56 protein-coding genes and 1 other RNA gene are annotated in these 57,671 nt (G+C 33.6%); 32 read left to right on the top strand and 25 right to left on the bottom strand.

All coding sequences use genetic code 11. The features are described 5' to 3' along the window. Positions 1-55: 55 nt before the first annotated feature. Both ACLL8X_RS08295 and ACLL8X_RS08290 read left to right on the top strand, forming a co-directional pair. Positions 56-193 (top strand): hypothetical protein, encoded by a 138-nt coding sequence (locus ACLL8X_RS08295; RefSeq protein ID WP_411990458.1) that lies wholly within the window; start codon positions 56-58, stop codon positions 191-193. A gap of 132 nt (positions 194-325) precedes the next feature. Next, entirely contained in the window at positions 326-1,333 is a 1,008-nt protein-coding gene (locus tag ACLL8X_RS08290) for a DNA adenine methylase (RefSeq protein ID WP_411990457.1), read from the top strand. A gap of 66 nt (positions 1,334-1,399) precedes the next feature. On the opposite strand, the gene rpmA is transcribed toward ACLL8X_RS08290, so the two are convergent. From rpmA to aspA, 9 genes are all read right to left on the bottom strand, one after another. After that, entirely contained in the window at positions 1,400-1,654 is a 255-nt protein-coding gene (gene rpmA, locus ACLL8X_RS08285) for a 50S ribosomal protein L27 (RefSeq protein ID WP_002778821.1), read from the bottom strand. Between the two features lie 10 nt (positions 1,655-1,664). Next, positions 1,665-1,973 (bottom strand): 50S ribosomal protein L21, encoded by a 309-nt coding sequence (gene rplU / locus ACLL8X_RS08280; RefSeq protein ID WP_411990456.1) that lies wholly within the window; start codon positions 1,971-1,973, stop codon positions 1,665-1,667. Positions 1,974-2,127: 154 nt separating this feature from the next. Then, positions 2,128-3,330, bottom strand: a complete 1,203-nt coding sequence (locus ACLL8X_RS08275; RefSeq protein WP_411990455.1) for a CsgG/HfaB family protein — start codon at positions 3,328-3,330, stop codon at positions 2,128-2,130. A gap of 9 nt (positions 3,331-3,339) precedes the next feature. After that, the gene (locus ACLL8X_RS08270; protein WP_411990454.1) at positions 3,340-4,677 is read right to left on the bottom strand and encodes a DUF6844 domain-containing protein; all 1,338 of its coding nucleotides are present in this window, start codon (positions 4,675-4,677) and stop codon (positions 3,340-3,342) included. 78 nt (positions 4,678-4,755) lie between these two features. Continuing rightward, positions 4,756-5,379: a penicillin-binding protein activator LpoB gene (gene lpoB / locus ACLL8X_RS08265; RefSeq protein ID WP_411990453.1), complete on the bottom strand. Its 624-nt coding sequence runs from the start codon at positions 5,377-5,379 to the stop codon at positions 4,756-4,758. 25 nt (positions 5,380-5,404) lie between these two features. Then, the gene (locus ACLL8X_RS08260; RefSeq protein WP_411990452.1) at positions 5,405-5,776 is read right to left on the bottom strand and encodes a YcfL family putative periplasmic lipoprotein; all 372 of its coding nucleotides are present in this window, start codon (positions 5,774-5,776) and stop codon (positions 5,405-5,407) included. 11 nt (positions 5,777-5,787) lie between these two features. After that, the gene (locus ACLL8X_RS08255) at positions 5,788-7,149 is read right to left on the bottom strand and encodes a COG3014 family protein (RefSeq protein WP_411990451.1); all 1,362 of its coding nucleotides are present in this window, start codon (positions 7,147-7,149) and stop codon (positions 5,788-5,790) included. A gap of 108 nt (positions 7,150-7,257) precedes the next feature. Further along, complete coding sequence (locus ACLL8X_RS08250) at positions 7,258-8,592, bottom strand: anaerobic C4-dicarboxylate transporter (protein WP_411990450.1); 1,335 nt, start codon at positions 8,590-8,592, stop codon at positions 7,258-7,260. Between the two features lie 16 nt (positions 8,593-8,608). Beyond that, on the bottom strand, positions 8,609-10,015 hold the full coding sequence (gene aspA, locus ACLL8X_RS08245) for an aspartate ammonia-lyase (RefSeq protein ID WP_411990449.1): 1,407 nt from the start codon (positions 10,013-10,015) through the stop codon (positions 8,609-8,611). A gap of 256 nt (positions 10,016-10,271) precedes the next feature. Here aspA and ung point away from each other — a divergent pair, with 256 nt between their 5' ends. The 4 genes from ung to ACLL8X_RS08225 all read left to right on the top strand — a co-directional run bounded on the left by ung (position 10,272) and on the right by ACLL8X_RS08225 (position 12,492). Next, positions 10,272-10,967, top strand: coding sequence for a uracil-DNA glycosylase (ung, locus tag ACLL8X_RS08240; RefSeq protein WP_411990448.1), 696 nt, complete (start codon positions 10,272-10,274; stop codon positions 10,965-10,967). 117 nt (positions 10,968-11,084) lie between these two features. Then, the gene (locus ACLL8X_RS08235; RefSeq protein ID WP_411990447.1) at positions 11,085-11,321 is read left to right on the top strand and encodes a hypothetical protein; all 237 of its coding nucleotides are present in this window, start codon (positions 11,085-11,087) and stop codon (positions 11,319-11,321) included. An 81-nt stretch (positions 11,322-11,402) separates the two neighbouring features. Beyond that, the gene (locus tag ACLL8X_RS08230; RefSeq protein ID WP_411990461.1) at positions 11,403-11,600 is read left to right on the top strand and encodes a type II toxin-antitoxin system RelE/ParE family toxin; all 198 of its coding nucleotides are present in this window, start codon (positions 11,403-11,405) and stop codon (positions 11,598-11,600) included. A gap of 199 nt (positions 11,601-11,799) precedes the next feature. Next, positions 11,800-12,492, top strand: coding sequence for an aspartate/glutamate racemase family protein (locus tag ACLL8X_RS08225; RefSeq protein ID WP_411990446.1), 693 nt, complete (start codon positions 11,800-11,802; stop codon positions 12,490-12,492). Between the two features lie 159 nt (positions 12,493-12,651). Here the strand turns inward: ACLL8X_RS08225 and cydB are convergent, their stop codons facing one another. The 3 genes from cydB to ACLL8X_RS08210 are packed head-to-tail and all read right to left on the bottom strand — an operon-like array spanning position 12,652 to position 15,571. Next, entirely contained in the window at positions 12,652-13,776 is a 1,125-nt protein-coding gene (cydB, locus tag ACLL8X_RS08220; protein WP_411990445.1) for a cytochrome d ubiquinol oxidase subunit II, read from the bottom strand. Next, positions 13,776-15,338 (bottom strand): cytochrome ubiquinol oxidase subunit I, encoded by a 1,563-nt coding sequence (locus tag ACLL8X_RS08215; protein ID WP_411990444.1) that lies wholly within the window; start codon positions 15,336-15,338, stop codon positions 13,776-13,778. The genes cydB and ACLL8X_RS08215 overlap by 1 nt, the downstream gene beginning before the upstream one ends. After that, the gene (locus ACLL8X_RS08210) at positions 15,335-15,571 is read right to left on the bottom strand and encodes a DUF4492 domain-containing protein (RefSeq protein ID WP_411990443.1); all 237 of its coding nucleotides are present in this window, start codon (positions 15,569-15,571) and stop codon (positions 15,335-15,337) included. Before ACLL8X_RS08210 ends, ACLL8X_RS08215 begins: the two co-directional genes overlap by 4 nt. A gap of 286 nt (positions 15,572-15,857) precedes the next feature. Here ACLL8X_RS08210 and ACLL8X_RS08205 point away from each other — a divergent pair, with 286 nt between their 5' ends. The 7 genes from ACLL8X_RS08205 to ACLL8X_RS08175 all read left to right on the top strand — a co-directional run bounded on the left by ACLL8X_RS08205 (position 15,858) and on the right by ACLL8X_RS08175 (position 22,228). Further along, positions 15,858-17,504, top strand: a complete 1,647-nt coding sequence (locus ACLL8X_RS08205; RefSeq protein ID WP_411990442.1) for a lactate permease LctP family transporter — start codon at positions 15,858-15,860, stop codon at positions 17,502-17,504. Positions 17,505-17,639: 135 nt separating this feature from the next. Continuing rightward, entirely contained in the window at positions 17,640-18,380 is a 741-nt protein-coding gene (locus ACLL8X_RS08200; protein ID WP_411990441.1) for a (Fe-S)-binding protein, read from the top strand. Beyond that, on the top strand, positions 18,377-19,816 hold the full coding sequence (locus tag ACLL8X_RS08195; protein ID WP_411990440.1) for a LutB/LldF family L-lactate oxidation iron-sulfur protein: 1,440 nt from the start codon (positions 18,377-18,379) through the stop codon (positions 19,814-19,816). The genes ACLL8X_RS08200 and ACLL8X_RS08195 overlap by 4 nt, the downstream gene beginning before the upstream one ends. Beyond that, complete coding sequence (locus ACLL8X_RS08190; RefSeq protein WP_411990439.1) at positions 19,809-20,465, top strand: LutC/YkgG family protein; 657 nt, start codon at positions 19,809-19,811, stop codon at positions 20,463-20,465. The genes ACLL8X_RS08195 and ACLL8X_RS08190 overlap by 8 nt, the downstream gene beginning before the upstream one ends. A gap of 262 nt (positions 20,466-20,727) precedes the next feature. Next, positions 20,728-21,375 carry a bacteriohemerythrin gene (locus tag ACLL8X_RS08185; RefSeq protein WP_411990438.1) on the top strand — a complete coding sequence of 216 codons (648 nt, stop codon included), beginning with the start codon at positions 20,728-20,730 and terminating at the stop codon, positions 21,373-21,375. A gap of 2 nt (positions 21,376-21,377) precedes the next feature. Beyond that, positions 21,378-21,986 (top strand): bacteriohemerythrin, encoded by a 609-nt coding sequence (locus ACLL8X_RS08180; RefSeq protein ID WP_411990437.1) that lies wholly within the window; start codon positions 21,378-21,380, stop codon positions 21,984-21,986. 56 nt (positions 21,987-22,042) lie between these two features. Beyond that, the gene (locus ACLL8X_RS08175; protein WP_411990436.1) at positions 22,043-22,228 is read left to right on the top strand and encodes a hypothetical protein; all 186 of its coding nucleotides are present in this window, start codon (positions 22,043-22,045) and stop codon (positions 22,226-22,228) included. Here the strand turns inward: ACLL8X_RS08175 and ACLL8X_RS08170 are convergent. From ACLL8X_RS08170 to mqnF, 3 genes are all read right to left on the bottom strand, one after another. Beyond that, positions 22,225-23,256, bottom strand: coding sequence for a Cj0069 family protein (locus ACLL8X_RS08170; RefSeq protein WP_411990435.1), 1,032 nt, complete (start codon positions 23,254-23,256; stop codon positions 22,225-22,227). The two genes, ACLL8X_RS08175 and ACLL8X_RS08170, sit on opposite strands and share 4 nt — an antisense overlap. A gap of 87 nt (positions 23,257-23,343) precedes the next feature. Further along, positions 23,344-24,240 carry a signal peptide peptidase SppA gene (sppA, locus tag ACLL8X_RS08165; protein ID WP_411990434.1) on the bottom strand — a complete coding sequence of 299 codons (897 nt, stop codon included), beginning with the start codon at positions 24,238-24,240 and terminating at the stop codon, positions 23,344-23,346. After that, positions 24,228-25,457 (bottom strand): aminofutalosine deaminase family hydrolase, encoded by a 1,230-nt coding sequence (gene mqnF / locus ACLL8X_RS08160; RefSeq protein ID WP_411990433.1) that lies wholly within the window; start codon positions 25,455-25,457, stop codon positions 24,228-24,230. The genes sppA and mqnF overlap by 13 nt, the downstream gene beginning before the upstream one ends. Positions 25,458-25,548: 91 nt before the next feature. On the opposite strand from mqnF, the gene aroQ reads away from it, so the two are divergent. From aroQ to mnmA, 11 genes are all read left to right on the top strand, one after another. Continuing rightward, entirely contained in the window at positions 25,549-26,031 is a 483-nt protein-coding gene (aroQ, locus tag ACLL8X_RS08155) for a type II 3-dehydroquinate dehydratase (protein ID WP_411990432.1), read from the top strand. After that, complete coding sequence (gene folK / locus ACLL8X_RS08150; protein WP_411990431.1) at positions 26,031-26,513, top strand: 2-amino-4-hydroxy-6-hydroxymethyldihydropteridine diphosphokinase; 483 nt, start codon at positions 26,031-26,033, stop codon at positions 26,511-26,513. The genes aroQ and folK overlap by 1 nt, the downstream gene beginning before the upstream one ends. Then, entirely contained in the window at positions 26,514-27,923 is a 1,410-nt protein-coding gene (flhF, locus tag ACLL8X_RS08145) for a flagellar biosynthesis GTPase FlhF (RefSeq protein WP_411990430.1), read from the top strand. It abuts the gene before it with no gap. Next, positions 27,916-28,782, top strand: a complete 867-nt coding sequence (gene flhG, locus ACLL8X_RS08140; RefSeq protein WP_411990429.1) for a flagella biosynthesis ATPase FlhG — start codon at positions 27,916-27,918, stop codon at positions 28,780-28,782. Before flhF ends, flhG begins: the two co-directional genes overlap by 8 nt. Before the next feature lie 18 nt (positions 28,783-28,800). Next, positions 28,801-29,157 (top strand): hypothetical protein, encoded by a 357-nt coding sequence (locus tag ACLL8X_RS08135; RefSeq protein ID WP_411990428.1) that lies wholly within the window; start codon positions 28,801-28,803, stop codon positions 29,155-29,157. After that, positions 29,138-29,830 carry an RNA polymerase sigma factor FliA gene (locus tag ACLL8X_RS08130; RefSeq protein WP_411990427.1) on the top strand — a complete coding sequence of 231 codons (693 nt, stop codon included), beginning with the start codon at positions 29,138-29,140 and terminating at the stop codon, positions 29,828-29,830. Before ACLL8X_RS08135 ends, ACLL8X_RS08130 begins: the two co-directional genes overlap by 20 nt. Then, positions 29,830-30,909 carry a flagellar motor switch protein FliM gene (fliM, locus tag ACLL8X_RS08125; protein WP_411990426.1) on the top strand — a complete coding sequence of 360 codons (1,080 nt, stop codon included), beginning with the start codon at positions 29,830-29,832 and terminating at the stop codon, positions 30,907-30,909. Before ACLL8X_RS08130 ends, fliM begins: the two co-directional genes overlap by 1 nt. Continuing rightward, positions 30,906-31,745, top strand: coding sequence for a flagellar motor switch protein FliY (gene fliY / locus ACLL8X_RS08120; RefSeq protein WP_411990425.1), 840 nt, complete (start codon positions 30,906-30,908; stop codon positions 31,743-31,745). The genes fliM and fliY overlap by 4 nt, the downstream gene beginning before the upstream one ends. 21 nt (positions 31,746-31,766) lie before the next feature. Then, positions 31,767-32,726, top strand: a complete 960-nt coding sequence (locus ACLL8X_RS08115) for a Cj0814 family flagellar-dependent secreted protein (RefSeq protein WP_411990424.1) — start codon at positions 31,767-31,769, stop codon at positions 32,724-32,726. Between the two features lie 198 nt (positions 32,727-32,924). Then, positions 32,925-33,530, top strand: coding sequence for an LOG family protein (locus ACLL8X_RS08110; protein ID WP_411990423.1), 606 nt, complete (start codon positions 32,925-32,927; stop codon positions 33,528-33,530). Then, positions 33,530-34,546 (top strand): tRNA 2-thiouridine(34) synthase MnmA, encoded by a 1,017-nt coding sequence (gene mnmA / locus ACLL8X_RS08105; RefSeq protein ID WP_411990422.1) that lies wholly within the window; start codon positions 33,530-33,532, stop codon positions 34,544-34,546. The genes ACLL8X_RS08110 and mnmA overlap by 1 nt, the downstream gene beginning before the upstream one ends. A 106-nt stretch (positions 34,547-34,652) precedes the next feature. Here the strand turns inward: mnmA and ACLL8X_RS08100 are convergent, their stop codons facing one another. Both ACLL8X_RS08100 and ffs read right to left on the bottom strand, forming a co-directional pair. Further along, positions 34,653-36,461, bottom strand: a complete 1,809-nt coding sequence (locus ACLL8X_RS08100; protein ID WP_411990421.1) for a DASS family sodium-coupled anion symporter — start codon at positions 36,459-36,461, stop codon at positions 34,653-34,655. A gap of 186 nt (positions 36,462-36,647) precedes the next feature. Continuing rightward, an RNA gene (gene ffs, locus ACLL8X_RS08095) (signal recognition particle sRNA small type) lies at positions 36,648-36,745 on the bottom strand. A gap of 144 nt (positions 36,746-36,889) precedes the next feature. Between ffs and ACLL8X_RS08090 the strand changes: the two genes are divergently transcribed. From ACLL8X_RS08090 to ACLL8X_RS08075, 4 genes are all read left to right on the top strand, one after another. Next, positions 36,890-37,645, top strand: coding sequence for a bacteriohemerythrin (locus ACLL8X_RS08090; protein WP_411990420.1), 756 nt, complete (start codon positions 36,890-36,892; stop codon positions 37,643-37,645). Beyond that, complete coding sequence (locus ACLL8X_RS08085) at positions 37,611-39,479, top strand: flagellar assembly protein A (RefSeq protein ID WP_411990419.1); 1,869 nt, start codon at positions 37,611-37,613, stop codon at positions 39,477-39,479. Before ACLL8X_RS08090 ends, ACLL8X_RS08085 begins: the two co-directional genes overlap by 35 nt. 273 nt (positions 39,480-39,752) lie before the next feature. Then, positions 39,753-40,460 carry a gluconate 2-dehydrogenase subunit 3 family protein gene (locus tag ACLL8X_RS08080; RefSeq protein ID WP_411990418.1) on the top strand — a complete coding sequence of 236 codons (708 nt, stop codon included), beginning with the start codon at positions 39,753-39,755 and terminating at the stop codon, positions 40,458-40,460. Between the two features lie 16 nt (positions 40,461-40,476). Further along, positions 40,477-42,198 (top strand): GMC family oxidoreductase, encoded by a 1,722-nt coding sequence (locus ACLL8X_RS08075; RefSeq protein ID WP_411990417.1) that lies wholly within the window; start codon positions 40,477-40,479, stop codon positions 42,196-42,198. 49 nt (positions 42,199-42,247) lie between these two features. Here ACLL8X_RS08075 and ACLL8X_RS08070 read toward each other — a convergent pair whose 3' ends face one another. The 4 genes from ACLL8X_RS08070 to ACLL8X_RS08055 are packed head-to-tail and all read right to left on the bottom strand — an operon-like array spanning position 42,248 to position 47,057. Next, positions 42,248-43,885 (bottom strand): flagellar hook-basal body complex protein, encoded by a 1,638-nt coding sequence (locus ACLL8X_RS08070; RefSeq protein WP_411990416.1) that lies wholly within the window; start codon positions 43,883-43,885, stop codon positions 42,248-42,250. 13 nt (positions 43,886-43,898) lie between these two features. Next, a complete protein-coding gene (locus ACLL8X_RS08065) occupies positions 43,899-44,753 on the bottom strand; it encodes a flagellar basal body rod modification protein (protein WP_411990415.1) in 855 nt (284 codons plus the stop codon). Between the two features lie 52 nt (positions 44,754-44,805). After that, positions 44,806-46,704, bottom strand: coding sequence for a flagellar hook-length control protein FliK (locus ACLL8X_RS08060; protein WP_411990414.1), 1,899 nt, complete (start codon positions 46,702-46,704; stop codon positions 44,806-44,808). A 29-nt stretch (positions 46,705-46,733) separates the two neighbouring features. Continuing rightward, positions 46,734-47,057, bottom strand: coding sequence for a hypothetical protein (locus ACLL8X_RS08055; protein ID WP_411990413.1), 324 nt, complete (start codon positions 47,055-47,057; stop codon positions 46,734-46,736). A 131-nt stretch (positions 47,058-47,188) separates the two neighbouring features. On the opposite strand from ACLL8X_RS08055, the gene typA reads away from it, so the two are divergent. From typA to ACLL8X_RS08040, 3 genes are all read left to right on the top strand, one after another. After that, entirely contained in the window at positions 47,189-48,997 is a 1,809-nt protein-coding gene (typA, locus tag ACLL8X_RS08050; protein ID WP_411990412.1) for a translational GTPase TypA, read from the top strand. Beyond that, positions 48,997-49,641, top strand: coding sequence for a poly(A) polymerase (locus ACLL8X_RS08045; protein WP_411990411.1), 645 nt, complete (start codon positions 48,997-48,999; stop codon positions 49,639-49,641). Before typA ends, ACLL8X_RS08045 begins: the two co-directional genes overlap by 1 nt. A 177-nt stretch (positions 49,642-49,818) precedes the next feature. Further along, complete coding sequence (locus ACLL8X_RS08040; RefSeq protein WP_411990410.1) at positions 49,819-50,862, top strand: c-type cytochrome; 1,044 nt, start codon at positions 49,819-49,821, stop codon at positions 50,860-50,862. Between the two features lie 25 nt (positions 50,863-50,887). Here ACLL8X_RS08040 and ACLL8X_RS08035 read toward each other — a convergent pair whose 3' ends face one another. Continuing rightward, the gene (locus ACLL8X_RS08035; protein WP_411990409.1) at positions 50,888-52,258 is read right to left on the bottom strand and encodes a DUF2130 domain-containing protein; all 1,371 of its coding nucleotides are present in this window, start codon (positions 52,256-52,258) and stop codon (positions 50,888-50,890) included. A gap of 103 nt (positions 52,259-52,361) precedes the next feature. Here ACLL8X_RS08035 and ACLL8X_RS08030 point away from each other — a divergent pair, with 103 nt between their 5' ends. Continuing rightward, complete coding sequence (locus tag ACLL8X_RS08030; RefSeq protein WP_411990408.1) at positions 52,362-53,558, top strand: multidrug effflux MFS transporter; 1,197 nt, start codon at positions 52,362-52,364, stop codon at positions 53,556-53,558. Positions 53,559-53,600: 42 nt separating this feature from the next. Here ACLL8X_RS08030 and ACLL8X_RS08025 read toward each other — a convergent pair whose 3' ends face one another. From ACLL8X_RS08025 to ACLL8X_RS08015, 3 genes are all read right to left on the bottom strand, one after another. Beyond that, complete coding sequence (locus tag ACLL8X_RS08025) at positions 53,601-54,413, bottom strand: TylF/MycF/NovP-related O-methyltransferase (protein WP_411990407.1); 813 nt, start codon at positions 54,411-54,413, stop codon at positions 53,601-53,603. Between the two features lie 213 nt (positions 54,414-54,626). Further along, a complete protein-coding gene (locus tag ACLL8X_RS08020; protein ID WP_411990406.1) occupies positions 54,627-57,134 on the bottom strand; it encodes a pentapeptide repeat-containing protein in 2,508 nt (835 codons plus the stop codon). Beyond that, positions 57,134-57,671 (bottom strand): TaqI-like C-terminal specificity domain-containing protein (locus tag ACLL8X_RS08015; protein ID WP_411990405.1); only part of this gene is annotated, 538 nt, incomplete at its 5' end. The genes ACLL8X_RS08015 and ACLL8X_RS08020, both read right to left, overlap by 1 nt.

Raw genomic sequence — 57,671 nt, 5'->3', positions numbered from 1 at the left:
GTTTGAATTTAGGGGGGGGGTATAATGCTTTAAAATTTTAAAGAAAGGAGCGATAATGAGCAAGAAAATAGATTCTAAGGATAATGCTGCAAACATGCAAAATGCCAATAAAGGAACTAAAGGCACAAATAAGCAATACGACCAAAATCAAGGAAATCGTGGCAATCAAATGAATAATAATAAGAAAAAGTAAAAAGCTAATTTCTTAGCTTAAATTTACTACAAAAACCTTCATTCAAAAGAGTTAAAAGCTCTTTTGAATTCCATTTTGCTATACTTTCAAAAATCTTTTATTTATTTTTAACAAACTTTATAAAGAACAATAATGAATTACATAGGCTCTAAGTTTAAACTCAAACATTTTTTACTAGAAAGCATTTCACAGGAGCTAAAGGCTTGGAATGTGGATTTACAAGCTTGTGTTTTTACGGATTTATTTTCAGGCAGTGCTACTGTGGGCAAAATCTTTAAAAATAGGGTCAAAAAAGTCATTTCTAACGATAAGGAATTTTATAGTTTTGTTTTGGCAAAAAATTATATACAAAATTCAAAAGAGCTTAAAAGAGCTGATTTTTTAATACAAATTCTAAACGAAAAAACTCCTCTTAGCAAGGGTAAAATCTATCAACACTATGCCTTAGGAGGTGGGGAGAATAGGCAGTATTTTAGTGATTATAATGCTATGAAAATCGATGGGATAAGAAAGCAAATTTCTTTATGGAAGGATGAAAATTTTATTGATGAAAAGGAATATTTTTTCCTACTCGCTTCTTTGTTAAAAAGTGCCGATAGGGTAGCAAACACGGCTTCTGTTTATGGAGCCTTTTTAAAAAATTTAAAAAAATCCGCCCAAAAAACTTTAGTTCTACGCCCCGCTATTTTCGAGTTTAGTGCGAATGAAAATGAGGTTTATAATGAAGATGCCAATGCCTTAATCAAAAAAATAAAAAGCGATATTTTATATCTTGACCCACCCTATAATTCTAGAGAATATGGGGCGAATTATCATATTTTAAATACTATTGCTTTGTATGATGATTTCATTCCAAGAGGCAAAACGGGGCTAAGAGCTTATGAAAAATCTCCTTGGTGTAAAAAAAGGCTGGTTTATGAGGAATTGAAAAAATTAATTCAAAATGCGAAGGCTAAATTTATATTTTTAAGCTATAACGATGAGGGTTTATTAAGCTTAAATGAGATTAAAGAACTTTTTAGACAATACGGAATATACAAGCTTCAACAAAAAGAACATCAAAGATTTAAAGCCGATTCCAAACGCATTCAAAAACAGCACAAAACCATAGAATATTTGCATATTTTAAAAAAATATTAAAGTCAAAGGGTTTAAACAAGCATTCAATTTTAAAACAAGAAGATTTCTAGGCAAAAAGCCTAGAATTTATGCAGGATATACGGAAACTTTTTTTCTGTCTTTGTCTTTTCTTTCGAATTTCACAAAACCATCAATCAAAGCAAAGATAGTATGGTCCTTGCCTATGCCTACATTGTTACCTGCGTGGGTTGCAGTGCCTCTTTGACGGATGATGATATTGCCTGCTCTAACAAATTCTCCACCGAATTTTTTAACACCTAAACGGCGACCTATGGAGTCGCGATTATTTTGAGTTGAGCCTTGACCTTTCTTGTGTGCCATTCTTTACTCCTTAAGCTTTAATTTCTTTTACCACAACGCGAGTAAATTGTCTTCTAAAGCCTCTTTTAAGCTTAGAATCTTTTCTGCGTCTTTTTTTGTAAATCACAACTTTTTTATCTTTTCCGTGATTAATCACTTCCAAAACAACTTTTGCACCTGCTACGAAAGGCGCACCTACCTTTAATTCTTTATCATTGATAGCAAGAACTTCGCTTACTTCAATGCTTGCTTTGCTCGCAGCTTCAAAATAATCAAGTTTTAGCTCATCGCCAACACTGACTTTATACTGCTTTCCGCTGTGTTTGATAATAGCATACATTGCTTTTCCTTAATATTTTGGTAGAACCATAAAGCACCGCTTTGGGATTTAAAAGCTTTAATGGCTAGAAAAGTTTTGATTATATAGAATTTTTCTTTAATTTTTGATGAATTTAAGAAATAATTTAGAGTTTGAAAAGTCAAACTCTAAAAATTTAAAAGCCAAGATTTACCCCGCCACCCTCTTCGATTTTGTAATTTGCATCGCGTCCTATAGTATAGCCATTTCCACTATTTCCACTACTTAAAGGTCTGCAAATATCGCCGACTTTCATACTTCCTTCTAAAATTTTTGCGTAAGAAAGTTTTGGACTGGTGCGTACCACTTCAACGCTTCCTGTTTTTGTTTCTACTCTGCCCGTATTCTCTTTTGTATAAGCGTCTTTGATAGTTTTTCCAAGCGAAAAACACTCATAAGTATCGCCTCGATTTAAGGTCTGTGAGAATACAACTTCATTATTTTCCACGCTGGCTACTTTTAAAGGATAGATTGCATTTAAAATATCACTGGAAATTCTTCCGGCGATTTGATTTAAAGCTTGTTCATTTGCACTAAGACTTCCGTCTTTAAGATTGATTTTCATCGCAAGGGTATTAGAGAATTTAATTTGTCTTGTGGCAAATAAAAGCACACGATAATCCACAACCACTTCGATTTCTGTCTTTGTTTTGCCCGTAAGATTGCTTGTTTTTTGCTTTCCATCAATGCCTGCAATGGAAAAAAGCAAAATATAATCTGTCCCTAACACATTTTTAAGCTTGTAAATTTCATCCTTAGCCGCGTCACCACTTTTGATTAGAGCTTTTTCCATCTCGTAATAGCCATTAGAATCCCTATCTAGGACATTAAATTTTCTACTTTGAAGTAAATCTGCAATGATTTTTTGTTGCAAAGCGGCACCTATACCCCTTTTTGCAGGGTCTGGCGTAGAGTCAAAAATAGTAATACTTCTTCTACTATCCGCACTTAAACCGGGTGCTTGATATTTTTTGCTTGTTGTGGTTTTAAAGATGGTTACATTAGCTATATATCTACCATTTGCGTCTTGTTCAACGCTATTGATTTCATAAGTATCAGCCCTACCTTTAGTCGCTTTTGAAATTTGCTCACTATAATTATCCTGTATATTCGAACCTGAACCATCAGTAGAAACGCTAGTGTTAGACTTCTTTAAAGAATTGATATTTACCCCACTCATTTTTCCTATAGCTTCGATAATAGCATTATTCACAGCATCTTCTCTAGTCAAACCTGTGCCTTCACCCGTGCTTGATTTAGTCGTAGTTGTAGTTACGACTTTAGCATTAAGGCTTAGGCTTAAAAATAAACCTAAAAAAAGAATTTTTATCCATCGCATTTACTATCCTTAAAAATCATCCATACTATTTACAACATTGGAACTTCTTTGGATATTGGAAGAAGATTTTTTACCCTGATTTGGTGTATTTGCATTTGAATTTAAAGCTTCATTTGTATTTGCTAAATTTACATAAGAATAAAATCTTACAACACCCACATGCTCGATACCATTTTCACTTGTATAACTCCATTTTTTAAGGGTGCGAATGCCACGGATTTTTCCACTTGCACTAGCTTTTACCTTACTATTTACCTTATCGATAATATTTGTGATATTTTGGGTTTGCTCTTGGGTGGAATTATCATTTACATTAACACTTTGCTTAATGATTTCTTCGTAGGTGTCTCCTGTTGTTCTTTCATCTTTTAAGCTTAAATTTGTATTGATAAACTCAATGATTGCAGCATCGGCCATAGCTGCTGCACTTTCTTGCGCTCTATCTTCTAAGATATTTGTTTTTTTAGCATTACTAGCATCAGCCACATAGCCCCAATTTCCATAACTTAAAATCACAGGTGCGCCATTTTCATCATAAACTAAACGAATACCATATTCGTTTAAAAAACCTTTTTTATCTTGTGGCAAGTATCCACTAACCGCCTTGCCCTTGCCTTTAATAGTGCTTTGTCTGGCCAATGCCATATCTCTAGCTAATTGGCGTGTTTTTTTAGAGACAACCGCTATCACTCCTACATCATATTCGCCTCTTCTTTGCGTAACTATGGTTTGAACAGGAATAAGTCCGCTCATAGAACCTACCGCATCTGTCATAGTTTTATTTAGAAATTCTTGTTTTAATAAAGTCTTTTTTCTCTCTTCACTTAAAGAATTTGAATCCACGCCTAAATCTTTTAACGCTTTGTCAAGCTGGGCACCAGCTAATTGCGTAAGTTTGCCTAAAATTTGTTCAAATTTATCTCCTTTTGGAAGTTCTTCAAATTCTTTTGCATTTGTAGAATTATCCGCTTCGTAATTTTGAATTTTGCTTGTAGCTACTCTTCCGAAGGCATCCTTTATAAATTCAGTTTGCAAATTAAGCATTGCTTTTTGATAAGCATTTTGCAAAGCTTGTGCAAATTGTGGGTCGGTGTCATTTACAGCGACGGTGCTTTTTCCTATATAAAAAGTTTTATCTTCCTTAGTCTGTCCGTATTCTATACCAAAATCATTTGCAAATTCATCAAAAAAATCATCTAAGGATTTTGGAGTAATATCCTTAGTGCTTGCATCAGACATTTCGTTTTGAGTATTAATATCTTGTTGTGTAATTTCAACAGGTTGAGAACCTTGAGCATAAAGCAAACTTGCCATAACTAAAGAGCCAATAAATAATAGTTTTTTCATTTTTATCCTTTTGTTAATTCATAAAAAAAGCTCAAGTTAAAAACTTGAGCCAAATCTTATTTAAAAGTTCAATTCTTTTTACCAAGTTACACTTTTGCTTGAGCCTGTTTTATCGATAGTTTGCTCATCTTCCCAATACACAAGACCTGAATTTAAGTCTGTAAGTCTTAATAAAAAGAAGTATTCTACTTGGGTTTTGCCATTGCTAAGTTTAACATTATCTTGTCTGATTTTACCCGCAAGAGAAAAGTCAGGAGATACTAGTGTGCCTTTTTTGGCGATAGTATTTTGATTAAACTCATCATTGTCTCTTAATTCTCTTACATCTTCGCTCATACTATCAAGTGCCCCACCTGCTGCAACGGCTGAAGTAAGCACAAATTTACCTGATTTTCTTAAAGCTGCAGTGATTTTTGCAGTAAGTTTTTCAGTATCAATTCTTTGTGGAGTATCATTTACAACTCTACCAATAGCAATAACTTTTCTTTGGCCCGGTTTAACATTTGCAAAAGCTGGGTCGCTAAGCATACTCGCTATCATAGTTTCAGCAGCACTTTCAAAATCTTGTCTATCAAGACCCAAAGTTAAAGCATCTCCTTTTTTTGTTTGAGTTGCTTTTCCATCTGTGTAAGTAGTTTGCACACAACCACTAAAAAGTAAAGCTCCCGCAAGAGCAACCCCTAAAATTTTTGTTTTTTTCATCGTTTATCCTTTTTGTAAAATAAAATTAATTTTTAGCCTTAAACTCTAATCTAAAATCCTTCGCTCTTACATCGGGTGCAAGCTTACGAAGAACAACTTCTTCTCCTGCTGGAATTCTAAGAGCTTGATAGCCCTCATTTAAAACATCACGAAGCACAAAGCCATCTTTATCCAGCCAATCCACTTTGTAAATCACATCCTTAGCAAAAGTGCTACGCAAAATCATCTCAAATTCTAAATAACCATTGCTATTGACACGCTTTTGAAATTGCTTTACCAAGCTTTTAGGCAAAGTAGGGCTTAAAACCATACCATTAGGGATATTAGAACTAAGCTGATAGGTAGGAGCACAAGATACTAAGAAAATCGCTACACCCATCAAAAGCCATTTTTTCATTTATAAAAACCTTATTTTTGAATCAAATCTACGCTATTAGGCAAGTAAGGCGCAAAAGAACGAACAATCACTAAGGCATTTTTGTTTTTATCCAAAGTATTTTGATAAATTTCTTGACCCTGTGGATTTTTAATGCTTATATTGCCTGAATTTTCCACCATAGCGACAGAAACACTCTTAGGTAAGCCTCTCCACGAACGCACATCGGCTGCATTTGTTGCTGCAGTTGCCACAGAACTTGCTAAAGTTAGCCATCCACCTGTAGAATCATTATTTGCAACGGCTAAATTTAAAGTAGTTTTAGCTATGGTCTGAGCTAAAGCCTTGGTAATCATAGCTGGCATATTGATTTTAAACTCCGTAGCTACAATATCATCTAAATCCACAACTTCGCTCGTGCTTACGCCATTTACATTCAAATTAGCAAAAGAAGCTTCTCTTTTTTTCAAAGTTTGCAAAGCCACGCTAGTGCTAATAATTTTTTTATCCACTATGAAAGGTAAAGTAAGAGTAAAATCATCTTTTACAACCCCCATACCATTTTCATAAACTACAAAAACATATTTTTTATCTTTTTTAAGCACGGCTTTTTTTGCACGCTCGTTAAAAATTTTTGCTTCTTTTTTAATTTCTTGGTTGTTAGGATTAATAATCGCTACCTCTCTAAACAAATCCGCAGCTCTTCTATAATCCCTATCCATAAAGAAAAATACTGATGCTAAATAAGTCGCATAAGGATTTACAAATTTTTTAGTTGTATCGAATTCTTTAAACAAATTATCGTATTGTTGCGAAATTGCTTTTGAATTTTCGTTCATATTTTTATCGTAATTAGGGTCTTTTTTAGCCTTATCTATATCTTCACGATTTTTCTCAATCTCTTTAGCAAAATATTCTTTAGCTTTATCCTGTCTCATTAAAGCACGATTAAATTCCACTCTAGCATCTTCATAATTACCCAAATTCATAAAATTTAGACCCTTATAAACATTAACCATAATCCTCTCATACAAAGAACCTTCATAATCAACTATGGTATCATTGACTAAAGTTGTTGCAGCAAGTTTAGCGCCTTTTTTTGCGACATTTTCTAAATCTACATCGTATTTGTAGGATTCTTCAGCTACATCAAAAAACACATTGCTTCTATTGAAATCTCCACAATTTCTAGCAATCAAACCTGTGTTAATCCCTGTGTAAATCACATCGTCATTTTTTTCGATTTTTTCTAAATTTTGATTAAAAAAATCAGCTCCACAATACTTTTGTGTTAAAGCATTCTCAAAACTTGTATTTGTTTTAGTGGCATTAGAACAAGCACTAAAAAACAAAGCTGTTAAACCAACAAAAGCTAAACTAAGCTTTAGTTTCATCACGACTCCTTAAAATTAAAAATTTAAAAAGCGATATTATAACAAAAAAAAAAAAAATAAATAAAGAAAAAATATTTTTAAAACTCCCCTTAAAAAGAGGAGTTTTATTTAAAGAAATGAAGTTGCCAAAAATCCCAAAGCTACAGCAATAGCGATAGCTAAAACGCCCGGGATAAAAAAGGCGTGGTTAAAAATCAATTTACCTATTCTCGTTGTGCCTGTATCATCCATTTGCACAGCACCTAAAAGAGTAGGATAAGTAGGAAGAACGAAAAGGGCTGAAACCGCTGCAAAACAAGCCACAAGCATATAAGAATCCTGCGGAGCAGCTGCAGTAATACCAAGAGCAGTAACTATAACAGGAGTAATAGCCTTAGCCGTTGCGGCTTGAGAATACAAAAGCATACTGGCAAAGAAGAAGGCAACCGCTAACATTGCTGGAGTTTGCTTAACCCATTCGCCTGCTACTTCCTTAATAGAAGCTTCGTGTCCTGCTACAAAGGTATTACCTAGCCAAGCCACACCAAAAACGCACACACAAGCTGTCATACCGCTTTTAAATACGCTTGTATCTAAAATTTTAGCCGGTTCAACCTTGCAAAATAATACTATCAAAGTTGCAGCAGTAAGCAAGAAACTCATAATCGCTGAATCTCTAGGCATAATCACAGGGTCAATCCACTTGATATTGCTTGAAATGGCTGTTGCATATAAAACCACAGCTAAAACGGTAAGCAAGAAAATCCCCACTGAAAGTTTAGCTCCGGGCTTATCTGTGCCTTTTAAAACTTCACCGGCATCCTTTACAAGTCCGGCTTTAAGTCTTTCTTGATATACAGCGTCCTTGCTTAAATCAAGCGGAGTGATAAGACTAACGATAAAGGCTGTAAGCATACAAGCAACAAAAGTTGTAACTATCCAAATTCCAATCAAAGTAGGATAATTCCAGCCAAAACCTTCTAAAACCCCACTCATATAAACTACAGCTGCACTTACAGGCGAAGCCGTGATACCAATTTGCGAAGAAACAACCATCAAAGATAAAGGCACACTAGGTCTTATATTTTGAGACTTTGCCACATCCACTACCACAGGCATTAAAGAAAAAACCGCATTGCCCGTTCCTGCAAGTATAGTAAGAAGCCATCCACAAGCAGGAGAAAGATAGTTAATAAATCTAGGATGCTTGCGTAAAACCTTTTCAACCACACGCACCATATAATCAAGCCCACCGGCTTGTTGCATAGCAGAAATTGCCGCAATAGCCGCAGCGATGATTAAAATAACATCCCAAGGAATGCTTCCGGGTTTCATACCTAAAACAAGCCCTAGCACAACAACACCAAGTCCCCCAGCATAGCCTATAGCTATACCACCTAAACGAATTCCAATAAAAATCGCCCCAAGAAGGACGATTACTTGTAAGATTATCATTATATCCATAACTCGGTCCTAATTGCTATTTTTTAGCTTCCATATGAGGATTTAACATATTAGCCGGAGTTAAAATTTCATCAATTTGCTCTTTACTCAAAAGCCCTCTTTCTAGTGCAATATCAGCCACTCTTTTACCTGTACTCATCGCTTCTTTGGCTATACTGGCTGAATTTTCATAACCGATATAAGGGTTTAATGCCGTTACAATTCCTACAGAATTATAAACAAAATCAGAACAAATTTTTTCATTAGCCGTAATACCATCGATACATTTATCAGCTAAAGTGTAAATAGCTTTTTCTAACATCACAACAGAATTAAATAAACTATGAGCAATCACAGGTTCAAAAACATTAAGTTGTAGCTGACCTCCTTCGCTTGCAAAGGTTACCGTAACATCGGCTCCAATTACCGCATAACAAACTTGATTCACAACTTCAGGGATAACTGGATTTACTTTGCCCGGCATAATAGAACTTCCCGGCTGCATTTTTGGCAGGTTAATCTCATTAAGACCACATTTTGGACCACTGCTTAAAAGTCTTAAGTCATTACATACCTTAGAAAGTTTAGTCGCAACCCTTTTTAACACCCCTGAAATTTGGACATAAGCACCCGTATCTTGAGTTGCTTCTATCAAATCCTCAGCCACAGTGTATTCAAAGCCTGTTACTTCTCTAATCTTTCTTTCTACAACCTTAGGATAATCAGGATGGGAATTTATCCCTGTTCCAATAGCAGTTCCGCCCAAATTTATCTCTAAAATAAGCTTTCTAGCTTCTAAAACCCTTTGTATATCCTCGCCTATCATCACAGCAAAGGTTTTAAACTCACGTCCTAAAGTCATAGGAACAGCATCTTGAAGCTGGGTTCTACCCATTTTTAACACATCTTTAAATTCTTCAGCCTTTCTTTCATAAGCTTTTTTAAGATGTTCCATAGCCTTTGCCAAATCGCTTAAATAATCGTGCAAAGCAAGATGAAGTGCCGTAGGATAAGCATCGTTAGTGCTTTGACTTAAATTGACATGGTCGTTTGGATGAAGGTATTGATACTCGCCCTTTTTATGACCCATAAGCTCAAGTCCTATATTAGCTATAACCTCATTTGCATTCATATTGGTGCTTGTGCCTGCACCCCCTTGAATCATATCTACGACAAATTGGTCATAGTATCCACCCTCTAAAATTTTATCGCAAGCTTTAATAATCGCATCTTGGATATTTTTATCTAAAAGTCCCAATTCGTGATTTGCCATAGCCGCAGCCTTTTTAACCCTAGCTAAAGCTCTAACAAAGCGAGGAAAATCCTTTAATCTTTCATGAGAAATATCAAAATTTTCGACAGCTCTAAAAGTTTGCACCCCATAATAAACCTCATCAGAGATTTCCAATTCCCCAATAAAATCGTGTTCTTTTCTTGTTCCCATTTTGAACCTTTCATAAGTATTTTAATTTAAACCAAAGCTTATTGATTTAAATCATTAAACAATGATATTACATTTTTAGTTAATAATTGGTTAATAAATAAATTACTTTCAAAATACAATAAATTAAGTATTTTTATATCCTAAGTTATGTCTTTATATTTAATTTTTATTAATATAAAGAATTTTATTTACTTCAAAAAAATAATATATTTTGTAAGCTTTTTTTTGTTAAAATAAAATTTTAATCAGGAATAATATGGAAAAAATTAAAATAAACATAGACAAAATCAAAATCAATGAAGCTTGGAAAGAATTTTTAAAGGATGAATTTTTAAAAGAATATTTTTTAGAGCTTAAAAAGCAATACCTTCACGCACTAAAATGCCAAAAAATCATTTATCCACCTGCGAATTTGACCTTTAATGCCTTTAAGCTCTGTCCCTTAGAAGAGACTAAGGTTATCATTCTAGGGCAAGACCCTTATCATCAACCTTATCAAGCTATGGGGCTTAGTTTTTCAGTGCCTTGTGGAGTAAAAATTCCACCAAGCCTTAATAATATCTACAAAGAATTACACAATGATTTAGGGATAAAACCTTGCAAAAATGGGGATTTAAGCTCTTGGGCTAAACAGGGCGTTTTGCTTTTAAATTCCATACTCAGCGTTGAAGCAAATAAGCCAGCAAGTCATAATAATTGGGGTTGGCAAAAATTTAGCGACTCTGTTATTAGCAAATTAAGCGAAGAAAAATCAGCCCTTGTTTTTATGCTCTGGGGCAATTACGCAAAAAGCAAAGAAGCTTTGATTGATAAGAATAAACATTTAATCTTAAAAGCTGCCCATCCTAGTCCTTTGGCAAGAAGCGGGTTTTTAGGCTGCAAGCATTTCTCTAAGGCTAATGAATTTTTAAAAAATAAGGGTAAAAAAGAAATAAAGTGGAACTTAGACTAAGATAATTTTTATAATAGTCGCTATTCTTGGCATTATTTTTTAAAATAAAGCGATAAATAATATAAATGAATATATTATTTGCAATATTAAAATGATATTAAAGCAAAGGAGTGAAAAATGCTTGATTATTCTAAATATGAAAATGCTAGTGAAAAGCAATTAATCCACGCTCTTTCTTTGGTAGAAAAAGAATTAGATTTTTTAAAAAATAAACTCAATGAAGTTAAAAATAAAGAATATAAAAATAATTTCGATGATGAACCTACCAAAGAAACTATACAAACTTTAAAAAATGCGAAAAGTATAGGTATTTTTGATAACTTTAATGATTTTAAAAAAGCATTAGAAAGTTAAATAATGAGAAAAATCGAACTTTTAACATCTTTTAAAAAAGATTATGAAAAAGTCAAAAAACAACAATGAAATTTAAAAGCTATTGATGAGCTTATACTGAGTTTAGCACAAATGGATATTTTACCAGCAAAGCTAAAAGACCACGCATTAAAAGGCGATTTGAAAAATTTTAGAGAATGCCATATCTTTGGCGATTTAGTTATTATCTACAAAAGAGATAATAAAATATTAAGTCTTTATCGCATAGGTAGGCATCAAGATTTATTTAAAAAATATTAAGCTAAAAAGCAAAATAAAAGCTTCTAAAAATATCAATTTATAAATCCCTTCAAAATTCCCCGTTAAATTTAAAGGCTAAATTTCTTAACTTGCTTATAAGCAAAAGCAGTGCAAAAAAATAAAATGCTAGTTAAATTCAGTTTAAACAATCCCATAATTTGCTATGATTATGCTTTTAAAATCAAAATCAAGGATAAAAATGAAAACCATAGGTATTATAGGTGGCATGAGTTTTGAAAGCACGGCGACTTATTATAAGATTATCAACGAAGAAGTGGCAAAGAAATTAGGCGGTTTAAATAGTGCTAAAATTATCCTTTATAGCTTAAATTTCGAAAAAATTGCTAACCTACAAAAGCAAAATGCTTGGGATGAGGCAGCTAGACTTTTAGGAGCTTGTGCGAAGAGCTTAGAAAATGCGGGGGCGGATTTCATACTCATTGCTACAAATACTATGCATAAAATTTACGAACAAGTTCAAGCCCAAATTCATATCCCCTTACTTCACATCGCCACTAGCACAGCTAAGGCTTTAAAAAAGGAAAATTACGATAAAATCGGTTTGCTAGGCACCAAATACACTATGGCAGAAAATTTTTATAAGGATACATTAAAAACTTATGGCATAGAAGCTTTAACTCCTGATGAAAGTGATATGCAAGAGGTAAGCGATATTATCTTTAGTGAGCTGTGTAAGGGACAAATTAAAACTAAATCAAAAGCTAAATACCTACAAATCATAGAAAAACTTCATGCCAAAGGCGCTAAAGCCATAGTATTAGGCTGCACTGAAATAGGGCTTTTACTCCACTCAAGCGACACGCAAATTCCGCTTTTTGATACAGCTATTATTCACGCACTTGACGCGGTGGAGTTAGCTTTAGAAGTTTAAAGCTCGAAAAGCTCTTTGTAATAAGGCTTAAGGTTTTTATCGCTTTATAATTTACTATCTTTTTCAAGCTGATTGATATTTAGCATAATAAATTTATAGCTTAGATAAATAACCAAGGGCCAAGTAAGTAAAAATAAAGAATGCAACATTTTCTCTCCTTTAATATGCGTGTTCATCATTTGCGATTTCTTCGCGGGTGATTTTCACCCTATCCATAGCTCTCCAAACATAAACAATATAAGCTAAAACAAAAGGCACAAGTAAAGACACATAAGCCATAACGCTAAGGGTATAATAACTCGCACTCGCATTTTTTAAGGTTAAAGAGCTTTGCAAATCACTCAATGAAGGATAAAAAGCACTTTGACCTAAACCAAGACTTGCTAATAAAGCAAAAACAGCCAAAATCGTTCCAAGTCCTAGAGTGAAAATAGCCTTAGAACAGCCCTTTGCGCCTTGGACTATACCCAAAAGCACTAAAATAACGCCTATCACAAACAAAAGGGCGATGAATGGATGGTTTAAAAAATTATACAAATACAAATTCGCACTCATACTAATGAGTGCATTTGCTTCTATCTTAAAACCTTCTTTGAGAAAAATCCAAGCCAAAAATCCTAAGAAAAAAGGTAAAAACAAAAGACTATTTAAACTCAATTTCTTTCTGGCTCTAGCCTTGATATTTTCATCATTGATATTATTCATAAAATACGCCGCACCTAAGAGTCTTGCTAGAAAAACTAGGGCTAAGGCTAGAAGGTAATTAAAAGGATTAAACAAAAGTTCTAAACCATGCAAAGAGCTTTGCCAAGAGACAAAATTATGCTCATTTAAGATAAATTTCGAACCGCTAAAAAAACTGCTTAAGGCTATGCCTATTAAAAATACACCTAAATAGCCATTGATTTTAAGAAAAATTTCATAAGTTTTAGAACCATAGACATTATTTTCTTTTTTGCGGTATTCGTAGCTTACAGCTTGAAGTATAAAACAAAACAAAATACAAAGCCAAGCCCAATAAGCCCCGCCAAAGCTTGTGCTGTAAAAAAGTGGAAAAGCCGCAAAACTTGCCCCACCAAACATTACTAAAGTGGTAAAACCCAGCTCCCATTTACGACCCAAAGAATTAATAAGCATTGTTTTTTCAAGCTCATTTTCACTAAGCTCATCGATTAAAGTTTGTCCGCCTTGCACAAAAAACATAAAGACTAAAAGTCCGCCAAGCAAACTTAAGATAAGCCACCAATAAATTTGCAAAGCCTCAAGCTCTAAACCCAAAAACATTATTTTTCTCCTTTACCCATAAGTGGAGTATGTCCAGCGTGAGCATCAAAGCCTTTTTGAATTTGTGTAAGCATAATCTTAAGCTCCGCAATCAATAAAGCCGTAAAAAGCACCGCAAAAATCCAAAATGAAATTTGAACATTAACCTTTCCTAGCCCAGTTGCAGCGATACTTACAGGCATTAAATCCTGTATAGCCCAAGGCTGCCTACCCGCTTCAGCCACTATCCAACCCGCTTCAGCGGCAATATAACCCAAAGGAATGGATAATAAACACAACCAAAGAACTTTTCTAAATTTCTCAATATCATTTGCCATAGTAAGATAAAGCGTTATAATAAAAAGCACGAAGAAAAAGCTTCCTAGTGCGACCATAATGTGAAAACTATAAAAGGTTAAAGCCACAGGTGGAATGGTATCGCTAGCTTTTTCTAAGTAACCATAACCAAAGTCTTTAAAATTTGCTTCTAAAAGGCTTTTATGCTTGTGCATAGCTTCTGTATTGTTATTTTCTTTAGCGAATTTATAATCTTTTAAAGCTTGTATGGCGATTTTACCCCTATCAATGCGATTTTGCATAGGCTCTATACCTTTACTTTCATTTCCATAAATTAAATCTTCAATGCCCGGAACAAAAGAATTAGGGTCGCGGTTACCCAAAATAGACAAGGCATAAGGTATGGTAATGTCAAATAAAAATACGCTTTCGTTATTGTCTATTGTTTTTTTAGGGTTTAAAATTCCAAAAGGCACAAGCCCAGCACGATGTTCGCCTTGATAGACCCCTTCCATAGCAGCAAGTTTCATAGGCTGGGTTTGGGTTACACGGTAAGCACTCTCATCTCCACTAAAAAATAAAAATATCGAGCAAACCAAGCCAAAGCTAGCACCCACAACTAAGCTTTTTTTCGCTTCTATGATATGACGATGCTTTAACATAAACCACGCTGAAATTCCCATCACAAAAAGAGCTGAAATCACATAACCACTACCTATGGTGTGTAAAAATTTCGAAATAGCTACGGGTGAGAAAGCCACTTCAAAGAAATTTTGCATTTCATTTCTGGCACTATCAGGATTAAAGCTCATTCCCACAGGGTATTGCATCCAGCCATTAGCGACTAAAATCCAAAAAGCAGAGAGATTAGAACCTATGGCAACACACCAAGTAGAGAGCAAGTGAAAGCCTTTGCTGACCTTATCCCAACCAAAAAACATCACCGCAAAGAAAGTAGCTTCTAAAAAAAATGCCATAATGCCCTCAAGTGCTAAAGGAGCGCCGAAAATATCGCCCACAAACCAGCTATAATTTGCCCAATTTGTTCCAAATTCAAATTCCATTATAATGCCCGTAGCTACGCCTATGGCAAAATTTATGGCAAATAAAGAAAGCCAAAATTTTGTGATTTTTTTCCATCTTTCATTTTTAGTTTTGACATAGATTGTCTCCATAATGGCAATGATAAAAGATAAGCCCAAGGTTAAAGGCACAAATAAAAAATGATAAAGAGCCGTTAAAGCAAACTGCGCTCTTGACCAATCAACACTGCTAAGTTCGTTCATTTATTTCCTTCAAGTGTGAGATTTTTAAGCACGAAAGCACTTTTTTCGCTATCGCTTTTAAAAATAGAATTGAAATTCACATCAAAAACAAAAAGCTTTAACACCACAAACATAACAAAAAGCTTGATAAAAATAATTTTCCATAAGGTTTTTCCTAGCGTTAAATTTTTAAAACCCTCTTTGTAAAAATTAAAAATTTTAAAGATACTAAAGCATAAATGCTTAAAATACATAATCCTTCTACCTTTTTAAACTTGGAATTGTTAAAGCATACTGATTTTATGAAAGGCTAAATTATAATGAAAATTCAGTTATTATTTTCTTAAATATTTTTAAAATATTTCATATTGCTAAAATATTTTAAACTATAATAAAACAAATTATATTTTCAAGTCTTAATTGTTACAAAAATACACATTTTTACTTTCAAAATCCCAAATTGCCTTTAGGGTATTGGCTTTTTTATTATTTTTTCTGTTAGAATGAAATCTAATATTCACAAATTAAGGAGAAAGAAAAATGGAACAAACTTGGCAACAGATTTTAGACCCACTAGGTAATATTTGGCTTAGTGCTTTGATGGCATTTTTGCCTATTTTGTGTTTTTTGCTTTGTTTGCTTGTATTTAAGCTCAAGGGTTATCAAGCAGGTTTTATTACTGTGATTTTAGCTAGCATTATAGCCTTAATCACTTACGATATGCCTTTTTCACTTGTAGGGGCTTCTTTCGTGCAAGGCTTTGCAAATGGAATGTGGCCTATAGCTTGGATTATCATAGCGGCGATTTTTCTTTATAAACTTTCGGTTAAATCAGGCTCTTTTGAGATTATCAAAGAAAGCGTTATGTCCATTACGCCAGACCATAGAATTCAAGTGATTTTAATCGGTTTTTGTTTTGGCTCTTTCTTAGAGGGTGCTATTGGTTTTGGAGGACCTGTGGCTATCACAGCGGCTTTGCTTGTGGGACTTGGTTTGAAACCTTTACACGCTGCTGGACTTTGTCTTATTGCTAATACCGCTCCTGTTGCCTTTGGTGCAGTGGGAATTCCTATCATCGCAATGACAAATTTAGTAGGCATCCAGCAATATGAAGTCTCAGCTATGGTTGGGCGTATGCTTGTGCCTTTAAGCCTTAGTGTGCCTTTTTTCTTAATCTTTCTGATGGACGGGGTAAAGGGGCTTAAAGAAACCTTCCCTGCTGTTTTAGTTGCAGCGGTGTCTTTTACAGCCACTCAGTTTTTAAGCTCTAATTATTTGGGTGCGGAACTGCCTGATATTATTTCAGCTGTGGTGTCTTTAGCTGCAACGACTATATTTTTGAAATTTTGGAAGCCTCAAAATATTTTCCGCTTTGATGATGTTAAGGACTTTTCTAACCACACTCAGCTTGAATTTGGCAAGGTGTTTAAGGCTTGGTTGCCTTTTGTCTTGCTTATCATTTGTATCATCATTTGGACTCAGCCTTGGTTTAAAGCCTTTTTTGCAAAGGGGGCGATTTTTGATTATACTCAAGTAACTATGGCTTTTAGCAATATTACAGGAAGCATAATCGATGCTAATGGCAAGGCTGTGGGTCTAAATTTAGGTCTTAGCTTCATAGCCTTACAAGCAGGAACGGCTATTTTACTTGCTGCTATTTTAACCATCATTTTCTTACGCATCAAATCAAGCGTAGCTGAAGAAGCCCTAGGCGATACACTCAAAGAAATGGCTATGCCTTGTATCACCATAGGTCTTGTGGTAGCCTTTGCCTTTATCGCTAAGAACTCAGGCATGAGTGCCACTTTAGGCACAGCCTTTGCTAGCACGGGAGAAGCCTTTGCCTTCTTTAGCCCTATGATAGGCTGGATAGGAGTGTTTTTAACAGGTTCTGATACGAGTTCTAATCTTTTATTTGGCACACTTCAACAAGTTAGTGCGCATTCTTTAGGCATAAAAGAAACCTTATTTTTAGCTGCAAATTCAGTAGGTGGCGTGGTAGGAAAGATGATTTCGCCTCAAAGCATAGCCATAGCTTGTGCTGCGGTGGGCTTAGTAGGACGTGAATCGGAGCTATTTAAATACACCTTCAAATACTCTGTGGGCTTTATCATATTCATTGGAATTTGGACTTGCATTATAGCCTTTTTCTTACAAGGAATCATCCCTGAAGTTGTGTTAAAATAAATTTTGCAAGTTTTAACTTGCAAAATTTAAGCTTTATTTCAACAAATATTCATTTTTTGGATATTTGTTGCTAAATTTACCTTGCTTTTATTGTTACAAGATTAGAATATGTCTTAACTATCCTAAAAAGGAGAAATGATGGAAAAGGTATATTTTTACGCCACGTGCTTAGGAACTGCCGCTATGCAGCAAACTATTTTAAATGCAATTAAACTTTTAAGGCGCGAAGGCATTGAAGTAATTTTTAAAAAAAATCAAACCTGTTGCGCTCAACCTTCTTTTAACTCGGGCTATTTTAATGAAAGCCGCGAAATCGCTCTTTACAATGTAGATTTATTTGATAAAGATTATCCTATTGTTGTGCCGAGTGGTTCTTGTGCGGGAATGATGAGCCACGATTATGTAGAGCTTTTTAAAAATAGCCCTGAATTCTCTAAAGTAAAAGATTTTAGCTCTCGTGTCATAGAACTTTCTCAATATCTCAATGAAGTCTTAAATGTAACTTATGAGGATAAGGGTGAGCCTATCAAAGTAACTTGGCATTCAAATTGCCACGCTTTAAGGGTGCAAAAAAGCATACAAGCGAGTAAAAATCTTATTAAAAAACTAAAAAATGTAGAGCTAGTAGAACTTGAATATGAAGAAGAATGCTGTGGTTTTGGTGGAACTTTTTCGGTTAAAGAGCCTGAAATTTCTAATGCTATGGCAAAAAGCAAAATCAAAGACATACAAAATACAGGGGTAAAATATCTTATCAGTGGCGATGGGGGCTGTCTTTTAAATATAGATGGCACTATGAGAAGAATGGGCTTAGATATCAAAGGTTTGCATTTATATGACTTTTTACTCAAACGCTTAGAAGGAGAAAGACTATGAGTCAAAAAATTCCCCACGAACAAATCGTTAAAATTAAACTAAACGACAAGCAAATGCAAGAAAATTTAATGACCGCTATGCATACCCTGCAAAAAAACAGGCTTAATGTTATCGGTGCCAAATTTAAAGACTGGCAAGGCTTAAGAGCTAAAGCAAAACAAGCTAAAAATAATGCCTTAATGAGCCTAGAAGACAGACTTTTAGAATTTGAAGCTAATGCGAAGAAAAACGGAATGCAAGTGCATTGGGCAAGTAGCGATGAAGATGCTTGTGAAATTGTTTATGAAATTATGCAGGAAAAAAATATCACTAAGCTTTTAAAAGGTAAATCTATGGCAAGCGAAGAAATAGGCTTAAACCATTATCTAGAAAAAAAGGGTTTAAAGGCTGTAGAAACCGATTTAGGCGAACTTATCTTGCAACTTGATGGTGAGACGCCCGTGCATATAGTTGTCCCTGCTATCCATAGAAATCGCCACGAAATAGGCCAAATTTTTAAAGATAAACTAGACGCAAAGCTAGAAAATGATGAGCCTGAAAGCCTAAATGCCATAGCAAGAGAACATTTGAGAAAGGATTTTGAAGGTTTAAAACTTGGACTAAGTGGGGTAAATTTCGCTATGTCAAAAGAAGGAGCCTTTTGGCTTATAGAAAATGAAGGCAATGGCAGAATGTGTACCACCGCACCTGATATTCATATCGCTTTGTGTGGTATAGAAAAGGTTATGGAAAGCTTTGAAGATGCGGCAACTATGGTTTCACTACTCACTCCTTCAGCAACAGGACAATTCATCCCTACTTACAATAATATCATCACAGGTCCTAGAAAAAATGGGGATTTAGATGGACCTAAAGAAGTGCATGTGATTTTATTTGACCACAATCGCTCCAAAATGCTAGCTCACGAAGATTATTACGAAGCTTTGCGTTGTATAAGATGTGGAGCCTGTATGAATTTCTGTCCTGTTTATAATCAAATCGGCGGACACGCTTATCAAACTACTTATCCCGGACCCATTGGAGAAGTTATCAGTCCAAATATTTTTGGCATAGACCACACAGGGGATATTTTGAGTTTTTGTTCGCTTTGCGGACGTTGCTCTGAAGTTTGTCCTGTGCAAATTCCTTTAGCGGATTTGATTCGAAAATTAAGATGCAATAAAATAGGACAAGGAGAAAATCCCCCTGAAGGTGCGAAAAATTTAAGCAAAAATAGCCTTGAAGCCTTTGCGATGAAGGGCTTTAAAAATTTGGCTTTAAATGGCAAAAATTGGCGTTTTGCCCTTTCAAAGGGACATTATTTTAATTGGATGGTACAAAATTTCGCAGGAGTATTGCCTGTGATTAAAAAATGGCACACTTTTAAAGAATTACCTCAAATCAAAATGGATATTTATAAAGAAATCCAAAATTTAGAAGGAGTGGTCTATGAGTAAAATTGATGAAATTTCTAGCAAAAGTAAAGCAAATATTTTAGCTCATCTTAAAAACGCCCGCAAAGAAACGAATTTTACCCGCCTTGATAGCATTGACCCTATAGAACACATCCAAACTGCTGATGATATGTTAAGCGAAATGAAGCAAAAAATGAGCGATAATAAATATATCGTTGAAAATGCGACCAAAGAGACTTTAGAAGAAAAAATCAATGAAATCATCACAAAATATAATTTTAAAAAAATGCTTTATGGGACAAATTTGGATTTAAATTTAGACCAAATCAAGGCAGAAGAAAAAATTTGCTTTGATAAAGAGATAGAAAATTTAAGACACGAGGTCTTTCATAGTGATTTTTCTGTTATTCACGCAAGAGCAGGAATAAGCTCTCACGGCGTAGCTTTAGTGCCTTCTAGCAAGGAACAGCCTAGAATGCTTAGTCTCGCACCTAAGCTTTGCATAGTCTTGCTTAAAAAAGAAAATGTGGTAAAAAGTCTTAGCGAAGCTTTAAATTTGATTAAAAAAGAGAATGAAGTTTTACCGACGAATATTTTATTTATCGCTGGTCCTTCAAGAACTGCAGATATAGAGCTGATAACGGTTTTTGGCGTTCATGGACCACAGCTAGCACATATTATTATTTACTGATTCTAAATTTTTAGAATCAGTAAATTTAGTCTTGCTATACGAAATTTATCTCTCAATCTAAGTTTATTTTACCCTTAAATTTAATTCGTTAAAATTGAACTTAAGATGTGAGTTAATTACGAAAATTAAAATGTAAATTTACTATGATTTAGCACTATTTATATCTTATTTAAAAATATTAAATTTTTATTTTATTTTAAAATTAAAATGTGTAATATATCACTCATAATATGTATAAAACTTTTATTTGAAAGCAAAGATTTTGGATAAATTAATTCCTGTTTGGGATGAAAAATATAGTATCAATGATGAAAAAATAGACGCTCAGCATAAAAAACTTTTTGAACTTGCAGCAAAAATAGAAAATGCGGTTTATAAATTTGTTCAAAGAGATGAACTAAAAGAAATTTTAACAGAACTTTTTAACTATATGAAGGAGCATTTTAGCAACGAAGAAGACTATATGCAAGATATCCATTATCCTTATCTTAACGAACATAAAATTATGCATAAAAATATCATTCACGATATGTCGCATCTCATACAAAATATAAAAACCACCAATGACCTTAAAGAAAAGCTCTACACCATAATGTCAGAATGGCTTTTAGAGCATATCTTGCATCACGATGTAATGATAGGAAATTGGCTTTCGGAACAAATTTTAAACAAACAAGAAGAAGAGCTTGAAAAAATCAACGAAGAAATATCCTATGAAGACATTCCAGCAAACCCTGATATCAAACAAGCTAAACCTAAGGAATATGAATTTATTTATTCTTGTCCTTGCAGAACAAGTCATATACTTTCATACACAGAACATCTTGATATTCTTTGTCATAAAAAACAATTAAGATGTAAAAAATGCCAAAAAAATTTATTTTATGTTAAAAGTGAGCTAAAGGATTAAAAATGTTTCCAAAATGGGATGATAGCTATAGCGTTCATAATGCAAAAATAGACGAACAACACAAAAAACTTTTTGAACTTGCTGGCAAAGTAGAATTTATGTTTGATAAACCCGTTTATAAAGATGATGTAAAAGCTTTGTTGGCTGAATTTTTTAACTATATGAAAGACCATTTTAACGATGAAGAAAAATATATGAAGCTCATAGGATATCCGCAACTAGAAGAGCATAAAAAGATTCACAAAGAAATTATCCAATCCATGATAGACCTTATCAAAAATATCAAATCCACTAATGATTTAAAAGAAAAGCTTTATGTAGTTTCCAAAAAATGGCTTTTAGAACATATACTCTATGAAGATATGAAAGTTGAACAATACAGAAGGTCTTCTTTGGCGTCTGAAGATGATGGAGAAGTAAGCTTTGAAGAAGTTAAAGAAGAAAAAGACGACGAAAACGCAGTGTATCTTTATACTTGTGAATGTGTAGGGCAAATGCACGATGTGCCTTTTGGAATTCATCAAAAAATTCAACTCAAAGGTGTGAAATTTAAGTGCAAAAAATGCAAAGAACCTATACAATTTTATAAAAAATACTCAGAAAATTTTTGATTAACTATTTATGCGTTAAAATAATAAACCAAAGTGAAGTTTGAAAGAATAAAATGTTGGACAAAAAGATAAAGTATTTTATTTTGGATAAATTTGATTATTCTTATCCTATATTAACTAAAGATGTAAAATGTATATCTTGCAATAATCACTTCCCAATCGAATATGCTTCAAACCTAAAAACAATAGAAAAAGAATGTCCATTTTGCAATAATAAAATGGACATCAAGCTTAGAGATTAAGCCTTAGCTTTGCTTACTATATTAATGATATTTAAAGCCACTTCATCAGCAAGCTCTAAGTGAGAAGTAAAGCCCACACAAGAGCAGTTAATCTCGCCTAAAACATATTTATCATTGCCTTTTTCATCAGTATCTAGGATAAAATCAGCCGTCCAAATAAGCGGCAGGTCATAATTGCCTAATTTTTCTCTTACCTTAGGAAGTTCGCCCAAAAACATATCCACCAAATTTTTCCAATCTTCAGGCTTGTCGTAGCGGTATTTTGCCCCGCTAAATAGCGTAGCAGAAAAGGCATCAGCATCTTCAGCTGGTTTTTTATGCACCACATTTACAGGGGTATCATAAAGCATTAAAAGTCTAATTTCGCCTTCTTTAATGCGTGGTAAAAAGGTCATATCCACAAGCATACCATTATCGCCTATGATGTATTGCTCACAAAAATCCATAAATTCCCCAAGCTCTCTATGTTCTACATGATTATCCTTAGCTTCGGTGCATTTGATTTTGGTATTCAAAGGCAAAACATCGCCCTTTACATCGCCTTCTACGCTCACACGCCAAATTCCCTCTCCAGTAGAGCCACGATTTTGTTTTAAAACCCTTTCGCCTTTTGCCAAACTTTTTGGAAAATTTTCTTTAAAAGTTTTAATATCATAGTAGGCATAAGTATCACTTGGAACAAGGTCAGTGCCTGCTAACTTTGTAAGAGCGTCTTTAGCCCCATAACCTATCATCGCATCAGGATGGGGCATACCCACGAGCTTATCCGCACAAAGCTTTCTTAGCATATCAAAATACTCATTTTCTTCTTTAAGATTACCCGGATTAATACGCGAAACATAGCCATCACAATTTTCTTTTACATATTTATAAATTTCATCTTTTTTACCTACTTCAAAAAAAATCACCTCAGCATTCCAGCCCTTAGCTTTTAAAGCATTAACCATAGGCATAGTGTCTTTTCTATACCCATCTTCGCCCTTATCGCTTCCGCCTTTAACTTCAAAAAAAACAATATTTTTTTTCATCACTTACTCCTTGTTTAAGATATAAATAATTATTACATAAAAACATTACAAAAATTAAATAAAAAAATATTTATTTGTCTTAAAGCCCTATTTAGCACTTAAAAAATTCCCATTCGTTTCATAAAAAAACATAAGCAAACTCTTGCTTATAAAACTCATCGTCTGTCCTTCTAAGCGGTTAAGAAATTTATCAATCCTATCTTCTTCCTTCCAAACAGGATTTGAAAGCTTGGCAAGTTTTTCAAGCTCTTTTTTGGCATTTTCATAATTACTAAGCCCATCTATGAGCTTAAGTTCTTTAGCCTTAGCAGCCAAAAATACCCTAGCATTTGCCCATTGGTCTTTTTTCTCAGGGTCCAATGCCCTTTCTTTAGCCACAAAATCCACAAAAAGATTATAGCTTTGGTCGATTAAATCCTGCAAAAAATCCCTTTCTTTTTCGCTCCAAGCCCTTGTAAAAGTTCCCGCACTTTTAAATTCGCCCGCTTGAATGCTTTGCTCTTTAATGCCTAGCTTATCCGCTAATCCACTTAAATCCGCTCCTTGTGCAATTACTCCAATAGAACCTATAAAACTCGCTGGATTGGCTAAAATTTTATCCGCCCCAACTCCAGCTAAATAACTTCCACTTGCCATAGTCCCACCCGCATAGGCTATAACAGGCTTTTGCTCTTTTAAATCTTTAATGGCTAAAGCTAACTCCATACTAGGTGCAAAGGCTCCGCCGGGACTATCGATAAACAAAAGCACTCCTTTGATATTAGCATCATTTTTAGCGTTGATGATTTTTTCAAGCACCGAAGAACTATCAAAAATTTCTCCCCTTAAATCAATGCGTTCTAAATTCGCAAAAGCTGAAGTTGAATTTGAACTTGGTATTAAAATCCACACAATAATGAGCACTAAAACAAAGGTTTTAAAATAAGTATTGATGAATTTTATCCCACTTCCTAGAGCCTTAAAAAATGATTTTAAATTTTGCATTCTTTTCCTTTTATGAATATTGTTTTTACTTCTTTAGCGTTTAAAATAAACTGCAAAGGGGCTTGCTCTTTTTCACACTCGCCCAACTCAAATACACTAAAATCAGCTATTTTGCCTTTCTTTAGTTCTCCTAAATTTAAATCCAAAGCCTTTGCGGGATAAAGCGTTGCCATTTGCAAAAGCTTAGGAGCTAATTTTAACAAATCAAAATCCTTATGTATAAGCAAATTCGCACGCATTTCATCTAGTAAAGATAAAGAGATATTAGAACTTAGCCCATCCGTTCCTAAATGGATATTCAAGCCACTCTTTAAAGCCTTTTTCAAAGCCAAGCTTTTTTGACTTAAAAGGCGATTTGAAAAAGCACAATGCGTTATGGAGTGCAAATTCTTATCAAGCCACTCGTATTCTTTTAAATACACACAATGCGTAAAAAGCGTTCTTAAGCCCTTAAAAAGCTGGATAAAGTCTTTGGGGGTGTAAAGGGGCTTAGGATTTGGCGTAAAAGGACTAAGCCATTTTTTAAATCCACCTTTTGCAAAGCGTAGCCAAGCATTTTCAGCCTTACTTTCTAAAAAATGTGTGCTAAGCAATAAATGGTGTTTTTTGGCTAAATCCCGTGCAAAATGAGCCAATTTAGGATGAGTAGAATAAGGCGAATGAATTGAAATCGCAGGGATAAAAAAATCGTTTTTAATTTTTAAAGAATTTTCAAATCTTTTTAAAAATTCTTGTTTTTTATCTTCGATTTGATTTTCATTTGTGCCTAAAATTTCATTAAAAAATACTATACGCATACCCTTTTGACTTGCCTTAAAACAAGGATTTAAATCGCTTCCAAAACTTGAAATTTCACCTAAGGTTCCTATGCCACTTCTTTGCATTTTTTTAATGCTTTGAAGTATTAATTCTTCTTTAGCCTGAGCGTTTAAGATAGAACGGGTCCTAATAACGCTTCCAAGCCAAGTTAAAAACTCTCCAAAATGTAAGCTTGTAGAATTAGCACTGAATTCTAAATGCGTATGGGTATTGATAAAAGCAGGTAAAATAAGCGAATTTTTAGGCGTTTTTATGAGTTGGGCTTGGGGGTATTTTTTTCTTAATTTTTCAACTTCGCCTAATTCTAAAATCGTATCTTCAAAAACAAAGGCTTGATTTTCTAGTATGGTAAAATCTTCATCGCATAAAAAGAGATATTTCGCACAAATGATAAACACTATTTTCCTTTCAAAAATGCTTATTGTAGCAAAAATTTATTTTTAAAATGTTATAATAAAAGGTTAAAAATAAATTTTTAAGGCTAAATCAATGAAAATAATGATTATCCAAGGTCCAAATGTAAATATGCTAGGTATTAGAGAAGTGGGGATTTACGGAGCGATGAAGATGGAAGAAATTCACGAGCAAATGAAACTTGCCGCATCGCAGAACAATGTAGAGCTTGACTTTTTCCAAAGCAATTTTGAAGGTGAAATTGTAGATAAAATTCAAGAATGCCTTGGAACGGTCGATGGGATTGTTATCAACGCAGCAGGCTATACTCATACTTCAGTGGCTATTCGCGATGCTATTGCAGCAGTGGCTTTGCCTACGATTGAAGTGCATATTAGCAATGTTTATCGCAGAGAAGAATTTCGTCAAAAATCTCTCATAGCTCCTGTATGTTCTGGGAGTATTGTAGGTTTTGGTCCTTTTGGTTATCACTTAGCCTTAATGGGCGTGATTCAAATTTGTGAGCAAATGAAGAATTTGCGTGCAATGCAGCAAACTCAACAAACAAATCAACAATAATGCTAAAAATTCAAGGAGCAAGACGCTTTGAAAAAAGTCGTTTTTTTCCTTTTTTTAGCCAAAAAACAAGTTCTTTTAAATATTTAGCTCTCATAGGTTTAGGAAGCAATATAAAGCCTGAAAAGAAGAGATTTGATGTGCTTTTTCGCACAATGATGGACGATAAAAGATTTAAAATTTTATCCACATCGGCTATGTTAATCAATGAAGCCTTTGGTTTTAAAGAACAAAAAGATTTTACTAATGCTGTTATGCTAATACAAACTAATTTGCATGCAAGAGCGCTTTTGAAAGTTTTGCTTTATTATGAGCTTAAATTTAAACGCAAAAGAACTTTCAAAAACGCTCCTAGAACGCTTGATTTGGACCTTTTGTATTTTTCACAAAAAGTCAAGCGTGATAAGTGGTGTGAGGTGCCTCATAGGGGGGCTGAAGAAAGAGTGAGTGTAATTTTGCCTTTAGGCACGATACAAGGAATATAAATGGGACAACTTATACATACTTTTACCGTTGAAGATACAGACCAAATTATACCTAAGGCAAAAGAAGATTACGGGGATGAAGCCTTAATCATCACACAAAAACAAATTCGTCCAAAAACCCTAACCCACAACGCACTTTATGAAGTTGTCGTAGCCATAGAAGAAAAGGATTATGAAGAGCATTTAAAAAAACAAGGCAAAGCTATGCCTAAAAAAATTCCACCCAAAGCCACTCCTCCTATGGAAGAAAAAATCAAAATGCCCCAAGAAGATGAAGGCGTGGTCTTAGACTTTTCTAATACCCGCTTAAATGCGAATTTAGCTTCCCAAAAAGGCTCTGCAAAAAACAATTACCAAGATTTTCCACAAAAGAAAATCAACCCCCATCAAACTTTTGATGATTTCAAAGAAAAGCTTAGTGAAGTGAGTAATGAAATTTCTAAGGTTACCAATACACCTTTAGAAAATTACACCCCTGCTCCAAGTTATAACAAAAAAATAGAAAATTTTGAAAAGCAAATCAACAAGCTCAATGACAAAATAGACCTTTTAGCCGATATGATGTGGGATGATAAAGCTGAAGCTAGAAAAAATCTTATCATACCCCCTGAATTTGCTAGCATTTATAAACAAGCCAAAGAAAGCGGGATGCTTGAAAATCACCTAGAAGCGATTATGAAAGCAACTATTGAAAATATGCCAGCTACTATGAAAACCAACAAGGACGCCGTGCAAAGATATTTTCACTCACTTTTAAGAAATATCTTGCCTTGTCGCGTTGAAAACGAGCTTAAAAAACAAAAAATTATGATGCTAGTAGGTCCAACAGGAGTAGGAAAAACAACAACCCTAGCCAAATTAGCCTTTCGTTATGCTTACGGCGATAAGCGTTATAAAACGGGTATTATCACCCTAGATACTTACCGCATTGGTGCTGTGGAGCAGCTTTTTCAGTATGCAAAAATGATGAAACTTCCTATCATCGATAGCATAGAACCAAAGGATTTAGATGAAGCGATAAAAAGCTTAAATAATTGCGAAGTGATTTTAGTCGATACCATAGGAAATTCCCAATACGATAAAAATAAACTGGCTAAAACTAAGGAATTTTTAATGCACTCCAATGCAGAAATTGATGTAAATTTGGTTATTTCTGCAAATACCAAACACGAAGATTTAATGGAAATTTATAAAAATTTTTCATTCTTAAATATCGACACTCTCATCATCACTAAATTTGATGAAACTAAAGTTTTTGGAAATATTTTTTCACTCATCTACGAAACAAATATCCCACTAAGCTTTTTTTCCACAGGACAAGAAGTGCCTGATGATTTAGAAGTAGCCAATAGTGATTTTCTAGTTCATTGTATTTTAGAAGGCTTTAACAAAGGAAAAAATAATGAATAACCAAGCAAACAAACTTCACAATCTTATGAGTCAAAACGGAAGCAAAAAATCTCAAAATACCCATTTTATAGCCATCACAAGCGGAAAGGGTGGAGTGGGTAAAAGCACTATTAGTGCGAATTTAGCCAATGTTTTAGCAGGCAATGGCTACAAGGTGGGGCTTTTTGATGCCGATATAGGCTTGGCAAATTTAGATGTGATTTTAAATGTTCGCATACAAAAAAATCTCTTGCATGTTTTGCGTGGGGAATGTTCCTTAGAAGATATTTTAATAGAAGTTAAGCCCAATTTATGGCTTATTCCCGGAGAAAGTGGGGATGAAATTTTAAAATACAACGATAAAAATATTTATGAGAGATTTTTAAATCAAGCAAGTATTTTAGATGAGCTTGACTTTCTTATTATCGATACAGGAGCGGGTATAGGGGGTAATATTTTAAATTTCTTAGAAATGGCTGATGAAGTTGTTGTTGTAACCGTGCCTGACCCTGCAGCGATTACAGACGCCTATGCAACCATAAAAACAAGCTCTAAGACCAAAGAAAATTTACTCATGCTTTTTAATGTTGTAAAAAATGAAAATGAAGCCTTAAAAGTTTTTGAAAATATCAAAAAAGTAGCCGATGCCAATATCAAAAATCCTTTGAATTTAGAATTCTTAGGTCATTTAAGTGCTTCTAAAGATGTAAGTGGCAGTATTAAAAAAAGAACTTTATTTAGCGATGAAAATACAAGCTCAAGCGATGAGCTTAAAGCCCTAGCTTCCAAGCTTTTATATAGGTTGGAACGGAAAGTGCTTGATAATGTTTCAAATCGTAGTTTTTCAAGTTTTTTTAGAAAAATTATTGAAAGATTTTAGCAATAAAGAGAAGAGATTATGAGGCCAGAAAATTATGTAGCATTTTTTACCGTTTGTGGATTTTTTATAGGACTTGCCTTTAGCATTGTAAGCATAGATGAAGCTTTTGATATATTGATTTTTACTTGTTTTATTACCTTTATGTTTTATGTTTTTGTTCATATTGCTATTATGAATTTCATTGATGTAAAGAAAATTAGTGGTAGAATCTTTAACAAACACGATTATGAAAAAACCAGCAATAATATTATCAATGATTTGGTTATTCGTGAAAAGAAAATGGATATAATTTTAGAAAAGCTCAATGAAGAAAGAGAAGAGCTAAAGAAAAACGAATCCAAAGAAAGACGAAGAAATGTTAAAAGAGCCGCCTAAAGCCTACGCACAAATGCTCAAAAAAGAGCAAGATGAACTTGTGCTTTCTTATATGCCAGCCTTGCGAGCTATGGCGTTTAGGTTAAAGGAGCGTTTGCCCCCTAGTATTGATGTGAATGATTTAATCAGCGTGGGTATTGAAGAAATGATTAAGCTTTCACGCCGTTATGATAAGGAGCTAAATGATAGCTTTTGGGGTTTTGCTAGAAAAAGAGTTAATGGCTCAATGCTTGATTATTTAAGAAGCTTAGATGTGATGAGCCGTAACAATCGCAAAATCATTAAAGATATTGATGCGATTATGGATGAGTATTTTTTAGAACACGAAGAAGAGCCTGATGATGAATATTTAGCAAAAAAATTAGACTTAGATATAGAAAAAATCAAAGAAGTAAGAACAGCCCACGCCATTACCTACACCCTACCTATTGATGAGCAATTAGAGCTTTATAGCGAAGATAATACCCTAGAAAAAATTGAAAAAGAAGAGCTTTTAGAAAAAATCCACGAAGTATTAGATGAGCTGAAAGAACGCGACCAACTCATCGTTCAGCTTTATTATTATGAAGAATTAAGCTTGAAAGAAATCAGCGAAATTTTAGAAATCAGCGAAAGCAGAATTTCTCAAATTCACAAAAAACTTCTTAAAAAACTTAGAGAAAGGCTAGTGTAATGGCAGAGATACTTTCCCAAGAAGAAATTGATGCTCTACTTGAAGTTGTCGATGATAATACCGACACGCCCTTAGCCTCAAATGCAAAAGACGAAAAAGATGAAAGAAATATAGTCGTTTATGATTTTAAGCGTCCAAATAGGGTCTCAAAAGAACAGCTTCGCACCATTAAGGGCATACACGATAAATTAGCCAGAAACTTAGCTTCTCAAATTTCTTCTATGATGAGAAGTATAGTTGAAACCAAGCTGCATTCAGTTGATCAAATGACTTATGGGGAATTTTTAATGTCTTTACCCAGTCCAACAAGCTTCAATGTCTTTTCTATCAAGCCCTTAGATGGAAACTGCGTTTTAGAGATTAATCCAAGTATAGCCTTTCCTATGATAGATAGGCTTTTAGGGGGGCAAGGCGATAGCTATGAGGCTAGTAGAGAGCTTACGGACATTGAGCTTAATTTGCTTGATAGCATTTTGCGTATCATTATGCAAAGGCTTAAAGAAAGCTGGGCAACTGTAACTGAAATTTATCCTAGCATTGAAGCTAAAGAATCAAGTCCCAATGTCGTGCAAATCGTATCACAAAATGAAATCGTCATTATGGTGGTGATGGAAATCATCATAGGAAATTCAAGCGGTATGGTTAATATCTGCTATCCTGTGGTGCATTTAGAAAGTATATTAAGCCGTTTGGCAAACCGCGATATAATGATGGGCGAGACCTCAGCTAAAAAATCGCGTAATAAAGAGCTTAAAACCCTAATCGGTCGTGCTGAAGTGGTTTATGAAGCGATTTTAGGTAAAACCTTAATCAATGTTCATGAATTTTTAGAGCTTAAACAAGGCGATATTTTACGCCTTGATAGGGAAGCCGATGATAAAGCCATAGTGAGCATAGATAAAAAAGATGTTTTCTTAGCACAAATTGGCTTACATCGCTTTAGAAAATCTATTAAAATTTTAGAACTCATACGCACAGATAAAGATGAGATTAAAGAAATCTTAGAAAAATACGAAGAAGAACGAAAAGCCAAAGCTAGTGTTTATGATGAGCCTGAAGAGGAGGATGATGAAATATGATGAATGATTTTTTAAAAATGTTTGTAAATGAATGCGTTAGCACCATAGAGGGTTTAACGGGCAAGAGTGCTGAATTTAGCGAATATAAAGAATTTGATGTGGGTGCCAGTGATACCCTAAAAGCACCCTTAGTCTATGCTGTTTTCAATATAGCAAGCGGGGGAAAGATGGGAATTTTAGCTGGTGCTGTTTTGATGAGTGCTATTGGCGAATGGATGATGGGCGAAGAAGAGCTTAGCAAAAACGACACCCTAAATGAAGATGAAATGGACGCTGCTAAAGAAGCGATTCAAAATATCATTTCAGCATTTTCTACAACTTTAGGCGCTCAAAAAGATATTCCAAAAATGGAATTTAGTATAGAAACTTGTGAATTTGTGCCTGAAAGTGTTGATTTTAAAGATTTTAAAAAATTATTTTTATATGATGTAAAAATAGCTGATTTAGAAGAGCAAGTTTCTTTAGCTATGGACCAAACACTCTATAATATCTTAAGCGGCAAAATTAGTGAAGCAGGCGATACTAGTGCTTCTAGCCAAAATGCCGAAGAAAAAGCAATAATGCTTAGTGAAGAGCTTAAAAATATAGGTCTTATTATGGATGTGCGTTTGCCCGTGCGTGTGCGTATAGGCAATAAAAAAATGCTTTTAAAAGATGTTTTAACTATGGATATAGGCTCAGTTGTGGAGCTAAATCAACTCGCAAATGACCCCTTAGAAATTCTCATAGGCGATAAGAGAATAGCTTATGGAGAAGTGGTTATCGTAGATGGTAACTTTGGGGTGCAAATCACAGAAATCGGCTCTAAAAAAGAAAGATTGGAGCAATTAAGATAAAAGCCCTATCAAGGAGAAAGTATGTTAAATATTAATTTAGCTTCTGCTAATTCTTTTGCAAATTTTAATGTGAATATCAAAAATAATTTTTTAAATTCAAATACTTCAAATAACAAGGCTCAAAATTTACAAGATACGAAGGAAAATTCCAAAACAAATGATAAAATCTTAGGCTACTCAGTAGATAAAGATGGCTATTTCACAAGTGATTTTAATGAGGCGGCTGGGATACCAAAGGATTATAAAATCCACTCAAGCACTATGGAAAGTTTAGTAAGAGTATCGACAAATGAAAAAGACCCCTTTAGAGCCTTTAAAAGCATAGATATAGCCAAGACTGCGGGAAATGCTTATAAAATTTTAAGTCAAGTTGTGGGCGAAGATGTGCTAAATTCTAAGGATAGCTTTAGCTTAGAAGAGTTAGCCAACTTCCCACAAGGCTATGAATTCAATCGCCAAAGTATGCAAGTAACAAAAATTTATAATTCCAAGAAAGACTATTTAGAAGGTGAATTGAGTTTTGATTATAAAAACACAACGGATGCAATAATAGACAAATTGTTTTTCAATACTAGCAATATTTTTAATAATAACAATGGTGGCAAAGAAAATGCTTATTCGAGCGTATTTTTTGACACCACTCCAAGCAAATACACAAACAAAGACGGCACGATTAGCAAAGGTGGACTCTTAGTAGCCATCATAAATGAAAATATCTATACTAGAGAGGGCGAAGCTACTATAATGGGTAAGAGTGAAGGCTTTGATAAGACTATGGATGCCAAAGAAGTAGCAAAAGCGTGGCATGATGCGAATTTTAATCTAAAACTTGATAAAAATACTATTGTTGAAGGTGCGGGCATTGTTAATGTAAATGATGAAAATATAGAATTCACACCTTTAATCGAGCTAATGAGAAAAAATCAAAAAGAATTAATAGAATATTTAAACAAGAGAAAAAAAGTTGATATTATCGTATAGCAAAGAGAATTCATATAAGGGTTTAAACAGGGCTAAAGCAAATTTATCCATCATCACAAGATTTGACCTTCCGTCATTGCAAGTAAAACGAAGTAAGCTATACTAAAAATATAAAGCTGTGAAATTTGAATTTTTAATACAAAGCTTATTATGAATTTTTGGTTAGAATAGCTTGTTTAAAAATTTTTAAGGCAAAAGATGAAAACAAAAATAAGCAAAGATTTGGAAAAATTTGCTAATATACCCAATTTTAAAAATCCCGTAACCTTCTTTGGTTCAGCAAGACTCAAAGAAGATAGTTTTTATTATCAACAAGCTAAAATTTTGGCACAAAAATGCGTTCAAAATGGCTTTTGTGTGGTAAGCGGTGGGGGTGGTGGCATTATGCGTGCAGCCAATGAAGGTGCTTTTTCACAAAAAAATGATACAAATTTAATGAGTTCTGTGGGTTTAAATATCTTCTTACCCTTTGAACAAAAACTCAATGATTTTGTGGAATACAGCATTACTTTTGAGAGCTTAGCCATTCGCAAAATGGCTCTTATTGAAAAGAGTCTTGCTTTTGTGATTTTCCCAGGCGGCTTTGGAACACTAGATGAGTTGTGTGAAATTCTCACGCTTAAGCAACTTGAATTTAAAAAAGGCGTTCCTATTATTTTGTTTGGGAGTGAATTTTGGCGAGGCTTTGATGAGTTCGTTAGAAATTCTCTGCTTAAACTTGAAGTTATTTCCAAAGGCGATGAGTTAAAGTATGAAATCACTGACGACTTGGATTTTATAGTCAATACTTTAAAGGAAATTTAATGAAAATTCTAGTCGCTATGAGTGGCGGTGTCGATAGCACGGTTACCGCTTACAAACTTAAAAACGCAGGACACGAAGTTATAGGTTGCTATATGAAACTGCACGGCAAAGCTAATTATCACGAAGAAAATATCAAAAAAGTAGAAAAGGTAGCGAATTTTTTACAAATTCCTTATCATATTTTAGACTTGCAAGAAGATTTTAAAAATAGGGTCTATATGCCCTTTGTGGATACTTATAAAGAGGGCAAAACGCCTAATCCTTGTGCTTTATGTAACCGCTTTATCAAACTTGGAAAACTTTTAGAATTTGCAAAAAGCTTAGGTTGTGAAAAACTTGCTACGGGGCATTATGCAAGGCTTGAGGAGGGTTGTATCAAAACAGCTTTTGATGAGAGCAAAGACCAAAGCTATTTTCTAGCCAGTGCCGAAAAAGAAGCTCTAAAATATCTCATCTTCCCGCTTGGCGAGATGAAAAAAGAAGCCGTAAAAGCCTTTGCTTCTACTATCGAGCCTTTAAAAACCTTTGCCACCCAAAAAGAAAGTGCTGAAATTTGCTTTGTTGAGGATACTTATGTGCAAGTTTTAGAGCAGTTTATGGATACAAAAATTCCGGGCGAAGTGCTAAATAGTAGTGGAAAAGTCGTGGGCAAACACGAAGGCTATATGCACTATACCATAGGCAAAAGACGGGGGTTTGAAGTAAGGGGCGCTCATGAACCTCATTTTGTTTTAAAAATCGATGCTAAACAAAATCAAATTGTAGTTGGCACTAAAGAAGAGTTAAAAACTAGCGAATTTAAGCTAAATAATATCAATCTTTTCATCGATGCCAAAGAGCTTGATTGCGAAGTGAAAATCCGCTACCGCTCCAAATCCACACCTTGCAAGGTAGAAATCTATGAGAATAATAGTGCAAAAATCAAGCTAAAAGACCCTGTTTATGGACTTGCTAGCGGACAAATGGCAGTATTTTACGATAAGGATAAGGTCATAGCCAGTGGCTTTATAGAGTGATAAATCAAATTCTATCACTCTATAAAGAATTATATATGTTGCTTAAACTTTGCTTTGAAAAATTGCAAGTTTTACTTCATCGCTACCGCACTTCATCAAACCCTACTCAATAAAATCCTAGAATTTTCCACCAAATAAGTCCTACGGCTATCATCACTCCTATATCCACAATAGAAATGATAAACCCTACACTCCACCATTTTTTAAGGCTCACATAACCCGTGCCAAAAATAACCGGGGCCGTTCCTGTTGCATAATGCGTCAAAGCCATCATCACATTACCCGATGCTATCATAATCAAAGCATAAAGAAGCGGTGGAGCACCCAAAGCCAATCCTGCACTATAAAACACAAAAAACATAGCTGAGATATGAGCTGTAGTGGATGCGAAAAAATAATGCGTATATAAAAAAGCAAGACTTAAAAATATCATAATAGAAATTTCTCCAAGTCCCATAGCAGAAGCAAATCCACCCAAAGCTTCAGCTAAAAACTGAGTAACACCGAGCTTTCCAAGCAAAGTCGCCATCATAACAAGAGCAGAAAACCATACTAAGGTATTCCAAGCGGCCTTTTCCGCTAAAACTTCCCCGAAAGTTAAAACACCGCTGATTAACACCAAAGACAGCCCAAGCAAAGCCACACTAGTCGCATCAAGAGAAATTCCAAAAAATAAGCCCAACGCCCCTGCCCATAAAAGCAAAAGTAAAACAAAAACGCCAAGCATAATCTTTTCATTATTTTTCATTTTTCCCAATTCTTTTAATTTATCTTTAGCAAAGCTTGAAGCATTAGGAGTAGATTTAATCTCTGGTGGAGAAAGAAAATAAAGCACCAAAGGCATCAAAAGCATAGCAGCAATGCCGGGCAAAAACATACCCAAAGCCCATTGCCCCCAAGTTAAATGCACCTCTAAATTTGTAGCTTGTGCTATAAGGTCAACCACTAAAGGATTTGGAGCAGTAGCTGTGATGAACATAGCCGATGAGATGGGATTGGCTTGATAATTAACCAAAGAAAGATAAGTGCCTATTTTATTTTGTGTTCCATCTTCAGGAGTGGATTTAAAACTCCTTGCAATCGCTTGAACTATGGGATTTATGATAGCTCCTGCTCTTGCGGTATTTGAAGGAGTAACAGGAGCTAAAATAGTTTCACAAAATGCGATAGAATAAGCAATCCCCAAAGTTTTTTTACCAAAAATACTGATAAAATAATAAGCCAAACGCTCCCCAAGTCCTGTTTTAATCACTCCGCGTGCTACGATAATGGAAATAACTATAAGCCAAATCAAAGAATTAGAAAAACCACTTAAAGCGTCTTTTATGCCTGTTTTGGACTTTAAATTGGATATGGCAGTATTTACTTTTTCATCTATGCTTTTTTGAGATAAAAATTCAAGTGCTAAGGTATTTAAAGCTGAAATTTTAGCCCCATCAACGACTTGTTGTGTGGAAATTTTTGAAGTAGCTTTGGTGTAAAGTTTGCTTAAATTTTCAAGCTGATAATTTACATCTGTGCCTGATTTTAGAATTTCATCGACTTTTGCCTTTAAATTTTTGTTTAAATTTGCATTGATTAAAGCTTGTAAAGTAGCAGTTTCGACCGCTTTATCCATTGCGGTTTTATAAACACTGGAATTATCTTTTAAAACAATTCCTTCAAGGGTTTTTATGTGCGTAGCACGCACGGAACTTTGCGTCGTTGTAATCCCACTAAGAGCCACTATGGCAACGGCTATCATACAAACGGCACCCAAAGGCATTACCTGCAAAATCACCGCCATAATTACAGCGATAAAAAGTCCTAAAAAATGCCAAGAATTATCTTCCAAACCCGTAGGCGTAGGTATAATCCAAAATACAGCTGCAATCAAAACACACAGCACTAACAAAGGAATTTTCTTTTTATCCATTGCTTATCCTTTAATTTACTAAAATTATTTTTAATACTTAAATTCTAATTAAGTAAATATTTAATAAATCTTAAAATTATAATTTTTAAAGTAATTTTTAATTTATTGTTTCAAATTTACATAATTTTTAGTCTTTAAAAACAAGGTTTGGAAAAATTAAAAACAGAGAAAACAAGTGAGAAAAACCCTTTCCCAGATGACTGCGGCACACGCTAAATTTAAGTGCTCTGCTGTGTTCCCACCCTGAAGCGATGTTTAAAAATAACATTGCACAGGTCTAAGAAAAGGCTTGGTATTATAGCATATTACACTTAAAAAGTCTTAAATTATAAAAAATAATACAAAAAGGACGATATGGGTAAAATCTTATGTTTTTTGTATGTAAAATATGATATATTAAGATAAATTTAAAGATAAAGGAGGAAGCTATGGAGATTAAATGGAGTAGAGATTTTAGCATTAAAAACATACAATTAGACAAGCAACACGAGCTTATTTTTGAAATTACCAATCTCGCCAATGACCTAGCATTAAAAGTCCAAGAAGATAATACACAATATAAAGATGATTTAAAACAAATTCTTACCAAATTGTTTCATTACATCAAAATTCATTTCAAAGATGAAGAAAAATTTATGGAAAGCATTAATTTTCCGTTATTGGAAGAGCATAAAAAATCCCATAAAATTCTAATAGATAAAACCAAAGAGCTTTTAGAGCATTCAAATGACATTACAAAAATGTCTAAGGAACTCTCTGTGCTAACCAAAGACTGGATTTTAGATCATTTTGCTAATGAGGATTTGTGGATAGACAACTTTAAAAATAAAGCCTTACATCTTCAAGAAATTCACTATACCCTAGAGCAATATATAAAATTAAAATCCATCAAGCAGGATTTAAGCACAGAAAAAACTTACGATTATATTTGTAATTGCTCTTTGTATATTCACGCTGTCCCACAGACCCTGCATCAAGAACTTGCTAGCAAAGAAAATGCTTTAAAATGTGAAAAATGCGGCCAAATTTTAACCCATTTGGATAATTTTGATTTAAATCAAAATTTTGAAAAATTAAAGGGTATTTTTGAAGACACACTACAAAATCATCAATTCGCAACTCAAAAAAATACTATGGGGGGGGGGATAGATGAATTTTCAAGTAAAAACCTTAGAAACCCTTGACCCTTTCGAAAGCTTAAAATACGAACAAGCAAGCACTGAGCAAACCCTTGATTTTAGAATCATAGATTTTAAACTTCTATGCTCAAGTTATAGACCGATGAAAACAAAAACCTATGAGAGAAAAGATTTTGACCTATTTTATGCAGATGATTTTTTTGTAAAAAGTTATGACACTCTGATGCAAAAATTTATCATAGAGCTTTATCCAAAAACACAAAAAGACACTTTTACAATTAAGCTCAAATCTAACCCTAGCTTCACTTATTTAAGGGCTTGTGTTAGTTTTATGGAAAATTTTAAATACTATCCTAATTTGAAATTTGATATTTTGCAAAGTGTCTATAAAACGATGGTTAGGCAAAAATTTCTAATTTTAAGGCTTGATAAAGACTTATTTGAAAAAGTAGATACTTTAATCCTATCCATACAAAACAATCCAGCCATCAAGGAATTAGAATTTGACATCGCCAAAGGGGTAGATAAAATCGAACATCAAAGTGATGAAGTGATTTATCACAGAAATACTAATGAAGGGTGTTTTGATGAAAATGCTAGTTATGACGAAGGAAGTTATTGTAAGCCTGTGGAAAAAAATGAACTTCTTTTTGAATATATTTATAGAATTCTCGGAAGAGAAGGACGCAACCTAAGAGGAGAAATACTGCCTTTAAAGCCCATAGAATTCCTTGATAATCCTTTTGTTATCACAGATGAAAGCATTTATATGGAAGAATTAGAAGATAGGATTAAGTATTTTAGTGCAAATTATGGCTTTTTAAACAAAAACCACATAGGATACAGCGTTACAAATACCTTAAAAGTGCCACAAGTAGGGTTAAAAACAACAGGTTCTATTAAAACAAATGCGGATGAGAATATAGTATTAGAAATCACAAATTTTGACACAAATGATGATGCTATTAAATCGGGCATAGTCAATATACAAGCTTCAAATATAAGAGTCAATGGCAGTGTTGGAGCTACAAAACTTTATGGAAAAAATATCAGCATTAAAGGCTTAACCCACGCAAAAAGTGAAATTTTTGCCCAAGATGTCTTTATCGCAACACATAAAGGAACTTTACAAGCTAATAATGTATATGTGAAAAATTTAGAAAATGGGACTATTGTGGCTAAAAATGTTTTTGTTGAAAATTGTATGGCAGCAAAAATAGAAGCCGAAAACATTTATATTTGCAATCTACTAGCGGACAACACCCTATATCCTAAGAAAAATCTAGTCATAGCAAATAATTTAAAATTTAAAAACAATATTCATATTTCGCCCCTATCCTTTATGGAAAATAACACCGACAAAGAATATGAAAATATGAAAAATTTAAGCCTTAAAATCAAAAACAAGCTAAATGAAACCATAAGCAAAATGCAAAATCACTACGATTATCTCATCAAAAATCAAATCAAAATCATTCAACTACAAAAAAACCAAAATCCTAGCCTTATAGAAAAGAAATTTTTAAATCTCTATGAGGATATTATAGAAAAATACAACCAACTGAGTATTTTATATAAAAAACTGGTAAAGCTTAATTATCAAGTGGATATGAAGCTTAATTTTTTAGATGAAATGGTTTATAAGGTAAAAATATACATAAAAGCCGAAAATATCGGCGATGATAATTTTGTAAAATTCTATCCAAAAATAGATTCCAAACTTGAATTAAAACACAATATCAGCTTAAAAGATTATGAAAAAGTTTTATATCTTGAAAAAGGACAGCAGACGAATTATATCAGTTCAAATGATTATGATGAAAATGAAGTCTTAGAAATCGAAACTCTTTTTGAAGAATTAAAAAAAGAAAATTCTTAAAAATTATCTTATAAACCCTAATCACTAGGGTTTATAAGCCTTAGCTTAAAAAATTACCTTGTTTCTTGGCAGGAATTTTTCTAGTTTAAAAATTTGTTTAATTTATATTTTTTTTAAAGCTAGTTTAAAAAATATAATTAAAATATTATTTTAACTATGGAAAACAGCTTGTGCGATTATATATTAAAATCAAAAAAAATTAAAAAATTTAAGATATTTTTAATCCTAAAAGATATAAATTTTTTGTGCTAATTTCTAACAAAAGGATAAACTATGGATAAAAAACAAAGTCGTAGAAATTTTTTAAAAGCTTCTTCTTTGTTTGCTTTAGTGGGTGCTAGTGTGCCAAGTGCTGTTTTCGCACATACTCACACAACTAATACTCCACAAAATTATAGAGCAAGAATATTTTTCAACAATTCCGCTCAGCTTGACATACTTAGCGAAGCGGCTGAGAGAATTTTCCCAGAAGATGATTTAGGTCCGGGTGCTAAAAAATTAGGCGTGGGCTTTTTTATCGATAATGAACTAGCGGGAAATTATGGTAACGGGGCGAAGGATTATCGTTTTGGACCCTTTATAGCAGGCAAGAAAAATCAGGGTTATCAATATCCTTTAACCCGAGCAGAGCTTTTTAAAATGGGAATCAATGCCCTAGAAGAAGAGGCAAAACTTCGCTACAAAAAAGGCTTTTTGGAATTAAACAATAAACAAAAAGATGAAATTTTAAAAGCCTTTGAAGCAGACAAAACCAAAGTTAGCTTTGGCGATAAAGTCAAGGCAAGTGATTTTTTCGCTGAGCTTAGAAGTATGACCTTAGCGGGTGTGTATGCAGACCCAATTTATGGGGGCAATGCCAATATGCAAGCGTGGAAAATGAAAAACTTCCCGGGCGCTCAAATGTCTTACTCGGCTCAAGTTTTAAATGGAGATAAATTTGAAGTGATTGAGCCTATCTCTTTGGCTGAAATGTCGCATTAAAATTTAAGGAAATAAAATGGCAAAAATACTTAAAAAGACAGATGTTGTAGTTATAGGTTTAGGCTGGAGTTCTTCTATCGTTGCTAACGAATGTGCTAAGGCTGGGCTTAAAGTCATAGCCCTTGAAAGAGGCACACATCAAGATACTTCTGATTTTTTAGGCGCTCACGATGAGTATAAGTATGTTAATAATTTTGCTTTAAAACAAGACTTAAGTAAAGAAAGCGTTACTTTTAGGAATTCAAGCAAAGAAATGGCTTTACCTATGAGAAAAAATTACGCCTTTGATGTGGGTAATAATGTAGGCGGGGCTGGCGTGCATTGGAATGGTATGAGCTATCGTTTTTTACCTTATGATTTTGAAATCAAAAGCCAAACCGAAGAAAAATATGGCAAAAACAAAGTTTCCAAAGAATACACTATTCAAGATTGGGGTGTAAGTTATGATGAAATGGAAAGCTACTATGACAAAGCTGAAAAAATGATGGGAATTTCAGGCGAGGATAAAAGTCCTTTTTCGGGCAAAAGAAGCAATCCTTTCCCAAACCCACCTTTAGAAAAGACAACAATGTTGGAAAAATTTGGCACAGCAGCAAGCAAACTTGGCTATCATCCTTGTATGGTTCCAGCGGCCAACTCATCACAACCTTACACCAATAATGACGGGCAAAGCTTAGGGGCTTGTCAATATTGTGCCTTTTGTGAGCATTTTGGCTGTGAGTATGCCGCTAAGGCTTCTCCTATCGTTACAACTATACCTTCAGCTTTAGCGACTAAGAATTTAGAGATTAAAACCCACGCTAATGTGCTTGAAATTTTACACAAAGATGGCAAGGCAACGGGAGTGCGTTTTATCAATACTCTTACCTTAGAAGAATTTATCCAACCCGCAGAAGTAGTTATGCTAGGCTCTTATGTCTTTAACAACGCTAAGCTTTTGATGGTCTCAAACATAGGTCAAATGTATGATGAGAAAACAGGCAAGGGAACCTTAGGTAAAAATTATTCTTTTCAAATTTGCCCTAGCGTCAATGGTTTTTTTGATGAGCCTTTTAATTCCTACCTTGGAGCAGGTGCGCTTTGTAACTGGATAGACGATTTTAATGGGGATAATTTTGACCATTCTAAGCTTGATTTTATCCACGGCGCTAGTTTTAGACTTTCTCAAAATGGAGCCAGACCTATAGCTTCTAACCCTGTGCGTCCGGGAACTCCTAGCTGGGGAGCTGAATTTAAAAAGCAAAGTATTTATAATTACACTCGCTTTACCTACATAGGTGCTCAAGGTGCCTCGCTGCCTCATATTAGCAATTATCTATCCCTAGACCCAACCTATAAAGATGCCTATGGTTTGCCGCTTTTACGCATTACTTATAATTACACTAAACAGGATAAAAATCTTTATAATTTTATGCTACCAAAACTAAAGGGCATTATGGAAACTATGGGAGCTAGAGAAGTTTATACTTCGCCAAAGCTTACTGATTATGGCTTATTGAGTAATGGCTGGTATGGTTCAACTCACGTTGCAGGTGGAACTATAATGGGGGCGCAAAAAGAAACCAGCGTGGTTAATCCTTATTTGCAACACTGGGATGTGGATAATCTTTTTGTTGTAGGAGCTAGCAACTTCCCACACAATGGAGGTTATAATCCTACCCTAACCCTAAACGCTCTAGCTTATAGGGCTAGCGAAGGTATCATCAAATATCTTAAAACAGGCAAAAGCTTAGTGTAAATTCTAAAATTTTTAGCCCATACTTTAATCGTATGGGTTTAAGAAAGAATTATTTTTTCATATTGATGGCTTTTTGTATCATTTGGTCACTTGTGGTAATACTTTTTGAACTTGCATCAAATGCCTTTTGACTCACGATAAGATTAGAAAGTTCCACACCCAAATCCACATTAGATTGCTCTAAAAAGCCCCCTTTAAATTTAGCTGTATTGACTATTTTTCCATCTTTCATTATAAAACTCGCATCACCACTATTTGCAGTTGCTGCATAAATATTATCGCCCATAGCAGCTAGTCCTTGCTCATTGATAAAATTATAAAGAGCAAGTTTTCCAACCATAGCATTTTTACCATTGCTAAATTGTGCAACTACACTACCATCATCGGTAATTTGATACTGCTTAAAAAAGCCTTCAGCAACTCCATCTTGCTGAGTGATGATATTTTTTTCCTTTGAGCTTTGGATATAAATTCCACTATAACCTGAGCCGGGCTTACTCGCATCATAAGGTGTTCCTAAGTCTATATTTATAGTGCCTCCATTAGGATTAGCTATGCTAGTGATATTATTTTGAAGCAAGGCCCCATTTTTGTTAAAAAGCATTCCGCCTTCAGTTGCTTCGCCGACAGCTTCGCCACTAGCATTATAAATTTGTGCTAGGACTTTGTATTCGATGTTTTCTCCTTCTTGAGGCAAAACTCTTTCTAAAGTAAGTCTTAAAGTGCTTTTGCTTCCATCAGCATTATAAATAGGCGATTCTAATATATCTTTATTTGCCTTTTGTTGTTCGGTTGAAATTTGGGCCGTGTCAAGCTTAATAGTATTTTCATCTAGACCCTTTAAATCAAGCTCATTACTTTTGAAATTCAAATTCGCATCTAAAGTCGCTTCGAAACTCACCTTAACCCCATTAGCATCGGTAAAATTTAAAAGCACCCTGTCATTTTCTTTAGCACTAAAGACATCTTCTTTACTCACACTTCCACTGACTATATACTTACCATCGGCTGTTTTTTCAAGTTTGAATTGAGTAGGGTCTAACTCTACCTTTACCACTTCGGTGCTGGTATTGGTATTTAAATTCCCGCTCCACTTGACATTTTGAGTGGTTTGTGGAGCCAAATACATATTAACAGGCACTTGAAGGGCACCTTGTGAGCCAGTAGTTCCTAGTGTAAAAGCATTGTTTGAATTCACAGTAAAGCCACTATTTACAGGTGTTCCCGTATTAAGATAATCCCCCATTAATCCCGCAACCCTATCGCTATAAGTTACTCCACTAAAAGCAGGATTCATAGTCCCTAAAACGAAATTTCCATACGAATCCACCAAATACCCATTCGCATCCCTTCTAAAAGAGCCATTTCGGGTATAGTAAGCATTCCCATCAGCACCCAAAACTCCAAAAAAGCCTTTTCCCTGTAAAGCTACATCAAATTCCCCATCAGTCGATACAGGAGAACCTTGAGAAAACACCACTTGAGAAGAAGCTGTTCCACCGCCATATCCGCCTTGAGCAGGGTTAGTTGATTGTGAAGTGATAGTGCTATAAAAAATATCCTTAAATTGTGAATCAGAATACTTAAAGCCCGTGGTATTGACATTAGAGATATTATTTGCACTAACATCAATACCAAAGCTATTATTTTTTACTCCTGAAATTCCATTATAAAATGCGTTCATCATAGCTTAAACCTTTTCAACTCACTTTTTCTTCCGGCTTTTCTTCAGGTTTTTGCTCAGGCTTCTCTTCTGGCTTATCTGTATCCGTATCGTTATCTCCAGAGCTTAATTTATAATCTGTTATCTCTTTTATCTCACTAAAAGGCACTTCTTGACCAGCCATCTTAGCATGAGCAACACCATTTTTAAAAATCACGCCTTCAATAGGATAGGTTCCATAACTTGCGGTAATTTTCTCTCCGGCTTTGTTATTATAAACCATTTTAACCGAGTATTCACCGTCCCCTGCATAAACACCGTCATTATTTCTACCCGGCCACTCCATAGTAAAAAGCCCTTTAGAAACAGACTTGGCATCACTTTTTTCACTGAAAACAAGCTTATTGTTTTTATCATAAACTTCCAAAGTAACGCCCTTATCATCACTATCTTCTGGCAAATACATCTTAAGTGCTATGACCTCATTAGCACCTGTGAGTTTTACCGTGTTAGTTTGAACCGTTGCCATTTTTCCAATGGCTCCTATGGCTGAAGTGCTCATACTAGTCGTAAAGGAACTGGTAAGCTGCTGCATAGTCTCAACCATTTTTTGCATAGTAGTATTGGTATTTTGCTGCATTTCAAGAGCGCTAAGCTGTGAAGTTTGGGTCAGCATTTTATCACTATCCATAGGGTCAGTTGGGTCTTGGTGTTGAAGCTCTATTAAAAGAAGTTTTAAAAAGGCATCCTTATCCAAAGTTGCATTAGGATTACTCACAACGCCTGAATTATTCGTGCTTGATGTATTCGTAGTCGCATTCGTGTTTGAATTCGTCCCGGAATTCGTCCCAGTTGTAGGCTGGGTCATATTCCAATCTGAAGTGCTTATCATTTTTACTCCTTTTATCTTTTTTTCTATTAACTAAAGCAATATCTGTTCCAACTTAAAAATACTTCGCTAAAACAAGCTCTAGATTGATTTTTTCACCTTCATTTTTACCCTCTAAAGCATCCTTAAAACCATATCCACTACGATTTTTTCCCTGATTTTGATTTTGCTCTTTTTTGCCTTGGTCGCTAAAATTCATTTCAAGCCCTGTAAAACCCATATTTACAAGGGAATTTTTAAACTCAGCCTGATGTTGGATAAATAAATTCATCGCATTGGTATTGGAGTTAAAATTGATATGAAGATTGCTCCCCCTTTGCACCAAAGTTACCTCAACTTCTCCTAGATTGTTGGGATTTAGCGTTATGCTAAGCTTGGTAATAGGAGCCTTATACTGCTCCATAGCTTCTTTTAAATCCGCAGAAAAATGCTGCAAGGTTTCCTTTGGAGTAATGTTTTTGGCATTATTTTGCGTGATTTTATTCAAATCTTTCACCAAAGAATTTAAATCTTCCGTGCTTTTATCCGCCCCAGTGCTTTGTTCGTGAGTTTTTTGGCTTTGTTCTTGGGAAGTGAAATTTTCTTTATTGCTTCCTAGATTATTTTGAAGATGAGATGAATTTTCCTTAGCCTGTAAAAACTGAGTTTTGCTTAAATTTTCAGAGCTTAATTTTTGCTCAAAGAAATTTTGTTTTGTATCTTTGTTTTCTTTGACACTCGCCTTAGTCTCTTTGTTTGGGACAAAATCTTTTTGGCTTAAATTTGAACTTAAATTTTGAGTATCTTTAAGCACTTCTTTGCTGGAATTCTTATTTTCTTCTTTTATATTTTTTTGATTTAAATTGCTTGTATCTTGGTTTTTCTCTAATTCTTTGATAACTTCTTTGTTTTCCTTAAGCAAAGCCTTAGTATGGCTTTCTTTACTCTCTTTTGGCTCCGTATTTTTTAAAGGCTCGGCATTTTTTATTAAATCATTTTTTAGCTCGTCTTTTTTCAAAGCTAGTTCATTTTTCGTATCTTTTATATTGTCTTTGTTTTGACTATCTTGGTGTTTTTTATCTTTTGTGTTTAACTCATTTTCACTCAATTGCTTACTAAGCTCATCATTTTTAACATTTTTTAAAGTGCTTTTTATTTCCGCAAACTCTTCTTCTGCCTTTGTCTTATCCTTTTCATATTTTTCACTCTTGCTTGCTTTCTTATTTTCTTTAGTCAAAAGTATAGAGTCTAAATTTTTTAAAGTTTGAGAAAGCAAAGAGCTGCTATCTTTGGAATTTTGAGCGCTAGGCGTGTTTGTAGAGTGGCTTTGTAAATTGTGATTTAGAGTGGCTTCTTTGGTAATTTTGGCGATTTTATTATTGATGATTTCTTTAAAAACATTATCCACAGCCCCTTTGAAAAAATCCGCCTTAGCTAAATTTGGAAAAGTTGCCTTAAGTTCAAGCAAACGATCGACTTTGATATTTTTTACATTCAAACCCAAATCCTTAGCGATATTTAAAAGCTCACTAAGATTGGAAGCACCCTTTAAAGCACTGAAATTCGCTTCTGTTTTCACAAGCTGTGAAAGTTGCGTAGAAAGATTGGCAAGTTTAATATCCGCTGTATCTGTTTTTAACTTATCAAGCAAGGAAAGAATTTGCATAAAAGAAGCCGATTCAAAAATACTTATCTTATCGCTTTCATCAAAAGAGCCTTTTTGAAGTCTATTCACCGTCTCATTTACCACTTCTTTTTGGCTGATTTTCATGTGCTCTGGCAAAAATTCATTCGTCTCATCAATGGAATTTAGCAAAGAATTTAAAAAACTCTCCGTATCATCTTGAGTTGAATTTTTACTATCGCTACTTTCGTGTTCTTTGTTTTTACTTGTTTTACTCAAAGAACTACTAGTAGTAGAAGTTTTACTCGGCGTAAGATTTAAAACATCATTTTGCGGAGCTAAATTTGACATCGCTTTTCCTTCAAAAAATTTTCAAAAAATTATTGTAAAAATGACCCTACCATCACATTAGGAAATTTTTCTTTTAAATAAGAATTTTCATACACTTTAATCATCTTGCCTTCATTTAAAAAGCTTAAGATATTTAAAAGTTCTTCTAAATTTTGTGCCTTTAGAATTTTTTCTAAATTTTCTTCCTTTTCTAAAAGCTCTGTAAGCTCGCCTGAAATTCTTACCATTTTTTCATCTTTACCTGACTTAAAAGTCTCTAAAAGTTCCAAAACTTGAAGTAAAATTTCATTTTTTCTTTCAACTAAATCGCTTTTAAATTCTACAAAAATCTCTTCATTCAATGGTTTTGACATTTTAACTTCCTTTTTAAAATTTTAATTTCACAAGATTTAAAGCAACAAGTGTTCCAAGTTTTGCTACTTTGTATTTTAAGCTAAATTTTTATATAATCTGTGCTTTTAAAAATTTAGCTTTGGAGAAGAATTTGGAAAACATTAGAAATATTGCAGTTATAGCCCATGTCGACCACGGCAAAACCACTATGGTAGATGAATTATTAAAACAATCAGGCACTTTTAACGAAAGAGAACAAATCGTTGAGCGCGTTATGGATAGCAATGATATAGAAAAAGAACGCGGTATTACCATACTTTCAAAAAATACAGCCATCAATTATAAAGGAACTAAAATCAATATCATCGATACTCCGGGGCACGCTGATTTTGGTGGCGAAGTGGAAAGGGTTTTAAAGATGATTGATGGGGTTTTACTCCTAGTTGATGCCCAAGAAGGCGTTATGCCTCAAACCAAATTTGTGGTAAAAAAGGCTCTATCTTTAGGGCTTAAACCCATAGTTGTGATTAATAAAATCGATAAACCCGCAGCCGACCCTGAAAGGGTGATTAATGAAATTTTTGACCTTTTTGTCGCTCTTGATGCTAATGATGAACAACTTGACTTTGCTATCGTTTATGCTGCTGCAAAAAACGGCTATGCCAAACTAGAATTAGATGATGAGAGTGATAATATGGAACCCCTTTTTAAAACCATACTCGAACGCGTCCCTGCTCCAAGTGGCACAAATAGCAATCCTTTGCAACTTCAAGTTTTCACTTTAGGGTATGATAATTTCGTAGGCAAAATAGGAATCGCTAGAATTTTCAATGGGATTGTAAAGAAAAATCAAAGCGTTATGCTAGCAAAGGCTGATGGCACCAAAGTAAATGGTAGAATTTCAAAACTCATTGGCTTTATGGGCTTAGAAAAAATGGATATTGAAGAAGCTGCAAGTGGAGATATTGTAGCTATTGCTGGTTTTGAAGCCTTAGATGTGGGCGATAGTGTTGTGGATCCAAATAATCCTATGCCACTAGACCCTTTACACATTGAAGAGCCGACTTTGAGTATAGTTTTTTCAGTCAATGATGGTCCTTTAGCAGGAACAGAAGGAAAGCATGTAACTTCAAATAAAATTGCCGAACGCTTAGAAGCTGAGATGAAAACCAATATAGCTATGAAATACGAAAGCACGGGAGAAGGTAAATTTAAAGTAAGCGGTAGGGGTGAGCTTCAAATCACCATTTTAGCTGAAAATATGCGTAGAGAAGGCTTTGAGTTTTGTATGGGAAGACCTGAAGTGATTGTAAAAGTCGAAGATGGGGTAAAAACAGAACCCTTTGAACACTTAGTTATCGATGTGCCTGAAGAATTTAGCGGCGCGGTAATAGAAAAGCTTGGTAAAAGAAAGGCTGAAATGAAAACTATGGCACCCACAGGCGATGGACAAACAAGACTTGAGTTTGAAATTCCAGCAAGGGGGCTTATAGGCTTTAGAAGTCAGTTTTTAACCGATACTAAGGGCGAAGGCGTGATGAATCATAGCTTTTTAGAATTCCGTCCCTTTAGCGGTGCGGTAGAAAAGCGTAATAATGGAGCCTTAATCTCTATGGAAAATGGCGTGGCTTTGGGGTATTCTTTGTTTAACCTTCAAGAGCGTGGTGTGCTATTTATAGAGCCTCAAACGAAGGTTTATACAGGAATGATTATAGGCGAACACTCAAGACCCAATGACTTAGATGTCAATCCTATCAAGGGCAAAAATCTAACCAATGTAAGAGCAAGTGGAAGCGATGATGCTATCAAGCTCGTCCCACCTAGAAAACTAAGCCTTGAAAGAGCCTTAGAATGGATAGAAGAAGATGAACTTGTAGAAGTTACACCTATAAATGTGCGTGTTCGCAAACGCTATCTTGACCCAACCCAAAGAAAAAGAATGGAAAAAGCAAAATCTTAATGGATTTAAAAAGCTTAGAAAATAGCAGACTTTATATACTCAAACGCTTAAGAATTTTAAAATTCTTAAGCCTTATCGAAGCCCTACTTGTAGGCTTTTTAGCCTTTGTTTTTATAAAAGATGCTCTAATAGCTGTGATTTTAGCGGTTTTTGTGGGCGTTTTTTTCTTTCGTTTTACCGCTAAAAAACTTAAACTTGCCAAAAAAGAATTAGAATTTCAGGCTTTAAGCTTGTTTTTACGCCGTTTTGGAGCGAAATTTAAAGCACAGGGTTTAAGCCAAAAGGATTTTGAAAAGCTAGGGCTAAGTGAAAATTTAAAAGAATTTAAAAGTCAAAACTGCTTTGAATTTAAGGAATTTAAAATTTATGATACCCAGTTTTTAGACACCAACAAACGCTTTTTTTGTGGAATTTTGCTTGAAATTTTAAGAGCAAACAAAAATCCTAGCTTTGATGATGAAGAGCCAATTTACACTAAGCTTAGAGATAAAAATTTCACTTTAAATCATATCTTTTCTAAGAAAAATCATTATCTTATCGCTACTTTAAGCAATCCTTTTTTTATCGATTTTAAAAAAGATTTAGAAAGTAATTTTAAAATTTTAGAAGAAAATTTAACTTCCATAAAAAATAAATTTTTATAAAAATTAACATAAAGTTAATATTGTAAAATTCTTTTAAATATTTCTTATATAATTTAAAAATATATTACTTTTCGTAACATTTTTTTATTTTATTTTATGCAAATCATTCTTATTAAGCTTAATATTTAAGCTAAAATACATTAAAATCAATACCGAAACTAAAAAGGAGAAAAAACTATGAAAAAACATATTTTATTGCTTAGTCTTTGTCTTAGTTTAAGTCTTAGTGCTAAAAGCGTGAGTGATTACAAAGTCGGAGAAGAATTAAGCGACAAGGAAGGTGTGGAGTATTTTAAAGAGCTTTCCAAAAGACCCGTGCAAGAATGGCCTAATAAAGATTTAAGCATAGCTGATGTTCCAAAAGGCAAAGATGGGGATTTGATTCGCTATGGTATAGAGCTTTTAAGCAAAACAGAAAGCACTTTAGGACCTTATAGCAAACTCAAAAGAACAAACAACGAAGTTAATTGCATTTCCTGTCATATGGATAATGATGGCAATGGTTTGCCCGGAACTAAAAAATATGTCCTTCCATTTTTAAATGTGCTAAATAACTATCCAAGACTTGACATAGAAACGATGAAAATCATCTCTGTTGAAGATAGAATTCGTGGAATGGGTGGAACCAATTCGCATAAATTCCCTGATGATTCTAAAGAAATGAAAGCGATTTTAGCTTATTTTAAATGGCTAAAAGAAGCTTATGCTGTCAAAGATGGGGTAAAACTTGAAGGAGATTTTTTTGCTAAAATGAATTTTCCAAATCGCCCAGCTGACCCTGTGCGTGGCAAAAAACTCTTTGAAGAAACTTGTGTTGCTTGTCATGGCGAAAATGGGCTTGGAGTGAAAAATGACAATTACGAACAAGGAAGTGGGCATTTGTATCCATCTTTGCTTATCTATCCTGATGGTGGGCATATGGCTATGATTCCTTTTCTAGCAAGATTTTTAAAATCCGCTATGCCTTTTGGTGCGAGTGCAGATAATCCTATATTAAGCGATGAAGATGCACTCGATATAGCAGCTTATGTCAATACAGGCTTTGTAAGAATGCCTATCGTTACAACAGAAAATCGCGCAGGACTTGATACAGCTTATAGCAAATCCCCTTCCTTAAAACCAGAGTATTTTGCTTCTCCACAACAAAATTTAGACCCTAAAGAATACATAAAAGTAAAATACGGACCTTGGAAAAATCCTAATCATTTCCCCGGAGAATGATATAATTTTGGGACCCGTCCCAAAATTATCCTTCATTCTTAGCTAAATTTTCAAGACTTTTAAGCCCATCTTCACCTATCAAATTCCCACCTTGCAAGTCGCTAAATATCGCATTTAAAGAGCTGACTATGGCAGTGGAGTTAAAGCTTAAATTCTCAATGGCTCTTTCTCTTTTTTTCCATATATTTTGCAAGGCTCTTTTTTCAGCTTCTAGCTCTTCTTTCATACTTTGATAGGTTTTGAGTATAAAGGTAATTTGCGTGTTAAATTCCTTAGAATTAAGGTATTCGTATAAAATGTGATTTTTTTCATCTTTGTTTTGCAAGGCATTTTTTAGCTTATAAGCGTTGATAATGCTTTCTCTAAGCACAGCCAAAACCCCTTTAAATTCACTAAAAGTGCAAATCAAAATCCCCTCTTTAAAATGCGTTTTTTCCTTATCCTTTGGCATACTCTTAGTGATTAAAACCGCTATATCACTTTTTGCAGCTATGCTATCAAGCTTTAATTTATCTAGCCACTCTTTATTAAATTCCTTAGTGCGTTTGCTCTCATACAAAATACTTCCACAAATATTTCCAAAATTATCTTTGACTATATGCAAACAATCCGCTCCATTTACGCCCTTTGGGATTTCTTTTACTTCATCGCTTAAATACTCACTTTGGATATATTCTTCTATCAAAAGTTCCGCAACTTCGCCTTGAAGTTGCTGTGAGCCTTGCTCTATCTTGCGTTGGGCGTCTTCTAGCTTTTGAGCTACGCTTTTGAAATTGCTTTCTAATTCTTTATATTTTAAATCCTGTTCTTGCGAGCTTTTTTGAAATTCCAAACGCATTTTTTCTCTCTCAAATTCCAAATTCTTGCTTTCTTGTTCTTTAAATTCTCTAAAAGCTTCTTCTTTGACTTGAAATTTCAATCTCTCTTCATTTTCCTTTTGCTCTCTTTTTAGCCTTTCATTTTCAGCCTTTATGCTTAAGAATTCTCTAAGTTCTTCGCTTTTTTTCTCTAGCTCTTCTTGTAAAATTTTCATTTCATTTTTATGCTCTTTATTAAATTTTTCGCTGAATTCTTTTTGGAAATTCTGCTTTTGTGTAAGCAGTTCTTGTTCGAATTTTTGTTTTTCTAAAAGGAGTTTTTGGCTAACTTGTTCATTTATTAACCTTTCTTGTTCTGTTTTTTGCGTCTTTAAATCATTAAAAGCCTTAGAATACTCAGCTCTTTTATTCTTAACTTCATTTTGAAATTCTTGTTTTTGTTTTAGAATTTCTTGTTGCTCTTTTTGAATTTCATTTTTAGCTTTATTTAAAATTTGTGCATATAAAGCCGCACTTATATCGATAAAACTCCCACAACTTGGGCATTTTATTTGTTCATTTTGATTTAAATTCTCCACACTCTTTCCTTAGAATTTTTAGCTAAATTTAACATAGAAAAACAAAGATTATTCTAAGATTGACTTGTTAAAATTAAACTTTGAAAAATAATTAGGATTACAAATGCAAAAGCATACCCAAATTCACGGCTTTGCCAAATTTAAGCTCATCATTATCCTTGCTCTAATGTCAAGCCTAGCCCCCCTTTCAACCGATATGTATTTACCCGCTCTTGCTAGTGTGCAAGAGAGTTTTCAAACCAATTCTTTTTTAACCCAGCTCTCTTTAGCCAGTTTTTTTACGGCTTTTGCCTTAGGACAGCTTATTTATGGTCCTTTGAGTGATATTTTTGGGCGTAAAATTCCTGCTTTGATAGGGGTATTTCTCTTCATCATTTCAAGCTTATTTTGCGTGATTATCGATGATATTTATGCTTTTATCGCTTTGAGATTTTTTGAAGCCCTTGGAGGTTGTGCGGGTGTAGTCATCGCAAGGGCTATTGTCAATGACTTGTTTGAGATTAAGGAAGCGGCAGGGATTTTTGCTTTGATGATGGTTTTTAGCTCCCTTGCTCCTATGCTCTCGCCTACTTTTGGGGGAATTTTGCTAGAGTATTTTTCGTGGCATAGCATTTTTGCCACGCTTTTTGCTTTAGGAATTTTGCTTTTTTTAATGATAGCCTTTGGACTCAAAGAAAGTGCAAGGGGGTTTAAAAAGAAAAAATTTTCCCATCAAGAAGCGATGAAAAGTTATAAGGTTGTCTTAAGCGATAAAGGCTTTTTAGTTTATATACTATGTGCTTCCTTTGCCTTAGCGGCTATGTTTGCTTATATCACGGGTTCGAGCTTTATTTTTACTCAGTTTTTTGGTTTAAGTGAGCAAAAATTCGCCATTCTTTTTGGTGTCAATGCCTTAGGCTTTGTCATTTGTGCAAATATCAATGCTAGAATGGTGCGTCGATTTGAAAGCGAAAAAATACTTGCCTGTGGCTTAGTAGTGATGTTTATCTCAGCCCTTATTTTACTTATCAATGCCTTTTTTAAACCCAGCCTTTATCTTTTTGAATTCAGCATTTTTACAAGCATAGCTATGCTTGGTTTTATCGCACCTAATACCACGACTTTGGCTATGGCAAGGTTTAAAGAGCATAGCGGAACCGCTTCTGCAGTGCTTGGCACTATGCAATTTGGCTTTGGTGGATTCATCTCTTTTATGGTTGGAGCTATCGATGCAAATACACCCATAATCCTTGCTTGCGTGATGTGCCTTTGTGTTTTAATAGCCAATGGGGTGTATTTTGGGTCAAAATGCAAAACCTAAAAACTAATTGTCCAAACCTTAAAACACAATCGCACAAAGGGACTAAAATTGTTTTTGCAAAGAAACGCTAAGCTCATCGCCAATTGGCAATATATTAACATTGTATTTTTTGCAGAATTCGTCAACAGCCTTTTTTACGCCTGTGTACAACTGTGAGTAATAATCATCTATTACAATAACGCCACCTTTTACCATTTTAGGATAAAAAAAATCAAGCCCCTCTAGTATAGGTTTGTATAAATCTGTATCCAAACTTACAAAGCAAAACCTTTCATTCTCCAAATTTTTATCATCCATAACACTTTGCGGAAAATAGCCTTTTTTGATAATTACATTTTCTTTGTGTGGCATTTTGCCCATAACAAGCTCCAAAGATGTATTTGTAAAATTGTTGTTTTTATGTTTCTCACTATTGTCTTCATACCTTAAGTCCTTATCATCAAAACCTTCAAAAGTATCAAATAAATACAATTTTTTATCTGAAAAATATTCGTTAATTTTTTTAGCAAATTCGCCTCTAAACACTCCAACTTCAGCCATATTTCCTTCTATATTTCTATATAATTGTGCAAACCTTTTTAAAAAGAACCTACGCGGGAGAGTATGAAGTTTCGCTTCACTATCATCAATTTTAATTTTTGGAATACCGTAATCCAAAACTTGTTTAATAACATCGTCATAATACATTATTGATGTTAGCATAAGCTTGTCAAATTTCATATTCTTTAATTCATTGGGATTTTTTATATCAAAAGACAAACTTTTATCGCCTATTTCCAAAGACAATATTGTATCCCAAGATTTAGGATTATTATCTACAAAGACAATATCAATCCCCCCCCCCCATGCTATCATTTTCATATTCCGTTAAAATCTTAATAGCTGTATTCTGACCTATGCTTCCTGCACCAAAAATAACCAATTTGTCCATTACTTCTCCTTGTTTTTAAATGTGAACGCCGTGCATTATAGCAGAAAACCATTTAATAATCCATCTAAACTCAAAATATTGCGGTTTATAAAATATAAATCATGTTTTATAAATCACTCCTTTACTAAAATTATTTATTAGCTTGGCACTATGGAATTTTTTCGTGCGGTTTTTTGAAGTGAGAAAATACAAAGCAAAAGTATAATGCTATATAAAACACTAGTGGATTTTATAGTTTTTTCTATGATTTCATCTTGGTTTATAAATTTTAGAATTTCTTCAAAGTTTGATTTAAATTTCAAAAGAGTCAAAATATTTTTTAATTTATCTTGATTGTCTTTTTGTTCAAAAAGAGTCATTTGCCAAGGTGATAGTTTTTCAGATATAGAAAAATTTCTTTTTATCATATATAAAGTATCTATTTCTTGGGTAAAATTTGATTTTAAAAATTGGTTAAGTTGAGCAGATACAATGCTATTGTTGTTTTTATTGTCTATCTTTTCTATAATGTTTATTACATTTGATGAGTTGTTTTCTAGCTCATTTAAAACCTTTTTATAATCACTCTCATATTTATCATCATACACTTTAAATAAAATTTCTTTTAATTTTTCTTTATTTGCTATTATCAAAGCTTTAGCTGAATTTAACTCTGTAAAAGAAATGTTTTGATCTTTTAAATGGAGATTAAAATCATTTTGCGATATGCTTGCTAGATTTACAATAACACTCGCATTTAAATCATTTAAACTTTTTTCAAGTTGACTTTCATAAAGTTTACCTAATGGAAATATACCTGCAAAAGGATTTATAAGTTGTGGTTTTATTATAATCGTTGCAATAAAAATCATATAAGCAAAAAATCTCACAAGAAAAATAAATAATTTAATTTTACAAATAAAAAAAAGATAAAAAATCAATACGCCTAAAAAATAAATCAAAAAGCAAAAAGTTGAAATATACTCTGATAATAAAAACAATACCATAGATATTGTAAAAGCACCACAAAGCATAAAAATCAAAATAACGCCATATTGATACAATTGTTTTTTAACATTAACAAGCATTAAGGCAAATACAAGCACAATAATATAGCTTGCTATAGCTATCGATATTTGATCAAAATAGGATATAAAATCTACGGTTTTTGAAAATAAAAAACCCATAAAAACATATAATGAAATCATTAAAATTGTAAAATTTAAAATTTTTAAGAAATTTGTATGATGATCGCTCGTATTTCTATAAACTTGCAATAAAACACAATCAAACCATAAAGTAAAATCTAGCATTTTTCTTCCAAAAGTCATTAATTTTTTTATACAATGATTAAATTTTACTTTCCAAAAAATTATAAACTTATTCCATTCTAAAGGTCTAAAAGATATATAAAAATAATAAAATAATTTTGATATTTTTATTAATATCTTTGTTATTATTTTTATTATTATAAAAATAGTGCAAAATAAATAAAATGGTAGAAATAATGTATGTGCCGTTGGTAATAAAGAATAAAAAATTAAAGGCATTAACTTTGATTTTAATGCTTTCAGTCTTGAATAATCAAATTTTTCATAATCCTTAGGATTATATATTTGATTTTTAGATTCTTTTTTTAAATTGTCATTTTTATTTTTGCTTAATTGAATTTCCAATTCTTTCTCTTTCGCATAAAGCTCTAGCTTGTGCCATTCTTGAGCTTCCAATTTATTGTTTTGAGTAATTAAAACATCTTTTATAACCCTGAAAGAGTCTTTTAAATTTTTGGCATATCTTAATTGATGTTCGTTTTGAATTTTAAAAATCTCTTTTTCATCTTGTATTCCTTTGGTTTCGTTTTTATAACTTTCATCTTTATAATTATCTTCTATATATTGTTCCAATGATTTAAAATCTAGCTTATCTATATCGATATTGATTAAATTTACAGCTTTTGGCTCTTTAAAATAACAAGCACTGAAATTCGGAGTTTTTTCAAATCTTACCCTATCAAAACAAGCTATTTTTTCAAATTCACACTCGTGAAAATCAACATAATCTTTAAAGTGAGAATTATTAAAATAAATATTATCTTTAAATTTAGACATTTTAAAACTAACTTTATTTTCAAATTCAAAGTTCATAAAATTAACTTTTTCTTTTATTTCACAAAAATCAAACGTAAAAGTACCTTTTATAGTAACATTAGAAAAGCCATATAAATTAAAATCATTAAATTCACATTTTTGAAATTCGATATTTCCATCTATATGATTATTGATAGATATTTGTTTAAATTTACAGTTATTAATGCTAATTTTATCGATAATTTTAACTCTCCCATTAATCCGCAAGGACAATTCATTGCAACCAAAGATGTATAATCTTTGAAATTTCACATTATCATCAATTATCAAAGATAGTTTTTTCACATTATCAAAACTTAAATCTTGCTCAAAAACCATATTATTTAAATGTATTTCTAAAATCTTATTTTCGTCATAATGTCGTTTAAAATTATCATTATTAGCATTAAAACGACAAATATCTTTTACAGAATATTGCTTTTCATTATTTAACATTGTTTTTGACATTATATATTTTTCAAAAGTGATTTCTGAATCAATATTTTTTTCGGATAAAAAATTACTTACTAAATCTTCCATTATTTCCCTTCTATGATTTTTATCTCATCATCGCTAAGATTATAGAGTTTATAGACTAAAGAATTGATTTTGCTTTCAAGTTCTTGGGTGTTTGCGTTTTTATCTTGCTCTTTTAATTTTAAAATGGCACCCACTAAATTGACAAGCTCATCGGCTGTTTTTTGATTTTTAGAATTTATTTTTGGAATGGGAAGTTTTTCTACAAATATTTTACTCATTTCATAACCACTAGCACCTAATTTCGCTCCAATTTGCTTAAAATAATAAAAATTAACATTAGAATTTAGTAATGCTGTTAAATATAACAATTCTTTTTTATTATTTGATTGATGAGATAAGATGAAACATTTTTGATTTAACAAAAAGAATTCATTGTCAAAAAACGCTATAAATTTCTTATTCATATTTGGATAAACTATCTTTTCTTTTTCAAATTCATCTAAATAAGCACAATTTCTAAGATTATAAGGAGTTACTCCTTTATCAGCTCTTTTTTCTAATTGGGGATAAAATTCATCAAAATGTTTTTTTAAACTT

The sequence above is a fragment of the Campylobacter parajejuni genome (assembly GCF_046764905.1).
GTDB lineage: Bacteria > Campylobacterota > Campylobacteria > Campylobacterales > Campylobacteraceae > Campylobacter_D.
Note: the sequence above shows the minus strand (reverse complement) of the source record. Positions and strands in the feature narration are given on the sequence as shown.

Bases quoted from the DNA above. Each gene is read 5' to 3' on its own strand.
- ACLL8X_RS08295 (WP_411990458.1), top strand. From the start codon at position 56: ATGAGCAAGAAAATAGATTCTAAGGATAATGCTGCAAACATGCAAAAT.
- ACLL8X_RS08290 (WP_411990457.1), top strand. From the start codon at position 326: ATGAATTACATAGGCTCTAAGTTTAAACTCAAACATTTTTTACTAGAA.
- rpmA (WP_002778821.1), bottom strand. From the start codon at position 1,654: ATGGCACACAAGAAAGGTCAAGGCTCAACTCAAAATAATCGCGACTCC.
- rplU (WP_411990456.1), bottom strand. From the start codon at position 1,973: ATGTATGCTATTATCAAACACAGCGGAAAGCAGTATAAAGTCAGTGTT.
- ACLL8X_RS08275 (WP_411990455.1), bottom strand. From the start codon at position 3,330: ATGCGATGGATAAAAATTCTTTTTTTAGGTTTATTTTTAAGCCTAAGC.
- ACLL8X_RS08270 (WP_411990454.1), bottom strand. From the start codon at position 4,677: ATGAAAAAACTATTATTTATTGGCTCTTTAGTTATGGCAAGTTTGCTT.
- lpoB (WP_411990453.1), bottom strand. From the start codon at position 5,379: ATGAAAAAAACAAAAATTTTAGGGGTTGCTCTTGCGGGAGCTTTACTT.
- ACLL8X_RS08260 (WP_411990452.1), bottom strand. From the start codon at position 5,776: ATGAAAAAATGGCTTTTGATGGGTGTAGCGATTTTCTTAGTATCTTGT.
- ACLL8X_RS08255 (WP_411990451.1), bottom strand. From the start codon at position 7,149: ATGAAACTAAAGCTTAGTTTAGCTTTTGTTGGTTTAACAGCTTTGTTT.
- ACLL8X_RS08250 (WP_411990450.1), bottom strand. From the start codon at position 8,592: ATGGATATAATGATAATCTTACAAGTAATCGTCCTTCTTGGGGCGATT.
- aspA (WP_411990449.1), bottom strand. From the start codon at position 10,015: ATGGGAACAAGAAAAGAACACGATTTTATTGGGGAATTGGAAATCTCT.
- ung (WP_411990448.1), top strand. From the start codon at position 10,272: ATGGAAAAAATTAAAATAAACATAGACAAAATCAAAATCAATGAAGCT.
- ACLL8X_RS08235 (WP_411990447.1), top strand. From the start codon at position 11,085: ATGCTTGATTATTCTAAATATGAAAATGCTAGTGAAAAGCAATTAATC.
- ACLL8X_RS08225 (WP_411990446.1), top strand. From the start codon at position 11,800: ATGAAAACCATAGGTATTATAGGTGGCATGAGTTTTGAAAGCACGGCG.
- cydB (WP_411990445.1), bottom strand. From the start codon at position 13,776: ATGTTTTTGGGTTTAGAGCTTGAGGCTTTGCAAATTTATTGGTGGCTT.
- ACLL8X_RS08215 (WP_411990444.1), bottom strand. From the start codon at position 15,338: ATGAACGAACTTAGCAGTGTTGATTGGTCAAGAGCGCAGTTTGCTTTA.
- ACLL8X_RS08210 (WP_411990443.1), bottom strand. From the start codon at position 15,571: ATGTATTTTAAGCATTTATGCTTTAGTATCTTTAAAATTTTTAATTTT.
- ACLL8X_RS08205 (WP_411990442.1), top strand. From the start codon at position 15,858: ATGGAACAAACTTGGCAACAGATTTTAGACCCACTAGGTAATATTTGG.
- ACLL8X_RS08200 (WP_411990441.1), top strand. From the start codon at position 17,640: ATGATGGAAAAGGTATATTTTTACGCCACGTGCTTAGGAACTGCCGCT.
- ACLL8X_RS08195 (WP_411990440.1), top strand. From the start codon at position 18,377: ATGAGTCAAAAAATTCCCCACGAACAAATCGTTAAAATTAAACTAAAC.
- ACLL8X_RS08190 (WP_411990439.1), top strand. From the start codon at position 19,809: ATGAGTAAAATTGATGAAATTTCTAGCAAAAGTAAAGCAAATATTTTA.
- ACLL8X_RS08180 (WP_411990437.1), top strand. From the start codon at position 21,378: ATGTTTCCAAAATGGGATGATAGCTATAGCGTTCATAATGCAAAAATA.
- ACLL8X_RS08170 (WP_411990435.1), bottom strand. From the start codon at position 23,256: ATGAAAAAAAATATTGTTTTTTTTGAAGTTAAAGGCGGAAGCGATAAG.
- sppA (WP_411990434.1), bottom strand. From the start codon at position 24,240: ATGCAAAATTTAAAATCATTTTTTAAGGCTCTAGGAAGTGGGATAAAA.
- aroQ (WP_411990432.1), top strand. From the start codon at position 25,549: ATGAAAATAATGATTATCCAAGGTCCAAATGTAAATATGCTAGGTATT.
- folK (WP_411990431.1), top strand. From the start codon at position 26,031: ATGCTAAAAATTCAAGGAGCAAGACGCTTTGAAAAAAGTCGTTTTTTT.
- flhF (WP_411990430.1), top strand. From the start codon at position 26,514: ATGGGACAACTTATACATACTTTTACCGTTGAAGATACAGACCAAATT.
- flhG (WP_411990429.1), top strand. From the start codon at position 27,916: ATGAATAACCAAGCAAACAAACTTCACAATCTTATGAGTCAAAACGGA.
- ACLL8X_RS08135 (WP_411990428.1), top strand. From the start codon at position 28,801: ATGAGGCCAGAAAATTATGTAGCATTTTTTACCGTTTGTGGATTTTTT.
- ACLL8X_RS08130 (WP_411990427.1), top strand. From the start codon at position 29,138: ATGTTAAAAGAGCCGCCTAAAGCCTACGCACAAATGCTCAAAAAAGAG.
- fliM (WP_411990426.1), top strand. From the start codon at position 29,830: ATGGCAGAGATACTTTCCCAAGAAGAAATTGATGCTCTACTTGAAGTT.
- fliY (WP_411990425.1), top strand. From the start codon at position 30,906: ATGATGAATGATTTTTTAAAAATGTTTGTAAATGAATGCGTTAGCACC.
- ACLL8X_RS08115 (WP_411990424.1), top strand. From the start codon at position 31,767: ATGTTAAATATTAATTTAGCTTCTGCTAATTCTTTTGCAAATTTTAAT.
- ACLL8X_RS08110 (WP_411990423.1), top strand. From the start codon at position 32,925: ATGAAAACAAAAATAAGCAAAGATTTGGAAAAATTTGCTAATATACCC.
- mnmA (WP_411990422.1), top strand. From the start codon at position 33,530: ATGAAAATTCTAGTCGCTATGAGTGGCGGTGTCGATAGCACGGTTACC.
- ACLL8X_RS08100 (WP_411990421.1), bottom strand. From the start codon at position 36,461: ATGGATAAAAAGAAAATTCCTTTGTTAGTGCTGTGTGTTTTGATTGCA.
- ACLL8X_RS08090 (WP_411990420.1), top strand. From the start codon at position 36,890: ATGGAGATTAAATGGAGTAGAGATTTTAGCATTAAAAACATACAATTA.
- ACLL8X_RS08085 (WP_411990419.1), top strand. From the start codon at position 37,611: ATGAATTTTCAAGTAAAAACCTTAGAAACCCTTGACCCTTTCGAAAGC.
- ACLL8X_RS08080 (WP_411990418.1), top strand. From the start codon at position 39,753: ATGGATAAAAAACAAAGTCGTAGAAATTTTTTAAAAGCTTCTTCTTTG.
- ACLL8X_RS08075 (WP_411990417.1), top strand. From the start codon at position 40,477: ATGGCAAAAATACTTAAAAAGACAGATGTTGTAGTTATAGGTTTAGGC.
- ACLL8X_RS08070 (WP_411990416.1), bottom strand. From the start codon at position 43,885: ATGATGAACGCATTTTATAATGGAATTTCAGGAGTAAAAAATAATAGC.
- ACLL8X_RS08065 (WP_411990415.1), bottom strand. From the start codon at position 44,753: ATGATAAGCACTTCAGATTGGAATATGACCCAGCCTACAACTGGGACG.
- ACLL8X_RS08060 (WP_411990414.1), bottom strand. From the start codon at position 46,704: ATGTCAAATTTAGCTCCGCAAAATGATGTTTTAAATCTTACGCCGAGT.
- ACLL8X_RS08055 (WP_411990413.1), bottom strand. From the start codon at position 47,057: ATGTCAAAACCATTGAATGAAGAGATTTTTGTAGAATTTAAAAGCGAT.
- ACLL8X_RS08045 (WP_411990411.1), top strand. From the start codon at position 48,997: ATGGATTTAAAAAGCTTAGAAAATAGCAGACTTTATATACTCAAACGC.
- ACLL8X_RS08040 (WP_411990410.1), top strand. From the start codon at position 49,819: ATGAAAAAACATATTTTATTGCTTAGTCTTTGTCTTAGTTTAAGTCTT.
- ACLL8X_RS08030 (WP_411990408.1), top strand. From the start codon at position 52,362: ATGCAAAAGCATACCCAAATTCACGGCTTTGCCAAATTTAAGCTCATC.
- ACLL8X_RS08025 (WP_411990407.1), bottom strand. From the start codon at position 54,413: ATGATAGCATGGGGGGGGGGGATTGATATTGTCTTTGTAGATAATAAT.
- ACLL8X_RS08020 (WP_411990406.1), bottom strand. From the start codon at position 57,134: ATGGAAGATTTAGTAAGTAATTTTTTATCCGAAAAAAATATTGATTCA.